At 59.7% G+C, this 56447-nt stretch carries 41 protein-coding genes, 2 tRNA genes and 4 pseudogenes; 34 read left to right on the forward strand and 13 right to left on the reverse strand.

Annotated elements, in window-relative coordinates:
* Positions 1-352 precede the first annotated feature (352 nt).
* The 3 genes from K288_RS0129900 to K288_RS0129910 form a co-directional block, all read right to left on the reverse strand.
* Positions 353-1711 (reverse strand): hypothetical protein, encoded by a 1359-nt coding sequence (locus tag K288_RS0129900; RefSeq protein ID WP_027582878.1) that lies wholly within the window; start codon positions 1709-1711, stop codon positions 353-355.
* 11 nt (positions 1712-1722) lie between these two features.
* The gene (locus K288_RS0129905; protein ID WP_027582879.1) at positions 1723-2667 is read right to left on the reverse strand and encodes a hypothetical protein; all 945 of its coding nucleotides are present in this window, start codon (positions 2665-2667) and stop codon (positions 1723-1725) included.
* A gap of 474 nt (positions 2668-3141) precedes the next feature.
* Positions 3142-3216, reverse strand: a tRNA-Thr gene (locus K288_RS0129910).
* A 291-nt stretch (positions 3217-3507) separates the two neighbouring features.
* Here K288_RS0129910 and K288_RS49770 point away from each other — a divergent pair.
* The 5 genes from K288_RS49770 (at position 3508) to K288_RS0129935 (ending at position 7953) form a co-directional block, all read left to right on the forward strand.
* Complete coding sequence (locus tag K288_RS49770; RefSeq protein ID WP_027582880.1) at positions 3508-3705, forward strand: hypothetical protein; 198 nt, start codon at positions 3508-3510, stop codon at positions 3703-3705.
* A gap of 74 nt (positions 3706-3779) precedes the next feature.
* On the forward strand, positions 3780-5474 hold the full coding sequence (locus K288_RS0129920) for an FAD-dependent oxidoreductase (protein WP_043161095.1): 1695 nt from the start codon (positions 3780-3782) through the stop codon (positions 5472-5474).
* A 226-nt stretch (positions 5475-5700) separates the two neighbouring features.
* Complete coding sequence (locus tag K288_RS0129925; protein ID WP_027582882.1) at positions 5701-6009, forward strand: UBP-type zinc finger domain-containing protein; 309 nt, start codon at positions 5701-5703, stop codon at positions 6007-6009.
* 336 nt (positions 6010-6345) lie between these two features.
* Positions 6346-6858: a hypothetical protein gene (locus K288_RS0129930; RefSeq protein WP_027582883.1), complete on the forward strand. Its 513-nt coding sequence runs from the start codon at positions 6346-6348 to the stop codon at positions 6856-6858.
* Between the two features lie 270 nt (positions 6859-7128).
* On the forward strand, positions 7129-7953 hold the full coding sequence (locus tag K288_RS0129935) for an alpha/beta hydrolase (RefSeq protein ID WP_027582884.1): 825 nt from the start codon (positions 7129-7131) through the stop codon (positions 7951-7953).
* Between the two features lie 166 nt (positions 7954-8119).
* Here K288_RS0129935 and K288_RS0129940 read toward each other — a convergent pair whose 3' ends face one another.
* A complete protein-coding gene (locus K288_RS0129940; RefSeq protein ID WP_043161102.1) occupies positions 8120-8764 on the reverse strand; it encodes a TetR family transcriptional regulator in 645 nt (214 codons plus the stop codon).
* An 89-nt stretch (positions 8765-8853) separates the two neighbouring features.
* Between K288_RS0129940 and K288_RS0129945 the strand changes: the two genes are divergently transcribed.
* From K288_RS0129945 to K288_RS0130025, 17 genes are all read left to right on the forward strand, one after another.
* Entirely contained in the window at positions 8854-9792 is a 939-nt protein-coding gene (locus K288_RS0129945; RefSeq protein WP_027582886.1) for an SDR family oxidoreductase, read from the forward strand.
* 158 nt (positions 9793-9950) lie between these two features.
* The gene (gene murA, locus K288_RS0129950; RefSeq protein WP_027582887.1) at positions 9951-11240 is read left to right on the forward strand and encodes a UDP-N-acetylglucosamine 1-carboxyvinyltransferase; all 1290 of its coding nucleotides are present in this window, start codon (positions 9951-9953) and stop codon (positions 11238-11240) included.
* Positions 11241-11308: 68 nt separating this feature from the next.
* Positions 11309-11743, forward strand: coding sequence for a DUF2948 family protein (locus K288_RS0129955; protein WP_152535737.1), 435 nt, complete (start codon positions 11309-11311; stop codon positions 11741-11743).
* 202 nt (positions 11744-11945) lie between these two features.
* Positions 11946-13241, forward strand: coding sequence for a histidinol dehydrogenase (gene hisD, locus K288_RS0129960; RefSeq protein ID WP_027582889.1), 1296 nt, complete (start codon positions 11946-11948; stop codon positions 13239-13241).
* On the forward strand, positions 13238-13741 hold the full coding sequence (locus K288_RS0129965; RefSeq protein ID WP_027582890.1) for a UPF0262 family protein: 504 nt from the start codon (positions 13238-13240) through the stop codon (positions 13739-13741). Before hisD ends, K288_RS0129965 begins: the two co-directional genes overlap by 4 nt.
* A gap of 35 nt (positions 13742-13776) precedes the next feature.
* Complete coding sequence (locus tag K288_RS0129970) at positions 13777-14241, forward strand: low molecular weight phosphatase family protein (protein ID WP_027582891.1); 465 nt, start codon at positions 13777-13779, stop codon at positions 14239-14241.
* Positions 14242-14529: 288 nt separating this feature from the next.
* Complete coding sequence (locus tag K288_RS0129975) at positions 14530-15162, forward strand: Maf-like protein (protein ID WP_027582892.1); 633 nt, start codon at positions 14530-14532, stop codon at positions 15160-15162.
* A complete protein-coding gene (yacG, locus tag K288_RS55535) occupies positions 15163-15405 on the forward strand; it encodes a DNA gyrase inhibitor YacG (RefSeq protein ID WP_027582893.1) in 243 nt (80 codons plus the stop codon).
* A 161-nt stretch (positions 15406-15566) separates the two neighbouring features.
* Positions 15567-15642, forward strand: a tRNA-Phe gene (locus K288_RS0129985).
* A gap of 93 nt (positions 15643-15735) precedes the next feature.
* Positions 15736-16419 carry an ImmA/IrrE family metallo-endopeptidase gene (locus K288_RS46930; protein WP_256378854.1) on the forward strand — a complete coding sequence of 228 codons (684 nt, stop codon included), beginning with the start codon at positions 15736-15738 and terminating at the stop codon, positions 16417-16419.
* 477 nt (positions 16420-16896) lie between these two features.
* A complete protein-coding gene (locus tag K288_RS0129995) occupies positions 16897-20487 on the forward strand; it encodes an AAA domain-containing protein (protein ID WP_084799781.1) in 3591 nt (1196 codons plus the stop codon).
* Positions 20484-21953, forward strand: coding sequence for a hypothetical protein (locus K288_RS0130000; RefSeq protein ID WP_027582895.1), 1470 nt, complete (start codon positions 20484-20486; stop codon positions 21951-21953). The genes K288_RS0129995 and K288_RS0130000 overlap by 4 nt, the downstream gene beginning before the upstream one ends.
* A 126-nt stretch (positions 21954-22079) precedes the next feature.
* A complete protein-coding gene (locus K288_RS0130005; RefSeq protein ID WP_152535738.1) occupies positions 22080-22793 on the forward strand; it encodes a hypothetical protein in 714 nt (237 codons plus the stop codon).
* Positions 22794-23224: 431 nt separating this feature from the next.
* Positions 23225-25525: a TerB N-terminal domain-containing protein gene (locus K288_RS0130010; protein ID WP_244443301.1), complete on the forward strand. Its 2301-nt coding sequence runs from the start codon at positions 23225-23227 to the stop codon at positions 25523-25525.
* Complete coding sequence (locus K288_RS0130015) at positions 25522-26841, forward strand: ATP-binding protein (RefSeq protein ID WP_027582898.1); 1320 nt, start codon at positions 25522-25524, stop codon at positions 26839-26841. Before K288_RS0130010 ends, K288_RS0130015 begins: the two co-directional genes overlap by 4 nt.
* Entirely contained in the window at positions 26810-29083 is a 2274-nt protein-coding gene (locus K288_RS46935) for a DEAD/DEAH box helicase (protein WP_051334811.1), read from the forward strand. Before K288_RS0130015 ends, K288_RS46935 begins: the two co-directional genes overlap by 32 nt.
* Positions 29084-29105: 22 nt before the next feature.
* Entirely contained in the window at positions 29106-32501 is a 3396-nt protein-coding gene (locus K288_RS0130025; protein ID WP_027582899.1) for a TM0106 family RecB-like putative nuclease, read from the forward strand.
* A 499-nt stretch (positions 32502-33000) separates the two neighbouring features.
* Here K288_RS0130025 and K288_RS54925 read toward each other — a convergent pair.
* Positions 33001-33249: pseudogene (locus K288_RS54925) on the reverse strand (hypothetical protein); the annotation flags it as partial.
* A 17-nt stretch (positions 33250-33266) separates the two neighbouring features.
* On the opposite strand from K288_RS54925, the pseudogene K288_RS50945 reads away from it, so the two are divergent.
* Positions 33267-33474: pseudogene (locus K288_RS50945) on the forward strand (ISL3 family transposase); the annotation flags it as partial.
* 398 nt (positions 33475-33872) lie between these two features.
* On the opposite strand, the gene K288_RS50235 reads toward K288_RS50945, so the two are convergent.
* The 5 genes from K288_RS50235 to K288_RS0130065 form a co-directional block, all read right to left on the reverse strand.
* Positions 33873-34472 carry a hypothetical protein gene (locus K288_RS50235; RefSeq protein ID WP_084799782.1) on the reverse strand — a complete coding sequence of 200 codons (600 nt, stop codon included), beginning with the start codon at positions 34470-34472 and terminating at the stop codon, positions 33873-33875.
* Positions 34369-34791: a hypothetical protein gene (locus K288_RS50950; RefSeq protein WP_051334813.1), complete on the reverse strand. Its 423-nt coding sequence runs from the start codon at positions 34789-34791 to the stop codon at positions 34369-34371. The genes K288_RS50235 and K288_RS50950 overlap by 104 nt, the downstream gene beginning before the upstream one ends.
* 194 nt (positions 34792-34985) lie before the next feature.
* Positions 34986-36587 carry an NADH:flavin oxidoreductase gene (locus K288_RS46945; protein ID WP_051334814.1) on the reverse strand — a complete coding sequence of 534 codons (1602 nt, stop codon included), beginning with the start codon at positions 36585-36587 and terminating at the stop codon, positions 34986-34988.
* A gap of 138 nt (positions 36588-36725) precedes the next feature.
* The gene (locus tag K288_RS49785) at positions 36726-38945 is read right to left on the reverse strand and encodes a peptidoglycan-binding domain-containing protein (RefSeq protein ID WP_160169019.1); all 2220 of its coding nucleotides are present in this window, start codon (positions 38943-38945) and stop codon (positions 36726-36728) included.
* A 1004-nt stretch (positions 38946-39949) separates the two neighbouring features.
* Positions 39950-40192, reverse strand: coding sequence for a hypothetical protein (locus K288_RS0130065; protein WP_152535739.1), 243 nt, complete (start codon positions 40190-40192; stop codon positions 39950-39952).
* A gap of 81 nt (positions 40193-40273) precedes the next feature.
* Here K288_RS0130065 and K288_RS50955 point away from each other — a divergent pair.
* Positions 40274-40434, forward strand: a pseudogene (locus K288_RS50955) (SOS response-associated peptidase); the annotation flags it as partial.
* Positions 40435-41261: 827 nt separating this feature from the next.
* Here K288_RS50955 and K288_RS54930 read toward each other — a convergent pair.
* On the reverse strand, positions 41262-41462 hold the full coding sequence (locus K288_RS54930; protein ID WP_043161098.1) for a peptidase dimerization domain-containing protein: 201 nt from the start codon (positions 41460-41462) through the stop codon (positions 41262-41264).
* 2 nt (positions 41463-41464) lie between these two features.
* Positions 41465-43252 carry an SIR2 family protein gene (locus tag K288_RS54935; RefSeq protein WP_084799785.1) on the reverse strand — a complete coding sequence of 596 codons (1788 nt, stop codon included), beginning with the start codon at positions 43250-43252 and terminating at the stop codon, positions 41465-41467.
* A gap of 1062 nt (positions 43253-44314) precedes the next feature.
* On the opposite strand from K288_RS54935, the gene K288_RS50965 reads away from it, so the two are divergent.
* The 3 genes from K288_RS50965 to K288_RS52740 all read left to right on the forward strand — a co-directional run bounded on the left by K288_RS50965 (position 44315) and on the right by K288_RS52740 (position 49592).
* Positions 44315-46408, forward strand: coding sequence for a patatin-like phospholipase family protein (locus K288_RS50965; protein ID WP_084799787.1), 2094 nt, complete (start codon positions 44315-44317; stop codon positions 46406-46408).
* A complete protein-coding gene (locus K288_RS52735) occupies positions 46395-48104 on the forward strand; it encodes a hypothetical protein (protein ID WP_152535740.1) in 1710 nt (569 codons plus the stop codon). The genes K288_RS50965 and K288_RS52735 overlap by 14 nt, the downstream gene beginning before the upstream one ends.
* 957 nt (positions 48105-49061) lie before the next feature.
* The gene (locus tag K288_RS52740; RefSeq protein WP_152535741.1) at positions 49062-49592 is read left to right on the forward strand and encodes a hypothetical protein; all 531 of its coding nucleotides are present in this window, start codon (positions 49062-49064) and stop codon (positions 49590-49592) included.
* A 314-nt stretch (positions 49593-49906) separates the two neighbouring features.
* Here the strand turns inward: K288_RS52740 and K288_RS52745 are convergent, their stop codons facing one another.
* Entirely contained in the window at positions 49907-50692 is a 786-nt protein-coding gene (locus tag K288_RS52745) for a hypothetical protein (protein ID WP_152535742.1), read from the reverse strand.
* A 234-nt stretch (positions 50693-50926) separates the two neighbouring features.
* On the opposite strand from K288_RS52745, the gene K288_RS53740 reads away from it, so the two are divergent.
* From K288_RS53740 to K288_RS50970, 7 genes and pseudogenes are all read left to right on the forward strand, one after another.
* Positions 50927-51076 carry a hypothetical protein gene (locus K288_RS53740; RefSeq protein ID WP_160169021.1) on the forward strand — a complete coding sequence of 50 codons (150 nt, stop codon included), beginning with the start codon at positions 50927-50929 and terminating at the stop codon, positions 51074-51076.
* A gap of 94 nt (positions 51077-51170) precedes the next feature.
* Positions 51171-51776 carry a GIY-YIG nuclease family protein gene (locus K288_RS0130125; RefSeq protein ID WP_027582906.1) on the forward strand — a complete coding sequence of 202 codons (606 nt, stop codon included), beginning with the start codon at positions 51171-51173 and terminating at the stop codon, positions 51774-51776.
* Between the two features lie 175 nt (positions 51777-51951).
* Positions 51952-52527 carry an MltR family transcriptional regulator gene (locus K288_RS49790; RefSeq protein WP_051334816.1) on the forward strand — a complete coding sequence of 192 codons (576 nt, stop codon included), beginning with the start codon at positions 51952-51954 and terminating at the stop codon, positions 52525-52527.
* Positions 52528-52840: 313 nt separating this feature from the next.
* Positions 52841-54391 (forward strand): SIR2 family protein, encoded by a 1551-nt coding sequence (locus K288_RS0130135; protein WP_084799788.1) that lies wholly within the window; start codon positions 52841-52843, stop codon positions 54389-54391.
* Positions 54392-54743: 352 nt separating this feature from the next.
* A complete protein-coding gene (locus tag K288_RS0130140; protein WP_043161100.1) occupies positions 54744-55595 on the forward strand; it encodes a dienelactone hydrolase family protein in 852 nt (283 codons plus the stop codon).
* 188 nt (positions 55596-55783) lie between these two features.
* Positions 55784-56128 (forward strand): annotated as a pseudogene (locus K288_RS46965) (IS5 family transposase); the annotation flags it as partial.
* A gap of 92 nt (positions 56129-56220) precedes the next feature.
* The coding region (locus K288_RS50970; RefSeq protein ID WP_201449676.1) for a transposase at positions 56221-56447 on the forward strand (227 nt) is incomplete at its 3' end.

Consider the following 56447-nt stretch of genomic DNA (forward strand, 5'->3'; position numbering starts at 1 on the left):
TCATTGCGCCCGGCGGCAAGGCGCGGGTTAGGTCTCCTTGATCTCCTTTTGGGTGGCATGGTGAGCATAGACCGAAAACGGCAGGGCGGGAAACATCATTGCGCGCGCCGGACTCCACGCGGGTCGACAAAAATCGACGCACCGACCCGCACGAAGCCGATGCGCCAACTTGACCGGCGTTTGGATGTGCCGGGTTATCCGGCCGCTGCAGTATAACAATGAGGAATTGCGGCGCAGGGCTCGACTGAGAGTCGGCTGCCGCTTCCCCTGCCAAGCGCAATCACCAGCTCTATCGTGAATGGCTTTCCAACCGAGGCGCGTTGACCGAAGGGCTTGAGTATGTGCGCAGTATCTAGCTGGTCTCTATCGATTTCAATTCTTTTCGCGTGCGGACAACTAGTTGCTTGGTTTGCCTATTCCGAACAATCACGTAATCAGTCGTGAAAGCGACTATCTGCCATTCCTTTTCGTCGTACCGCACATCCTCGAACTGCAATGCCCTCATATGCGAGCCATTGGGAGGTCGGTTGAGCCGCTCTGTCTCACGAAGTGCACCTGCCAGCGTTGCAGCAAGGCTGAAGTAGACTAGGCTCATCGCCACGTAAGCCTTCAGGGGGTTCTCAAAGATCGCGATACTTGCTCGGCCCAATACAAATGCACCGACGTAGACTAGCGCGCCGAGCGCCGCAACGTCGTCGATGTAGTCGAGCCGGAAGTATGCGAGCGCCACCGCAACAAAGGAGGAAATGCCAATGAAATGGTAACCAATAGTCGCAATCCTCGCTTGCGTAGAGGTTGTTTGTAGCTCGGTCTGCTGAACCGAATATGAGTTCGACGTGGCAACCGAAACATAGGCAAAAATCGCAGTTAGAACGCCGCCGATCAAAACCTGCCCTGTGAGGTTGAGGCTTGTGGTCAGGTAGTCGGCAACGCCGAAGTAATTCTGGAACGGAAAGCCAAAATAGACTCCAAGGATAAAAATTCGTACATATCCCAAGATTAGGAGGAGAGCGCCACAGAGAGTGATCAGTGCGGTCAAATCGGAGAGCGTGAAATCGATCTTAATGTAGTTGGCTCGCGCAAACCTAAGTTTGAGTTCTCTAACCAACTCGGCGAAAAATTTCCGAACGGCTCTTGCCTTGGTTTTGGCATTCAAGGGCTTCGGCAATAGGTTGAAGCGTACTTTTGATCGCCAGTATTGCACACTGGTCGGTTCTTTTACTTGAACCTCGAGCTTTTCGATTTCCTTCGTTGCCGCGAAGCACACATAGTTATAGAGGTTTGCGTACTTCTCAAATATCGGCGCGAGGTCATGCTCTGCTGCAAAATTTTGCGCGCGATGCTCATCAGGTTTCTTGATGTCGCGCGTATACCAGAGTGCGTATTGCCAGCCGAGCAATAGCCGCTCGTACTGGCCAAATTCGCGGCGGTCATAAATCGCTTTTGTGAGGTAGTAATCGGCCGCGTTGTTGATCTCGTGGGCGAGTGGCGATTCCGTATCAATCAGTTTGCCCTTCGCGACAGAACTCCAGCATTCGATGAAACACGCAACATTGCAGTTTGTCAGCATGCGCTGAAAGAACGACCGACGCCGTCTAAGGGCAACAAAGAACAGCCAGGCAAGCGGTATAAGGACGACCACAAAAACGCGATAAGCATTCAGGCGGCGCAGCCGTTCAGCCAACGCCTTTCGGTTGAGCAGCGAATGCATCGAAATTCCGTTCAATATCGATTGGTCTTCTCGGCTATGTCCATATAGTTCCGAAGGATATGGTCTGCGAGTTGCTGAGGTGTGAACTCGCGGCCCTTCTCGTCTTCGCCAACCCATGCTTGGTAGTCTGTTCGTACGAGTCGGTACGAGTAGCGCAACGATTTCAATTTCCTCGGCTCATCGATCGAACTATAGAAGCCGGGCAACCGTGGAAATCCTTTGAATACGTCGACTAGCAGATAAGCCTCTTGGAGGGAGTTCGCGAAGTACGGACGGAAGCTGCATATAGCGTTGCATGGAGGCAGCCCAGTAAGTATCCGAAATTCCTGTGATCGCTGTGCCGTTATTTTGATGCCTGCCCCGGAAATCTGCTCAGCATGTTGCTCTATGGCACGTGAGAAATCTTCATAGGCCTGAATAGCGCTTCGGACGCCGTGCTCCGATGATTGAAATTGGTCCTGCTTATCCTTGAGTTCTCGCGCTCTACGAAGGCGTGCTGCACGTTCAGCAACGCTTTCTTCCCGGGGGTTGCTGCCTCGCTCTGTAGCGCGTGATTCAATCACCGCTGCTGCGGCTTCTATTCCCCAACGCTCAAGCCCAACGTACAGTCGTGTCTTTGGTAGCCAAGGCGGCATTTGCGGGCGATCCACCGTGGGTACAAAGGTCGTAAAGTCCCAGCCATCATCGAGCGATCTGTTTTTGATGGCGTCGCGTTCAATGCGCGTCCAAGGCGTCTCACCCCATTCTGGCCTGTATAGCACCACGACGAGACGGGCGGTCTTTCCGTAGACCTTGCTAAAGCTCTCTTGCCCGTCCGTGCCCGCGATCTCTCGTTGTCGCTCGCTGTAAATGAACGTTTTTAGGCGCGAAGCCAGCCGATCGTTTAGCTGTGTAGCCACGCCTTCATCGATCGCGCAAAAACTAAAGGCAACGTCGTACTCAAATTCTTCGATCATTCGTCCAGCCCCAGCAATAGCCCGTTCAATAAGATGCTGGTAGTTGCCAATCTGAACAACCGCAGATAGCGGTTTATGCCCAGGAATCGCCCTTCGCGCCTTGCCATCGCGCGGCCAGTACGCTTTTCAACTGTCGCGTCTTGCAACAGTTGAGCGCTTCCGCGCTCTGCTTACCGCTGCATTGTTTCCGCCTATCTTTGCCGCAATCCCGCAATCCGACCTGACCGGCGACTTGGCAATTCGCAAGAGCCGCGCGGTGCGGGTGGACACGTAGCGGGGGTATTGCTTATGCCGTGGGCTTAAGTGGCGGCTCGAAGATTACTCGGCGACGGCGGTTTTCCATTGCCTGGTTTCTAGCTGTTACTGCCGGCAATAAGCTGTGCCGCTCGGTTGGTACCCGGTTGGTACCACGCCAAAATCGGGTACCAACTCGTCGGGAGACGATCTCCTAGTCGATTGATTTTACTGGCTTTCTGGTGCTGCCGGACAGGATTGAACTGTCGACCTCTCCCTTACCAAGGGAGTGCTCTACCACTGAGCTACGGCAGCGTGCCCGGGAATAAAGAATCGGCCGAGTTGGCGCCTGCGGGCGCCGCGGTTCTTGCCACAAGGCCCCCTCCGGCGCAAGCGCGGGGACGGGGCGGCGGCTGGCAAAAACGCTTCGTCTGGTCCGAATTCGGCCCATTCGGCGCGCTTCGGTTCCATCGGCCGCCAGGGAGGCGACTTTGGCCGTTCGTCCGCGTCAACGCGCTGAAGCGCCGGGGTCCTCCCCGATCGACCGGTGCATCTGCCTCGGTGCTTGGTCTATTGTCATGCCGCTATGGCAAGAACGGGTCCAGCATGCAGGACGAGAAGGACGGGCAGGAGCGGCAGGCCGCGATCGCGTCGAACGAGTCGAGACAGCATCGCCTCAAGGCCGCGCTGCGTGAAAACCTCAAGCGGCGGAAATCACAGGCGCGCGGGCGCGGCGGTGTTGCATCTTCCGAACCGGCCGAAGGCCGACTAGATGACGCAAGCGACGGCGAGCCGGGTCGCTAGCCGATCCAGCCTGCCTGCCAACCTGCTTGGCATGGTGGCCGCCGTGTTTCGGTTGAGGGGAGTGAGTAGCTGAGATGGCTGCAGAGACGATAGAGACGATAGCGAGTCCGATCAGCGCGAGGTCCCTCGCGTTTCCACGGCACGAGCAGACCTTTCCGACCCTGACCGAGCACGAGATCGAGCGCATGCGCCGGTTCGGCGAGGTCAGGAACTATAGCGACGGCGAAGCGCTGTTCGAGACCGGCAAGCCGGGGCCGGGCATGTTCGTGGTGCTTTCGGGCACGGTCGCCATCACCCAGCGCGATGGTCTCGGCCATGTCACGCCGGTGATCGATCAGGGCCCGGGACAATTTCTGGCCGAGATTGCCCAGCTCTCCGGTCGGCCCGCGCTGGTCGACGGTCATGCTGAAGGCAATGTCGAGACGCTCTTGATCCCGCCGGAAAGATTGCGCGCGCTGTTGGTGGCCGAAGCCGATCTCGGCGAGCGCATCATGCGCGCGCTGATCCTGCGCCGCGTCAACCTGATCCAGGGCGGCGTCGGCGGCCCCGTGCTGATCGGCCCGCTATCGCTCGGCAGGATTGCGCAGCTGCAGAACTTCCTCGCGCGCAACGGCCAGCCCCACCACGTGCTCGATCCCGCTATCGACAAGGACGCCGCCGACCTGGTGGCGCGTTATTCGGCCACGCGCGCCGAACTGCCGCTGGTGGTCTGCCCCAACGGCAACGTGCTGCGTAACCCGTCCGAGACCGCGCTTGCGATGGCGATGGGCATGATCGGCGGCCACGCCCATGACAGGCTCTACGACGTTGCCGTCGTCGGCAGCGGGCCGGCCGGGCTCGCCACCGCCGTCTATGCGGCATCCGAAGGCCTGTCGGTCGCTGTGCTCGATTCGCGCGCCTTCGGCGGCCAGGCCGGCGCCAGCGCCCGCATCGAAAACTATCTGGGCTTTCCGACCGGCATTTCCGGTCAGGCGCTCGCCGGCCGCGCCTTCAACCAGGCGCAGAAATTCGGTGCGGAAATCCTGATCCCGGTCTCGGTCAGGTCGCTCGACTGCTCCAAGCGGGACGGCCTGTTCTCGATCGCGACCGAATGCGGGCACATCTTGCGCGCAAAATCGATCGTGGTGGCGAGCGGGGCGCGCTATCGCCGGCCGAGCATCGAAAACCTCGAGGCCTTCGAGGGCCGCGGCGTCTGGTACTGGGCTTCGCCGATCGAGGCCAAGCTGTGTGCCGGGCAGGACGTGGTGCTGGTCGGCGGCGGCAATTCCGCAGGCCAGGGCGCCGTGTTCCTGTCGGGCCATGTGCGCAAGGTCTACATGATGATCCGCGGCGGCGGCCTTGGGGCCAGCATGTCGCGTTACCTGATCGAGCGCATCGAGGCGACGCCGAATATCGAATTGATGTTCAACACCGAGATAACGGCGCTGGAAGGCGGCGAGGATTCGGCGCTGCATCGCGTGCGCTGGAAGAGCCGCCTGGCGCCGGAGCAGCACACGCTCGACGTCAACAACGTCTTCCTGTTCGTCGGCGCCGATCCCGCGACCGGGTGGCTCGAGGGCTGCGGCGTCAAGGTCGACCGCGGAGGTTTCGTGCTCACCGGCCAGAACGGGCCGGGGCAATTGCTCGAGACCACCGTGCCCGGCGTGTTCGCGGTTGGCGACGTCCGCTCCGGATCGGTCAAGCGCGTCGGTGGTGCAATCGGCGAGGGCGCCCAGGTCGTCGCCGCACTGCACGGCTTCCTCGCCGACAACGCGAATTCCACGGCTTGAGCGTGTTGAAAGCGCGCCGAACTGTATCCGCGATGGATGCTGCGCCCCCTCTCCCGCTTGCGGGGGAGGGCTGGGGTGGGGGTATCTCCGCGATTCACGCTGTCCTTGCGAGTGGAGAGAGCCGCCACCCGGCGCTGGCGCGCCGACCTCCCCCGCAAGCGGGAGAGGTGAAACAAGTCCGGCCGCGGATTCAAGCAATGGCATTTCGCTCCAGGAGAAATACCGCATGTCAAACGGCTGCACCCATATCGCCGGCATCCAGAGCGTGACGCCGAGTGCGCTCGGCTGCGAGGAATGTCTGAAGAGCGGCAGCCAATGGCTGCATTTGCGCATCTGCCGCAGCTGCGGCCATGTCGGCTGCTGCGACGATTCTCCCAACAAGCATGCGACCGCGCATTTCCACGCGACCGGCCATCCGATCATCGAAGGCTATGATCCGCCGGAAGGTTGGGGCTGGTGCTATGTCGATCGCGTGCTGTTCGATCTCTCGCAGCGCAAGACGCCGCACAACGGCCAGATCCCGCGCTACTATTGATTCATAGTGTGGGGACGCGTAGCCCGGGTGGAGCGGAACGCGTAACCCGGGACATCCGTGTCAGCATACGCGAGCGGCCCCGGGTTACGCTTCGCTCCACCCGGGCTACGGCACTCATTCAGATAGTTTGCAGATAGTTTGGTGATTGCGGTCGGTGTGCTGTCATTTATGACAGGCATGCAAACGGTTTCGGCAGATCCGATACTTTAGTTTATGCGCATCATGTCCAATCATCTTATCTGCATCATATAAATCCAGCCTCCACTGCGCGGGCATGTAGCAATCTCATGTGTTGCATCGTACTGTTCCGTGCGGTTCTCATTGGGAGTGCTTCACATGATGCTGGGTATGAGCTTGGCCACGTTTACGCTTGTTCACGTGGTGATCAGTCTGATTGCCATCGTCGCGGGCCTTGTCGTGATGTTCGGTCTGCTCGGCTCGCGACAGATGCCGGGGTTCACCGCGATCTTCCTGCTGTTCACGATCCTCACCAGCGTCACCGGGTTCATGTTTCCGTTCAAGGAGCTGTTGCCCTCGCATGTCTTCGGCATCATCTCGTTGATCCTGCTCGCGCTTGCCTGTATCGCGCTCTATGTCATGAAGCTTTCGGGCGCCTGGCGCCCGATCTATATCGTGACGGCGATGACGTCGCTCTATCTCAACGTCTTCGTGCTGGTGGTTCAATCCTTCCTCAAGATACCCGCGCTGCAGGCGCTGGCGCCGAGCGTGCCGCCGGCTCCTCCGTCCGGCCCCGTCTTCGCGGTCGTGCAGGGCATCGTGCTGGTGTTGTTCGTGGTGGCGATCATCGGTATCTGGCGGCGGTACAGGCCGATGGCCTCCTTTGCCTGAGCATGCTCCGCAAAAGTGTAAACCGGTTTTCCTCGCGACAAGCACGAACCGATGACAGGCTCCGGTCGGTGATCCAGTGATCACTGCCGTCAGAGATCAGCCGGGAAGTCCCAGCGTACGTGATGCCCCGCTTTCGCGGGGCATCACGAGCGTCTAATCGGATCATGATCTGATTGACATCGTCGTTTGATATCGCAGGGCGATTTTGAAATCCGGAGCATGCCCGGATCGGTATGTTCCATCAGCTCCACTCGCACGAAAGGCTGCGCGATGCCCACCATCACCACCAAAGACGGCGTCATGATTTTCTACAAGGACTGGGGGAGTGGCCAGCCGATCGTCTTCAGCCACGGCTGGCCGTTGTCATCGGATGACTGGGACACCCAGATGCTGTTCTTCGTCAATCAGGGCTTTCGCGTCGTCGCCCATGACCGCCGCGGCCACGGCCGGTCGAGCCAGGTGGGCGATGGTCACGACATGGATCACTATGCCGACGACCTCGCGGCGGTGACGGAGCATCTCGATTTGAAGAATGCCGTTCACGTCGGTCATTCCACCGGTGGCGGCGAAGTGGTTCACTATATCGCGCGGCACGGCGAGAGCCGGGTGGCGAAGGCGGCGATCATCAGCGCAGTGCCGCCCTTGATGCTGAAGACCCCGGCCAATCCGGGCGGTCTGCCCAAGGAAGTCTTCGACGGACTGCAGGCGCAGCTCGCCGCCAACCGCTCGCAATTCTATCGCGAGCTCCCGGCGGGCCCGTTCTACGGCTACAACCGGCCGGGTGCCAAGCCGTCGGAAGCCATCATCCAGAATTGGTGGCGACAGGGCATGATGGGCGGCGCCAAGGCGCATTACGACGGCATCGTCGCCTTCTCGCAGACCGACTTCACCGAAGACCTGAAGAAGATCAGCGTGCCCGTTCTCGTCATGCATGGCGACGACGACCAGATCGTGCCCTATGCCGACGCCGGGCCATTGTCGGCCAAGCTGTTGAAGAATGGCACGCTGAAGACCTACAAGGGCTTCCCGCACGGCATGCCCACCACGGAAGCGGCCACCATCAACGCCGACCTGCTCGCCTTCATCAAGAGCTGAATAACGGTGCTGCGCTCCCTCTCCCGCTGTGCGGGGGAGGGTTGGGGTGGGGGTATCTCCGCGATTCACATTGTCCGCGAGCGGGGAGAGAGCCCCCACCCGGCGCTCTGCGCCGACCTCCCCCGCAAGCGGGAGAGGTGAGCGCGCCCGCGGAAGCGGCGAGCACTCATTCGAAGATCGCCCGGATTGCCGCGAACATCCGCCTGGCGAGAAGCTCCGGCGTTTCGCGGGCGCCCTCGGCGGCCCAGAGCTCGCCGCCGACGCGCATCGCGCCGGTGGCGATCATCGCGACGAGCCGCGCCTGCATCTTGTCCGTCTTGTTGCCTGTGCGCCTGAGAAGCGCATCGGCCAGCGTGCGCTCCAGCTTTTCATACTTGACCTGATCACGCGCCTGCAGCGCCGGGTTATCGCGTTTCAGCCGCGCCAACGCCACCACTTCGGCGGGATCGAGTTGCCCGGCCATCGCGATGACGGCGTTTTCCGCTGCCGCGAGCATCGATTCGCCGGCAGGCCGCGCCGCGACCGCCGCGATCAGCGCCGCGCCAGCTTCCTCCTGCCAGGCGAACACGACGTCCTCCTTGGAAGCGAAATAATGGAAGAAGGTGCGGCGCGAGATGTCGGCACTGGCGACGATGTCGTCGAGCGTGGTCGCCTCGAAGCCGCGCTCCAGGAACAGCGCCATTGCCGCCCGGGTCAGCTTCTCCCGCGTCTCCTGCCGTTTGCGCGCGCGCAGGCCCGGCGCCGCAGGCGCGGTTTTCTCCTTTGATGACCTGCCCTTGGCCGGTCTCCGCAGGGTCGTCGGTCGCTTCAAATCCTTCACCACTTGCAAATTTGCACTTAGTGCACATTTAGCGAGGCGCAGCTGGAAACCACACCCCGATTCGACCAGGAGATATAAGCATGAGCGGCTGGAGCACTGCAGACATTCCACCCCAGACCGGCCGGACTGCCGTGATCACCGGCGCCGCCGGCGGGCTCGGCTATGAGACCGCGCTGGCGCTGGCGGGCGCCGGCGCGACCGTGGTTTTGACCGGCCGCAACGACATCAAGGGCAGGAACGCGCTCGAACGGATCCGCGCGCAATATCCTGATGCCGACGTCAGCTACGAGACGCTCGATCTCGCCAGCCTTGCCTCGGTCGCCGACTTCGCCGGCCGCTTCGCCATCAGCCGTCCTTCGCTCGATCTCCTCATCAACAATGCCGGCGTGATGGCGCTGCCGCGACGGCGGACGACGCAGGACGGTTTCGAGATGCAGCTCGGCAGCAATTATCTCGGCCATTATGCGCTCACCGCGCGCCTGCTGCCGCAGCTTCGCCGCAGCCTCAAGCCCCGGGTAGTCAATCTCTCGAGCCTGGCGCACCGCTCCGGCGCGATCGATTTCGCCGACCTCCAGTCGGAACGCTCCTATCGTCCGTGGCGCGCCTACAGCCAGTCGAAGCTGGCGATGCTGATGTTTGCGCTCGAATTGCAGCGCCGCAGCGATGCCGCCGGCTGGGGCCTGATGAGCAATGCAGCCCATCCCGGCGCTGCGCGAACCGACCTGATCCCGAATGGTCCGGGCGCGAAAAGTCTGGCCGGGCGCTTCGGCCAATTGCTCCTACCCTATATCAGCCACTCCGCCGCTGCCGGCGCATTGCCGACGTTATTTGCCGCCACCTCGCCGGACGCCAGGCCCGGCGGCTACTATGGCCCGGACTGGCTCCACGAGTTGAAGGGGCCGCCGGTGGAAGCGAAGATCATGCCGCAGGCGAGGGATGCCACGGTCGCGGCGATGCTGTGGGAGGTCTCGGCGACGCTGACCGGCGCCTCCTTCGACCAGGTCGCGGCCGCCGCCTGAACTCCGTTTCCGCGCCGGTTGCGGCAGATTTCCGGGGCCGACGCCGGCGCATCGCCCCGGAAATGACGAGGACGCCCACGGAATCGCCCTAAATTTCAACACTTTTTCGGTAGCCCCTTCCTTCGATAGATTCCTCGCGGATCAGAACAAGAGGCAGCATGGATCGCATCCGTATCGTCGGCGGCAACGAGCTCAACGGCACCATTTCGATATCGGGCGCGAAAAATGCCGCGCTGCCTTTGATGATCGCGGCGCTGCTCACCGATGAGACCTTGATCCTCGACAACGTGCCGCGGCTTGCCGACGTTGCGCAGCTGCAACGCATCCTCGGCAATCACGGCGTCGACATCATGTCCGCGGGCAAGCGGCCCGGCGATCGCGAATATCAGGGCCAGACCCTGCACATCTCGGCCGCCGACATCATCGACACCACCGCGCCGTACGACCTGGTCTCGCGGATGCGCGCCAGCTTCTGGGTGATCGCGCCGCTCATCGCACGCATGCATGAGGCGAGGGTGTCGCTGCCCGGCGGCTGCGCCATCGGCACGCGGCCGGTCGATCTCCTGATCCTGGCGCTGGAGAAGCTCGGCGCGGACATCTCGATCGACGGCGGTTATGTGGTCGCGAAAGCGCCCGGCGGGCTGCGCGGCGCCGACATCGCCTTTCCCAAGGTGACGGTGAGCGGCACCCATGTCGCGCTGATGGCGGCAACGCTTGCCAAGGGCACCAGCGTCATCACCAACGCCGCCTGCGAGCCTGAAATCGCCGACGTCGCCGCCTGCCTGAACAAGATGGGCGCCCGCATCACCGGCGCCGGCACGCCCTGCATCATCGTCGAGGGTGTCGCCAGGCTCCATGGCGCGCGCCACACCGTGCTGCCGGATCGCATCGAGGCAGGCACCTACGCGATGGCGGTCGCCATGACCGGCGGCGAGGTGCAGCTTTCCGGCGCGCGTCCTGAACTCTTGCAATCGGCGCTTGACGTGCTCGGCGAGGCCGGCGCCACGGTCAGTGTCAACAATGACGGCATCCGCATCGGCCGCAACGGCGCCGGCCTTCGCCCGGTGCAGGTCACGACCGCGCCGTTCCCCGGCTTCCCGACCGATCTGCAGGCGCAACTGATGGCGCTGATGACCTGCGCCGGCGGCGCGTCGGTCATCACCGAGACGATCTTCGAGAACCGCTTCATGCATGTGCAGGAACTGGCGCGGTTCGGCGCCAGGATCTCGCTCGACGGCGACACCGCCACCATCCGCGGCACCGACAAATTGCGCGGCGCGCCCGTGATGGCGACGGACCTGCGCGCGTCCGTCTCGCTGGTCATCGCGGGCCTTGCCGCCGAGGGCGAGACCATGGTCAACCGCGTCTATCATCTCGATCGCGGCTTCGAGCGGCTGGAGGAGAAACTGTCGGCCTGCGGGGCGTCGATCGAGCGCATTCGCGACTGACAGGGGTTTTGCAAAGGGCAGCGCGGGCACATATGGGAACCGGTTTCCGTCCAGGAGCTTCTTTCCGCATGATGCCGCCCGCCCCGCTCAAACTGATCGCACTCGACGCCGACGATCTCGCGGTGATCTCGACCCATGTGCAGGATGCCAGGGTGCAGGCCTCCGACATCGTCTGGCGGCAGGGCGAGAAGCGGCTCGTGGTCGGCATGTCCAGGCTGGACTGGGAGCAGACGCTGTCGGGCGAAACCGCCTCGCGCCGCCTGATCGCGGCGTTGCGCTTCGATCGTGTGCTTGCCTGCAAATCGCGCAAAATCGACCTGGAGGCGCCGGACGCCACCCTGGAACTGCTCGGCATCGAGTTTCACCAGGGCGCCGCCCCCGGCGGCAGCGCGCTGCTCCTGTTCAGCCAGGGCGCCACGCTCCGGCTCGACGTCGAATGCCTGGAATGCGAATTGACCGACCTCGGCCCCGACGACCTCGGCACCGCCCCGGCGGCCGAGTGATCCCGCGTCGTCCCCCCGGGAAAGTCCCGTAGGGTGGGCAAAGCGCAGCGTGCCCACCATTCCGAGCACGCCGTTAGATGGTGGGCACGCTGCGCTTTGCCCACCCTACAGCCCCGGCGCCTTTGTCGGCCATCGAGGGTTGACGGCCCCTATTGGCCGCGCCATTGAGCAGGGACCCTGAATCCAAATTCAAGAACGCCCCATGCCCCTCCGCCTGGACCGAAGCAGCGCCGATTTCGAGCAGCGCTTTGCCGCCTTCCTTGCCGCCAAGCGCGAGGTTTCGGCCGATGTCGAGCGCGCGACGCGGGCGATCGTCGACGACGTGGTGGCGCGGGGCGATGCCGCGCTGATCGAGGCGACGCGGAAGTTCGACCGGCTCGAGCTCGATGCCTCCAGCTTGCGCGTCACCGCAGCCGAGATCGATGCGGCGGTGAAGGCCTGCGATGCCGCCACGGTCGAGGCGCTCAAGTTCGCTCGCGACCGCATCGAGACTTTCCATCAGCGCCAGCTGCCGAAGGACGAGCGATTCACCGATCCGCTCGGCGTCGAGCTCGGCTGGCGCTGGAGCGCGGTCGAGGCGGTCGGGCTCTATGTCCCCGGCGGCACTGCGGCCTATCCGTCCTCGGTGCTGATGAATGCGGTGCCGGCCAAGGTCGCCGGCGTGCCGCGCGTGGTGATGGTGGTGCCGGCGCCGGACGGCAAGCTCGACCCGCTGGTGCTGGCGGCCGCCCAGCTCGGCGGCGTCTCCGAAATCTATCGCGTCGGCGGCGCGCAGGCGGTCGCGGCGCTCGCCTATGGCACGGCCACGATCGCACCGGTCGCCAAGATCGTCGGCCCCGGCAATGCCTATGTCGCCGCCGCAAAGCGGCTGGTGTTCGGCAAGGTCGGCATCGACATGATCGCGGGTCCTTCCGAAGTGCTTGTCATCGCCGACGACACCGGCAATGCCGACTGGATCGCCGCGGATCTGCTGGCGCAGGCCGAGCATGATGCGAGCGCGCAATCGATCCTGATCACCGACTCTGCGCGGCTCGCCACCGATGTCGAACGCGCAGTGGACGCACAGCTTGCGACATTGCCGCGCGCAGAAATCGCGCGCGCGTCCTGGAATGATTTCGGCGCGATCATCCTGGTGAAAAAGCTCGACGATGCTGTGCCGCTCGCGAATGCGATCGCCGCCGAACATCTGGAGGTCATGACGGCCGACGCCGAGGCCTTCGCGGCAAAGGTCCGCAACGCCGGCGCGATCTTCATAGGCGCCCATACGCCGGAAGCGATCGGCGATTACGTCGGCGGCTCCAACCATGTGCTGCCGACCGCACGCTCGGCGCGTTTCTCCTCCGGCCTCGGCGTACTCGACTTCATGAAGCGGACTTCGATCCTGAAATGCGGCCCCGACCAGTTGCGCGCGCTGGGGCCGGCCGCGATGACGCTCGGCAAGGCCGAGGGGCTGGACGCCCATTCCCGTTCTGTCGGATTGCGCCTCAACCTCTCATGAACAAGCCGCCTACTGAGGAGGATCCCAGCAATCGCATCGTCGCGGTGACGCTCGACGAGGAATCGATCGGGCGTTCCGGGCCTGATATCGAGCATGAGCGCGCGATCGCGATCTATGACCTGATCGAACAGAACCTGTTCGCGCCGACCGGTACGCAGCCCGGGCCGTACACGCTGCATCTCGCGATCACCGGCAACCGGCTGATGTTCGACATCCGGCGCGAGGACGGCACGCCGGTGGTGGCGCATCTGCTGTCGCTGACGCCGTTCCGCCGGATCGTGAAGGATTATTTCATGATCTGCGACAGCTATTATCAGGCGATCCGGACGGCGACGCCGGACAAGATCGAGGCCATCGACATGGGCCGCCGCGGTATCCATGACGAGGGCTCGCGCACGCTGCAGGAACGCCTGAAAGGCAAGGTGCGGGTCGATTTCGAGACCGCGCGGCGGCTGTTCACGCTGATCTGCGTCCTCCACTGGAAGGGGCAGGACGCATGAGGCGCGCGCGGCCGCAATCGAACAAAGCCTGACGCATGGGGGCGCCGCCCGCGCGCAATCCGCAGGCCGTGCTGTTCGCATGCGGCCAGAACAGCGTACGCTCGCCGATGGCTGCGAGTCTGTTGCAGCAGATGTTCCCGCAAGGGCTTTATGTGCGCTCGGCAGGCGTGAAGAAGGGCGAGCTCGATCCGTTCGCGGTCGCCGTGATGGCCGAGCTCGGCCAGGATATCTCCTCCCACAAGCCGATCACCTTCGACGAGCTCGAGGATTGGGAAGGGCTCAATTTCGACCTCATCGTCACGCTGTCGCCTGAAGCTCACCACAAGGCGCTGGAATTGACCCGCACGCTTGCTGCCGACGTCGAATATTGGCCGACCCACGACCCGACCGGCACCGAGGGCAACCGCGAGCAGAAACTGCAGGCCTACCGCGAAGTCTGCGACACTCTCCTGATCCGCATCCGCCGCCGTTTTGCCAGAGCCGGCGCCACGAGCGAGTAGCTTCCGGCAATTGCCCCGCCATTCCCCGCTTGCTCCCGCCTCTCCCTGCAAGGGAGAGGCCGGATTGCATCGCTGGATACAATCCGGGTGAGGGTCCCCGGTCTCTCGAGGGACCACCGCGGAGACACCCCCCCTTGTCGCTTCCCTGACAAAGAGCTGTGCTTATGGGCGGTATGTCCTCCTGCCGGAAATGATTCGCATCCGGGTTCCACGGTTGTGAAAGAAGGCCCCTTCCGATAGGTTCCGCGCGCGTCTACCCACCCAATCTCGCTCTTCCCAAGAACCTGCATGCTTGGCCGTCCCAAACTCGTTCTTGCTTCCGGCTCGCCGCGGCGGCTGGCACTGCTCAATCAGGCCGGCATTGAGCCCGACGCGCTGCGTCCGGCCGATGTCGACGAGACCCCGCGGCGGGGCGAGCTGCCGCGCGCCTGCGCCAATCGCCTGGCGCGGGCCAAGGCCGAAGCGGCGCTGAAATCGGTGCAGCTCGATGAGGACATCCGCGGCTCCTTCATCCTGGCCGCCGACACCGTGGTCGCGGTCGGCCGCCGCATCCTGCCGAAGGCCGAGCTGGTCGACGAGGCCGCGCAGTGCCTGCGGCTGCTGTCGGGCCGCAACCACCGCGTCTACACCGCAATCTGCCTGGTGACCCCGCGCGAGGCGTTCCGCCAGCGCCTGGTCGAAACCCGCGTGCGTTTCAAGCGTTTGAGCGAGGATGACATCCAGGCCTATATCGGTTCGGGCGAATGGCGCAGCAAAGCCGGCGGCTATGCCGTGCAGGGCATTGCCGGCTCGTTCGTGGTCAAGATGGTCGGTTCCTACAGCAATGTCGTGGGACTGCCGCTTTATGAAACGGTCACGCTGCTCGGCGGCGAGGGTTTTCCGATCCGATACGGCTGGCTGAACACCGCTACGGTGGGCTGAATGCCGGAACAACGAAGACAGGCGGGCGCCGCACAGGCGGCTGCGAAGGCGGAGAAACCGTCCAAGAAACCGTCCAAGAAATCGTCCGAGAAACCGTCCAGGTCGTGCCCGATCTGCGGCAAGCCGGCCGAGCACGCCTTCCGCCCCTTCTGTTCCGCCCGCTGCCGCGACGTCGACCTCAACCGCTGGCTTTCCGGCACCTACATCGTCCCCGGCCGCGACGACGAGGCCGAAGAGGAATAGTTAATATTGTCAATAAGTTGGGGATAACGCGGCACGGCCCCGCTGGCTTCGCGAAGCGGGCCGCCACTGGCGTAGCCAAAGGCGAAGCCGGGTAGACATCGCCCCTCCACCCCACTATAACCCGCCCGCTCGCTCGGCCTTTTCCGGCCCTCATGCGACCTGCCCAGGTAGCTCAGTTGGTAGAGCATGCGACTGAAAATCGCAGTGTCGGTGGTTCGATTCCGCCCCTGGGCACCACGCTTCTGTAGCGCGACCCATAAGTTGGGACTCCCGCCAGCTTTGTGAAACTGGCTGTGCTATTCTCGAGGTCAGCCTAGTGAAGGGTCCTCTATCCTCGTCAACCGCGCGGCGCCTTCTGGCCGCCGCAGATTCACCATCGGGCATGAGCTGGGGCACTTCTTGATTGTGTCTCACAAGCCGGTCGAAGCCGGCAAATTCCTTTGCTCGCGGGCCGACATGGCCAAGTGGTCGACTGACCAGGGCGACCGCTACGCGCGCATGGAGGCGGAGGCGAACGAATTCTCCGGTCTCCTGCTGATCCCGCCGCCCGCATTGCGGAAGTTCATCCCGAAGGGTGATCCGACGCTCGCACACATTCCTCTGGTCGCGAAACATTTCGATGTCAGCAAGGAGGCGGCTGCCCGCGCGTACGCGCGGTATCACCCCGAGCAACTGGCCATTGTGGTAATCAAGGACGGCATCGTCCGGCGCGCCCATAAGGGACCGACGTTCCCGTGGATTTCAGCCGCCTATGGCAAGCCCGTGCCGAAGGCGTCTAGCTTCTATGCGAAGGACCTGCACCAGCGCGCGGCCAGTGAGTTGTCATCGATCATTCCCGAGCATTGGGTCGACCTCAAGCAAGGGCAAAGAGCAGAGCTCTTCGAGCAGGTGTATCCTCAGCAAGAGGGATATGCGCTGCTGATGCTCTGGCTCGAGATCGAGGAGGCCGAAGAGGTGGACGACGACCGGACGTCGGCGCAGCGCTTCAGAGATCAGCGGGCGCGCTGGCGCTAGTCGTATAATCGCATTTGCGATTATGTGAGCCGCTTTTGTACTTACCTAACGTCGATCCAAGGCGGCGAGGACGGTTTTGGAGGTTAACGACAGCCGAGGATTGGCAATGGTTGATCCTGCAGGCCACAAAGCGCGCCTTGGAACGCATTGGCGTTCTTAGGGGCATCTGTTGCGGGTCCTCGCAGTTGCTCCTGTTTTATGGAAGCAATGCGCTCTCACCGATCGCGAGATGCTCTCTGCTAAAAAGCCGAGCGGATGACGATCATACTGGAGCCCGGACGTGGCTCTGCGTGACAAGTCCACCCGTCGGGCCGATACCGATTCCGACGACCTCCATTGCTGCGTCTCTGGGGCGGCCTGGCTATCTTCGGCGCATGGTCCCCTGTGTCGAGGCCCCGCACGCCATCGCCAACATACTAGCACACACGGCGGTATTGAGATTCACGAGCCGCGGTAGCTCGGATTGCGAGCGTCTCGATGCGCGAACCGGTTAGCGTTGGATGGACTGCTTTAGTAGTCTTGATTTTTCCGATTGTCCGCCGTGTATTGTACAGCCTTGGGTTTCTCCCCGAAGAGTTGGTGTGCAGAGAAGATCAATTGACCTTGAGCTTTCCTAATGTGGACGGTTACGCAATCCTCAGGCAACCGCCCGCAACGGGGCGGACAGCTCGGGTGTACCGAGCCGTTTCGTTGGAAAGTGGAGCTCCTGCAGCCATCAAGATGTTGTCGGCGTCCGTAGAACCATCGACGTTTCTCGACGAAGCGTTCAAACGAGAAACGACGGCGCTCGGGGAGCTGATGCATCCTCATATCGTCAAGATGTTCTCATCCGGCACGGCCGGCACCGGTGAGAAATTCATTGTGCTCGAGTGGATGGAATCCGATCTACTGAAATGGAAGGAGCGAAATTCAGGATTCGAGTGGGGTAGCTTCTGGGAGACAATCGGACGTCCACTAACGGCGGCTACCGCCTATGCCCATTCCCGAAACATCGTTCATCGAGACCTGGCGCCCCGCAATATCCTCTTCAGCGACGATGGTACCCCAAAAGTCGCCGACTTCGGCGTTTCCAAGCTACGTCGTTTCCTTCGTAGTGAACGGACGCTCCGGGAGTTCGTAAGTCCACCGTTCACTCCGAAGGAGTCGGACGACGGTTCTGGAAGCTTCACGCGCGACGTCTTTGCGCTCGCAACTTTGTTCGTTTGGGCTGCTGCGCCTCGCCCGCTTGCTACCTATGAAGACGTGGGGCGATTCGCTTCCGCGACCGATGCATTCGAGGGTAGTTTGCGCCAGTGCCTGCTGTCGGCCTTAAGCGACGATCCGGACGAGCGGCCGGCCACCGCGGAACAACTGTTGCAGCAGATCGAGCGCCTCCGTAGCAGTGTAAGCAGCAGGAAGCGCTCGGCGTTGAGTTGCCAACTGAGCCTACACGAGCAAAAGGCGGATGCCATAGCGCGAGCGTTCGGCCTGAGTGACCGACGTGACGTCGAAGACGCTATATTGGACGACTTGAACGCAGTTTGCGGTTTGAAGCCAATGCCGCCATTGCCGACTGCAGCTTCGGAAGATCGAGACGAATTGCTCGATAATCTGCAACTGCTCGGCCTGACGTTCAGCTATCACGCTCGGGTGGATGTGCGCGGGCAGGATAGACTGGTCATCTTAGGTGCGCGAGAAACGCCAAGTGGTCTGCTCGATCGGCAGCGCGAAAGCGCCCTGGTCGTACCAATAGACTTCCGATTTGCTCCACGTGGCCGCCAGGCAGATCGGCAGGCGGTTGCCGAGCTTCAGCATATGCTGTCGGATCACCTGGCAAGTCTGGACCAAGCTTCGGAAGACGATATCGAGACGCGTCTTTTCGACATGTGGTCGCGAATCCTCCAGGCCAAGCAAGATGTGGAGGCATCACGCGAGCGACCGATTCACTACGTGCGCTTCAGTTTGGACGGGCAAAGAGTAGCCTTCAAGACCTACGGTCCGATACCCGCTGAAGTGATGCATGAGCCTCGTCAAGTCCGTCTAAACGACGGCTCATTTCTGACGGGGCATGTCGAGGCCGTGCAAGGAGACGAGGTCACGTTCTACGTAAGTGCGGGCGACGTCGGTCAACTGCGGCCGACGGGGGATATCGTGTTCAGCGTGTACGCGTCGAGTGAAGCTCTTCGTCGTCAACAACGAGCGCTGGACGCCTTTCGTCAAAAAAACGTCGCTCTCCCGCGACTTGCGAGTGTTCTTACCGAGCCCGAGATCGCCCAGCAACCCGAGGACGTTTCGATCGCAAAGTTCTTCCAAGAAAACCTCGACGCGGACAAGAAGAAGGCGATCCAAACGGTAATTGGAGCTCCGGAAGTGGTCCTGCTCAAAGGGCCTCCGGGAACTGGTAAGACCACCTTCATTGCCGAGCTTATCTTGCAGATATTGGAGCGATCGTCCGACGCTCGGATATTGCTTTGCTCGCAGACCAACGTCGCAATCGACAACGCCATCGAGCGCCTCACTGAGCTAAGCCCTTTGGCGTCCCGATCCATTGAGGTCGTCCGGTTGGGAAACAATGACGAAAAAATCGCCGTATCTGTGGAGCCGTTTCGGTTGACGAGCCGGCTCCAGGCTTGGACGAAGGAGGTTACGGCGCGTGTCGACAGTTACATTCAGAATGAAGCGTCGCGGCTCAATCTCGATCATCGAAACGTAGCAATCGGTATCCTGCTGGAGAAGTTGCTCGCAACACACCAGGAGCTCTCGCAGCTCAACGAGCGACTGCGAGAGGAAGAGCAATCGCTGGAACGTATGAGGGGGCGGGGCGCTACCGAGATCGAGGATCAACGGATTGACCTTGACGTGGCTGGCAGCGTGAATGCGCGACGGTTGGAGATCGCTCGGATCCGCGACTTGATCCGGCAGACGAACGAGCTTCACAATTTGACCAAGCAACAATTGACGGGGCTGGGCGGGGAAGCAGAGGAGCTTGCTACGGCGCCCCCCACTTACCTGAAGGATTTCGTCGATCTCTATTTCGACGGCCCCGGTGACGTCGAACACCTGAAGTCGCTGATGAACCTAGGCGCGGATTGGACTGCCCGCTTCGGCAGGCAGGATCATTTCGAAGCGCCATTTCTTTCTATGGCCGATGTCGTCGCTGGCACCTGCGTCGGAATAGTCGGACCGAGGTCTGCCGCCGATCTCGCATTCGATCTCTGTATCGTAGACGAAGCCTCAAAGGCCACGGCGACCGAAGTGCTCGTCCCTCTGTCGAGGGCCAAAAAATGGCTGCTAGTCGGAGATAGCAAGCAATTGCCTCCCTTTCAGGACGAAGCGCTGCGAGACAAGGAAATACTTGAGCGCTACGACCTTCGCCGCGAAGACGTTGCCGAATCTCTGTTCGGCTATCTCGAGCGTCGTCTTCCCAAAAGCTGCATAACCGCTCTCACGGTTCAGCATCGCATGATTGCTCCGATCAGCGACATGATTGCGCATTGTTTCTATCCGGATCAGACGCTCGAATGCGGCCGCGAAGACAGCGGTCGGAATTTCAGTCCGGTTCTTCCAGCGCCCGTCACCTGGTTGGATACGTCGAAGCTCCCTTCTCGGCGGGAGACGGAAAGCGAGACAGGCGTGTCGAACCGGCTGGAATGCGAACTCGTCAGGACCAGACTTCAGGCACTCAACCGCCGTTTGGCGCGTCTAGATCGAAAGAAAGAAGCAAAGAAGGTCAGCGTCGCTGTTCTCACAGGCTATGCGGAGCAGCGAAATCTATTGGAGAGAACGCTGAACCCTTTGTCGCACAAATGGACCCACGTCAACATTCTGCTGAACACGGTGGACGCGTTCCAAGGAAGGCAGGCCGACATGGCCATCTATTCGGTGACGCGGTCGAACGACTTCGGGTACCTAGGGTTTCTGAATCAATCTCCGCGGTTGAATGTGGCCCTTTCTCGCGGGCGAGACGCGCTTCTGATCGTCGGAGACAAAAAGTTTTGTTCCGGCATACATGGAGAGAATCCGTTTCGCGAGGTGATCGACTGGATCGATTCGAATACCCAGTGTGTGGTCGAGGTCGCAACCAAATGACGCCGGAAGAGACAGCACGCTACCATTCCGATCGACCTGGTTTCGAACTCATAGATTTCGCAGAAGTCGGATTGCCCGTATTTAAGATCTACATCATCGCTTCGTTGTTACTCCATACGCCGTTGCCGCCGATATTCGAGTTTGTCCTCCGATGCGTGAAATTGGGGGTGGATACTTGCGGTGAGATATCCGCTTGTCTCGGCATTCCTTCCCGAATGGTCGATCAGGCCCTCAAGGCGCTTTATCGCGCCGAAGAATTGGCCTTCGTTCCAAACGATCTCTCCGAAGCTGACCGTTTCATTCTGACGCGAAAGGGCGAGCGGACGGTGACGTCGCTGGAGCAGATACTTCCCGAGCTACAGACACTACCGATCTATTTTGACGGGCTTACGAGAAAGCCGATTGCGCCGCCGGCAATTCAGCTACTGAAGGGCAAGGAGGCAGTCGATTTCGGATTGAAGGAGATTCCCGCCCTGCCGGCGACGCGCGTCGAGGCAGAAGACATCGATATTTCCTTAGCCGCGCGGTTGTTCAATCAGGAACGGGTAGGAGAGGCCCGTAGGGACCTTCTCGCGATCAAAGCCATCGACCGGCGCATGCGTCTACATCTGCCCGCGACGGTACTTGTGTTCAGGTCTACCGATGGCAATGAGGTCGAACTATCATTCGCGATTGAATCCAAGCTGCTTGACGATCACAGCAGGGCCTTCGCACTCGCGGAGGGTCCCAAGAAGGCTCGGCTGCTAACGGATCTGGCGAAGCCGCATCTCATCGGAACCGATTCCTTCTCGCGACGAATTTCGGCGATCGACCGCCAGATAGACGAGGTGTCGGCAGCCGCCAAGAAGCCTCGACTGACGCTCTTGCCAAGAACGCCACAACTCCCGCGAAATTCGCTTCGTCGTCTGAGCGTGCTCGAGCACCCTCCGATTTTGTGGGATGCCATCACGACCGCCAAGGATCGTTTGCTGATCATTTGTCCGTGGATCACAGCTCAGGTCGTGGACGCCAAGATGCTGAAGGAGATCGAAGCCTTGTTGGAGCGCAAAGTGCGCTTCTACCTGGGTTTTGGTCTTGACGAGCAAGGCGGAAAGAAGGCCAAGCCGATACCGGAGCAGCTTGAGAAACTGTCGCTTAGGTACAACAACTTCGTCCTTCTTCGGCTTGGGAATACTCACGAAAAGATTCTGATCAAGGATCGTGAGTACGCCGTCCTCACGAGCTTCAACTGGCTATCGTTTAAGGGCGATCCGACGAGAGCGCTTCGGCTGGAGCGCGGTGTATGCATATCTGAACCAGAATACGTGGAAAGTGAGTTCGTATCATTGGCTCCGCGCTTCGATGCTCCCGCTGGAAGACGGAAGGGCGGGCGAGACGAGAATGAGCCAAAGGGAGGAAAGCACCTGCCGGCGTCTGCATCTAAGCAGCACGGCTCCAGCGAGGAGCCTCGTCGGCAGGGCAAGTGATAATCCGCCTTTAGGTCCTCCAAAGTCAACCCTGGAAAGTGATGACGCGCGATGTCGAGCCGCCACTCTCTTCTGAACATGTTTAATACGAGGTTGGGCCGGGCTCCTATGCGGGCAGAAAGCGAGTTGTTCGCCGCCGATCTCGCGAGAACGAGTCATGAACTTCTGGAGCCCGCACTGAGAGAGTTGGCGGCGAAAGCCGCGACATCTCCGTTGGGACGCGGCCTCCGAGACCAGACGCTGGCCGTTTTTCATCGAAAGCTGGCCGAACAGTCTCGTCTTTTCCCCCTTTTCTTTATCTTCGAGACTGCCTTCCGCGCATTTGTGGCCGCGCGCATGGAGACGATTTACCGAACGGACGATTGGTGGAAGCCGATCGAGGCAGAGATCGTTGCCAATCGGAATCCAATCGCGCTGTCGAATTTGTATGGCGTGAGGGTACCACGAGACATGGTTCGAACCGTCGAGCATATTTTGAGGGAAGCGATTTCCACGAGGCGTCACAGCTTTTCGACGGGCTACGAAGTGATTGCGGCAGGCAATATGGCTCATGTCGGTAAGCTGATCGAACAGCATTGGGCGGAGATGGTGTCGGTCTTCAATTCGGTCCATAGATCCAGGCCGCAGGGACGCATGACCTCGTCAGAGTTTCGACAGCACTTCACGCTGATTCGCCATGCCCGAAATGATCTCTATCATCATCGAGCCGTCCCTCGACAAAGGCGTGTCGTCGAGGTGTTAGATGAGTTGATCAGTCTGCTCGATCTTGATCTCGGTCAGATTTACGGGGAGCTGACCTCAGTTTCGCTGGATCCCTTGCCGTTCAGTGGGAGAATGTAGGGCCGCGAAGAGGAGCCGCGACGTCGTTGGGCTGGGCGGCCTCGCGAGAGTCTCGCCGAGAGGCTCCGTCACTACTTCATCGCGGCGAATTTCCCGCGCAATGTAAGCCGGCTGTGCACGTTTCGAAGCACTTGGTTCCGTCAGATTTGCAGCCGAAGGGTCATTCTGCTTCTTGCCCTTGCATCGGACGTAAGGGGGAGACCTTGCCTGCGAGCTCAATTCTGCTTGCCGTGGCGCGGCGAGATCGGTCGTCAGTCGGATGAGAAATCCCTCCGAAATATCGAGACCCAGCCCTTTCCCTACGGTTGTGTGTCGTGCGAATGTCGCCCATTAGACGGGCCGGGACCGGCGATATTATCTTACGGGTTTTCATGGCTAGGCGGCGGGGCAATTCGTCGGGTGGAACGATCCTGTTGATTTTGTTCGGTGCTTTGGCCGCCGCGGTGTCGGCCGTTTACCGCTTTGCGGTGGAGAATGCGGCGGCGATCGGGGTCATAGCCCTGATTTGCGGGCTGATCGCCATCCCGTTCCTCATCTCCCGTGCGAGATCGGCGAAACGGGCCGATCCGACCGGTCTCAGGCCACCTCCCCTAGATACCGGGCTGCGGATACGCTCTCCCCAGGCTCCCTCCGCACCGGTCGAACGCTCGCCGCCTGCACGGTGGATCCGGAGCGGTGAAATCGTGAAGTTCGGCACTGCCGAGCTTTCCGGCGGCATGTTCTACTACGGGGACTGGCTCCCGCTCGCGGAAAGCGCCTCGCGCCAATACGCTATCAATCCGAAACTTCCGGCCTCGCGGTCGGCGGACGTCGAGGGCCGCTCGATGCCGTACTGGCCGTCCTACGCGGACATCTCTCCCGGGGCCCGACGTGCTTTCCTCAATTGGATGGCCGGGGGGAGGCGGGATCCGTCCTACGGCATTGGGCTGGTCTTCATCTTCCTGTACGGCCTGGAGCACCGTCTGTTCCTGGAAGCAGGAGACGATGCGCCCTTGCTCGTCCGGGAAGTCGAAAGGCTCTTGGCGATCTACGGCGCCAACAATTCGTTCCACGGCTACGCGAGCAATTTCCTCGATTTCGCCAGACTGGCACAGGGCGAACGCCCCGAATTGCGCGAGCTGTCCCCGGAGCGGAGCGGCGGAGCCGAAATGGATCTGTCCACCCGTCTCTACCTCGGCAACCGCCTAGCCGAAGCACAGGCGCTGTCGGCCGAAGACGCACTGCGCTGGGTTCTTGCGATGCCGGACACGTACCTGAGGACACCGGCAGTCCGTTGCTTCGACGAGTTCGTCGCGTTGTGGCGGTTGCGGTTCGACCGAACCTATCCCGCAGGCCTTCCGGTCAACGGCAAAGAACGGATCTCGCTGCGCTACCGAGCGGCGAGTGGCGCGTTCGACGTGGCGGTCCGCGGCCCGCACGAGCAGCACGTTGATGTGGCGCGCGTGACGAAACCGTTGTCCGGACTGCAGAAGCTGGTGGCCGATTGCACCGACGAGTTGGACTCCTTCAGCCGCTTCGTCGGCCGAAAACCTTCGGCCAGGAACTCGATGGCCGCCGCGAAATTGCTGCCCGCCGATCTGCAACAAAGCACGACCGCGGGCGCGATCGTCGATTTCCGGCATCGGATCGAAGCGGTTATGGGAGACCACGGACGCGGAAGCAGCACGGCGCAGGTGCTGTTGGAAATGGCGGGAATCGAAGTGCCCGCGGACGGCAAGATTTCGGCCGCGTCTGCCGACGAACTCGGCCGCGCGCTGGATTCGATCGGGGTCGCCATCGAGCCCGACCGCCGATACGGAAGCAGCGTCCCGCGCGCCGACGAGCAAGTGTTCGTGTTCAGGGCTCCGAACGGCGGCCCCGTCGATCCCGCCCGGGCATCGTTCAGGGCCGTCAGGGCGCAAGTCGAGGTCGCGGTGCTGGCGGCCGCGGCGGACGGAGATGCATCCTACGAGGAGCTCCAGCGCACGATCGCGCGGATACGCTCCGCCACCGATCTGTCCGGGGTCGAGCAGGCGCGGCTGATCGCTTTCGCGGTGACGACGTTCAACAACCCGCCGAAGCAGGCGAGGGTGATGCGGAAGCTCGCCGAAACGACCGAAGGCGAACGCCAAGCCATCGCGGACGCGGCCATAGCGGTGATCGGCGGAAGCGGAAACGTGGACGCCGGCGAAGTGAAATTCCTGGAAAGACTCCACAAGTCGCTCGGGCTGCCGAAGGAGCACGTGTACTCGGGACTCCATAGCGCCGCCGCAAGACAGGCCGACGATCCCGTGCCGATCAGTGGCGAGGATCGGGCCGCAGGGATACCGTTGCCGAAGGAAGCGCCGTCGCCGATTCCTCCGGCCGTCGCCGCAAGGGGAATTTCCATCGATGCAGCGCGACTGGCGCGAACGCGCAGGGACACGGAGGCGGTGTCAGCGCTCCTTTCGGATATCTTCGCCGAGGACGTCGTCCAGCCGCAACAAGCTCCTCCCGAACAGGCCGCTCTGGATGGACTCGACGGGCCGCACACCGAATTGGTGGAGCTCCTGGAGCTCCGCGGATCGATGACGCGGACCGAATTCGACCGACACGCGAAGGAGATGCGCCTGTTGCCGGACGGCGCCATCGAACGGATCAACGACTGGTCGTTCGATCGCTTCGACGAAGCGCTGATCGAGGACGGTGATGAAGTCGTCGTCACGCCGCATCTTCGAGGGAAAATCGCCGAGATGAAGGACAAGGCCGCATGAACAAATCCGCCAAGACGATCCGGCCCAAGGAGCGCGATACTATCATCCAGGCGCTGTCGGCGGGCGTGGTGCCTCGCTTGGGATTGGCGCACATCCAGGTAGGACGCGCCGGAGAGATCGCGGCCCTGCTGCGCGACATCGACCGGATAGCGGACTCCGGGACCTCGGTGAGATTCATCATCGGCGAATACGGAGCGGGAAAGACCTTCTTCGCAAGCATCGTGCGTTTCATCGCGCTTGAGCGAAAGTGCGTGACCATGCATGCCGATCTGTCACCGAACAGGCGCATTCACGCGAGCGGCGGCCAGGCGCGAGCGCTCTATTCCGAAGCCGTGAACAACATGGCCACACGTAACAAGCCGGAAGGCGGCGCGCTCCAGAGCGTGATCGAAAGACTGGTGACCGACGCCGCGAAGGAAGGCAGCGAGAAGGGCGTGCCGGTCGAGAAGGTCATCGACGAGAAACTCGCGCCGATCACTGGCTTCGCCGGCGGATACGACTTCGCCACCGTCCTGAAGGCGTACTGGCGGGGCAGCGAAGAATCGAACGATGCCCTCAAGCAATGCGCCATCCGATGGTTGCGCGGCGAATATTCGACGAAGACGGATGCGAAGAAGGATCTCGGAGTTCGGACGATCATCGACGACGAGAACGTCTACGACTCGCTGAAATCGCTGGCATGCCTCGTGAAGGTCGCGGGCTACGCGGGTCTGGTCGTGATGTTCGACGAAATGGCCCACATCTACAAGCTGCAGAATTCCCAGGCCCGGAAGCAGAACTACGAGCAGATCCTGGACATCGTGAACGACTCGCTGCAGGGCACCACGTCCGGCGTCGGATTCGTCATGTGCGGGACGCCCGAATTTCTGCTCGATACCCGCCGCGGCTTGTTCAGCTACGAAGCGCTTCAATCGCGGTTGGCGGAGAATTCCTTCGCGCACGGCGGTCTCGTCGACCTTTCGGGACCCGTCATCCGGCTCCAGAGTCTGACGCCCGAGGATTTGCTGGTGCTGCTAGGCAACATCAGGATGGTGTTCGCAAGCGGCGACCCGTCGAAATATCTGGTACCCGACGAGGCCCTGACCGGATTCATGGAACACTGCGATCGAAAGATCGGAGAGGCGTATTTCAGGACCCCGCGGTCGACAGTGAAGGCGTTCGTACACATGCTGTCGGTGCTCGAACAGAACCCTGGCACGCGCTGGGAAGATCTTCTGGACCGCATACCGATCGCACCGGACGCACCGGAAGTTTCGGTGGATGCCGATGCAAGCGGAGACGGCGATGAGCTCACCAGCCTCCGACTCAACCCTTGAAAGTGCCTACGACAAGCTTCATCCGACGATCCGTCGCTGGATCAGAGATCAAGGTTGGGACGAACTGAGGGAGATCCAGGCTCGCACCGTGAACGCGGTGCTGGACGGCGATCGCGACATCCTGATCGCTGCGACGACCGCGGCAGGAAAGACGGAAGCGGCTTTCCTGCCCATCCTCACCCAGGTGGCGGAGCGCAAGGAGCCAGGTTTTTCCGTGCTCTACGTCAGTCCCTTGAAGGCGCTGATCAACGACCAGTTCAAGCGCCTGGACGAACTGTGCGACAACATGGGCATTCCCGTCGTGAAATGGCACGGGGATGCGCCGCAGGCCGACAAGAAGCGGGCCTTGGCTAGGCCGCAGGGCATCGCTTTGATCACGCCCGAGTCGATCGAAGCCATGTTCACCCGCCGACCGGCCGACGCCGCGCGGTTGCTGTCGACGGCCGCGTTCATCGTGATCGACGAGCTCCATTCCTTCCTCCAGGGACCGAGGGGACTTCATGTGGCGAGCCTGCTGCGCCGCGTCGACGCAATGTCAAAAAAGGCCGCGCGGCGCGTCGGTCTGTCCGCGACGATCGGCGATCTTCCGCAGGCCGCCGCCTGGCTGCGTCCTGCCGTACCGCATTCGGTCGAGATCCTCGAGGCGAAGTCCGATTCGCCGGAGCTCAGGCTTCAAATACGCGGATACGTCGAGCCGCCCGAGCTCGACGATCCCGATCACGCCGAAGGTGCCGCCGGTGCGGAAGAAACGCCGAGAAGGATCGCGCTGGACGACATCGCTGATCATCTGTTCGCCACGCTCCGCGGAACGAACAATCTCGTCTTCGGCGGGTCGCGCCGCACGGTCGAGTCGGCCGCGGACAGATTGAGGAGGCGTTGCGAAGCGGCGAAGGTCCCGAACGAATTCTTCCCCCATCACGGCAGCCTCTCGAAGACTTTGCGCGAGGATCTGGAAGACCGCTTGAAGGACGCGAAGCTTCCGACGACCGCAATCTGCACGTCGACCTTGGAACTCGGCGTCGACATCGGATCGGTGAAGTCGGTCGCCCAGATCGGCTCGCCCAGATCGCTATCTTCGCTGAAGCAGAGGCTCGGACGCACGGGGCGCCGGCGCGGCACGCCATCGATCCTGCGGGTCTACGTGCGCGAACCCAACATCGATCAGGACTCCGGCATGTTGGATAGGCTTCGGTCCAACACGATACGGTCGGTCGCGGTCGTCCGGCTGCTCCTGGAAAGGTTCGTCGAGCCGGCGGGCGAGGTGCCCGAAACGGCGTCGACGCTCGTCCACCAGATCCTGTCGGTCATCGCGGAACGCGGCGGTATAAGGGCTCGACCGATGTACGATCTGTTGTGCGGCCCGGGTCCATTCGCGTCGATCTCGGTGTCCGAATTCGCGGATCTGCTCCGACACCTGTCTTCGGAGGCGGTCAAGTTCGTCGAGCAAGCAAGCGACGGCACCATCATGCTCGGAAAGGAGGGCGAGCGGATCGTGCAATTGCGCAATTTCTTCGCCGTATTCGAGTCCTCCGACGAATGGCGCCTCACGGTCGGAGGGCGGACGCTCGGAACTCTCCCGATTTCATTTCCCGTCCATAAGGACAGCCTGGTCGTCTTCGCCGGCCAACGCTGGATCGTGCAGGATCTCGACGAGAAGACGAACACTCTATTCGTGGCGCCGCATCCGGGCGGCGTGGTGCCCCGGTTCGAACGGGCCAACGGAGAGCGCCTCCACGACCGATTGGCGGCAGAGATGCGACAGGTCTACCTGGCGACGGACGTGCCGCCCTATCTCGATGACAAGGGGCGTTTGCTGCTGGCCGAAGGAAGAGAGATGTTCCGGTCTCTCGGTCTCGAGACGACGACCTGCGTGCAGGAGGAGAAGAATCTTCACATCTTTCTGTGGCGGGGGTCCCAGGCGACCGCCGTCTTCGGAGCCGCCGCCGCAATGGTCGGAATTCCGGGCGAGGTCCACGACCTCGGTCTTACGCTTTCCGAGACGAACGTGTCCGATGCTTCTGCGAGGTTGAAGCTCCTGGCAGATGCGCAGGACGTGGATCCCATCGGGGTAGCGGCGTTCGTCGAGAACGTGGCGGCCGGAAAGTTCCGGGAGCAGGTCCCGCAGCCCTTGGCCAAGGCCCTGTGGGCCAGACAGAACGCCGCGGCGATAACCGGAATCAACGGAATGGCGCAGACCGTATGTCAGGCGCACGGGGCGGGAAGCGGCGCCGGACTCCGCTGACGCGATTTAACGAGGTGGAAAAATGTACAAAGTCGCGGGAACGCTCCACCTCAGTGCCGGCGATCTGGTGGGGCATCTGAACTGCCGCTATTTGACGTCTCTCGACCTCAAGGTCGTCGACGGCGAGTTGGATAAGCCCAAGATCTGGGATCCGGTGCTCGAAGTGCTGGCCGAGCGGGGTTCGCTGCACGAGCGTGCATTCGTCGAGCACATCGAGGCCGACGGCCGGGCCGCAACGGTCGTGGAAGGCGTGGGGGTCGACGCCAACTCGCTCGCGGCCACCAGCGCCGCCATGGCCAGGGGAGACGCTATCATTGTCCAGGGCGCGTTGCAGGCGGGGCGCTGGAACGGCCGCGCGGACATCCTCACGAGAGTCGAAACGCCGAGCCGCTTCGGTGCCTGGTCGTACGAAGTCATCGATACCAAGCTCGCGCGGCAGACGAAGGGCAGCACGATTCTTCAGATTTCGCTCTATTCGGACCTGTTGTCCGAAATTCAACAGGCCGAGCCGGCATCCGCGCTGGTCGTCACGCCCGGCACCAACTTCACGCCGGAAACGTACCGCGTCGCCGATTACGCAGCCTACTACCGGCATGTCCGCCGCAGCCTGGAGGAGGCCGTGTCGGGGACGCTCTCGGGCTCCGTCTATCCCGAGCCCATCGACCACTGCGAGATATGCCGATGGCGGAGGCACTGCGACGAGCGAAGAAGGGCCGACGATCACATGTCGCTCGTCGCCGGTATCAGCAAATCGCAGATGGGCGAACTGGAGAGGAATGGGGTGGAGACGATGGCTGCGCTCGCCGCCCTGCCGTTACCGCTGCAATGGAGACCCGAACGAGGAAACGTCAAAAGCTTCGAGAAAGTCCGCGAGCAGGCCCGCATACAGGTCAAAGGACGCAAGAGCGGAGCGGTCCTCTACGAGACCTTGCCGCCGATCGCCGGATTCGGCCTTTCGCGGCTGCCTGAACCTTCGCCGGGCGACATATTCTTCGACTTCGAGGGCGATCCGTTCGTAGGCGACGGCGGATTGGAATTCCTCTTCGGATACACGTACTCCGACGAAAGCGGCCTGCCGCGGTACGTCGGCGATTGGGCTTCCAACCGTCAGGAAGAGAGGATCGCATTCGAACGTTTCGTCGATTTCGTGACCGATCGCCTCAAGACCTATCCGGACCTGCACATCTACCACTTCGCGCCCTACGAACCGGCGGCGATGAAACGCCTCATGGGCCGATATGCGACGCGCGAGAACGAGGTCGACAACCTGCTGCGCGCCGAAACCTTCGTCGACCTCTATTCCGTCGTCCGCCACGCCATCAGAGCCAGCGTGGAAAGCTACTCCATCAAGAAGCTCGAGCCTCTGTATTCCTTCGTCAGAAACGTTCCGCTCGACGACGTCGGTGCGGTGATGGCGCGGACGCAGGCGCGGCTGGAATTGTCGGCCGCCGCCAGCATACCCGAAAGCGACAAGGAAGCGATCAGGGGCTACAATCGGGACGACTGCTCCTCGACGGATGCTTTGCGACGTTGGCTCGAGTCGGTTCGGGCCGACGTCATCGCCGGCGGGGCGATCGTCGACCGGCCGGTGCCGGGGACGTCGGAGGTCAGCGCCGAACTCGACGAATGGCACAAGAAGGTCGCCGCGCTCGTTGAACGTCTAACGGAGGGTGTGCCGGACGACGTCGCGGAACGAAGCTCCGAGCAGCAGGGGCGTTGGCTTTTGGCGTTCATGCTGGATTGGCATGGGCGCGAGAACAAGGCCGTCTGGTGGGAATATTTCCGGCTTCGGGACCTGTCCGCTGAAGATCTACTTCACGAGCGCGACGGGATCGCGGACCTGACATTCCTGCAGCAGGTCGGCGGAACAGCTAAGGTCCCGGTTCATCGGTATCGGTTCGCGCTGCAGGACACCGACATCCGCTTCGGAGATAAGTTGCACAGCATCGGCGGCGACGATTTCGGACGGGTCGTCGCGATGTCCCTCGATGATCGTACGATCGACATCAAGAAGCGCGGAGACACGGCCTCTTTGCATCCCGAGGCGGTCTTCACACACAGCTTCGTCGGCACTCAGGTTCTCGCCGACTCGTTGATGCGGATCGGCGAATACGTGGCCGACCATGGAATGGTCGGGGAGGGCAACCATCGCGCCGCCCGCGATCTGTTGATGGCGGCGGCTCCGCGACTGGTAGGGCAGGAATTCCAGGAGGACGGGGAAACGACCATGCAGGCTGCGATCCGCATAGCGCTCAGTCTCGACAGCAGCGTCTTTCCGGTACAGGGGCCCCCGGGAGCTGGAAAGACCTATACTGGCGCTCGGATGATCTGTGCTCTCGCCAAGGACGGGAAGACGGTCGGGATCACGGCGAACAGCCACAAGGTCATCCGCAACCTTCTGGACGAAGTCGTCTCCACCGCCCGCCAACAGGGCCATCCGATCGAATGCATCCAAAAGCCGTCCGAAAAGGAGGACGATCTGCCGGGACTGCGCTTCACGACGGACAACGCGGCGTTTCTCGATGCTCTGAATTCCGACTGCATGGTCGGAGGTGCGACCGCCTGGTTCTGGGCCCGCCCCGACGCGGCGGGTATCGTCGACGTACTCTTTATCGACGAAGCCGCCCAGATGTCGCTCGCGAACGTTCTCGCCGTCTCGCCGACCGCGCGGAGTATCGTCCTGTTGGGCGATCCGCGGCAACTCGAACAGCCGATCAAAGGGAGCCATCCCGACGGAGTCGACGTCTCCTCTCTGGACCACATCCTCGGTCCCCACGCCACCGTACCTCCCGACCGTGGCCTCTTCCTGCCAGAGACGTGGCGCCTGCATCCGCAGATTTGCTCTTTCAACTCCGAGATGTTCTACGACGGCCGCCTGCATCCCCACCCCGGCCTGGAGAATCAGAAGATCACATCGACCGGCAGGCTGGACGGCAGCGGTCTCCGCTATCTACCCGTAGCGCACGACGGCAATCAGAGCTCGTCGCGGGAGGAGGCCGACGCGATCCGCGACCTCGTTTCGGAGATTATAGATAGCGGAACGACCTGGACTGACCGCGACGGCGTCGAGGCCCCGGTCGGTTTGGACGAAATCCTGATCATCGCTCCCTACAACGCGCAGGTATTCGAGCTTCAGGAGCGCATCCCCGGCGCCCGCATCGGGACCGTGGACAAGTTCCAAGGACGCGAAGCCCCCATCGTGATCTATTCGATGACGACATCCAGTTACCTGGACGCTCCCCGCGGAATGGAGTTTCTCTACAGCGCTAATCGATTGAACGTTGCCACTTCTCGAGCGAAATGCATCTGCGTCATCGTGGCATCTCCGCGACTTTTCGAGGTGGAATGCAAAACCCCCCGACAGATGCAACTCGCCAACGCGTTTTGTCGGTATCTTGAGCTGGCGACGCATCTCTAATCGGCTTCAAGTTCCTGCGGAGGCTTCTGGTCCCGGCACGCAGACTGCCCCAAATTGTAAAGAAAGGCGGATTGCACAGCCGTTTCCGGACGATGGTCCCGCTTGGTCGGTTTCGTCAGTCACGCTGCCAGTCCGGCCGGATCTTCCTTGACGCCGCGGGCAACGATCCAGAGCGCCCCATCCGGAAGAGCAGCGAAGCAGAACGAGGTGTACTATTCATTACGGGCTAAATCAAAGCATCAAAGGAACTGAAGAATGCCGGACCAGGAGCTCGTCGCGCGTATCCGCGGCCGCTTGCCGGACGAATTTTCGGCGCGTCTTCTGGATGGTGCCATCGCGGTCCTCTCTCATGAGGACAGTCCCGCGCGCGTTCACCAATCAGCGAGCTCGTTCCGCGAGCCTAGCGATCACCACCCGATAAGGGCGTAGGGCGATACTTCGGAGCCATCCGGACTATCCAGGCGCAAGAGATCGGATCGCTTTCCGGAACGGGCGAGGACGTCTCGACCGCCGGCCAGCACCCGTCTTCTTCATGCCCGCCGGTGCGCTGCTGGCAGGTGTTGTCGAGCAACCGCTGCGCCACGTCCTTCCAGAGCGCGTTGCCCCCATACAATCGGACTGCATCGGCGGTCTGGATTTCCACTGTCCTCTTGCAGCGACGGCACGAGATGCGCAGCACGTGCCGTTGAATCTCGGAAAGACGTCGCTGCCGCTTCTGCGCTCCGGTCTCGTCGGCGCGAGGGTCTCGAGGCGGGTCTCACCCCATGGATCGAGCGCGCCCGTGCCAGTCTTGTCGCATCGTTCGCCGGCGGCGTAACGAGTGATGAAGCGGCGGTTCGGGCAGCGATCTCCTTGCCCTCGTCCAACGGACAGACCGAGGGACAGATCACCCGCCTCAAGCTCGTCAGACGTCAAATGTACGGCCGGGGGGAAACTCGATCTGCTTCAAGCCAGACTAATCGGCGCAGAATAAGCGGAGCTGCACCAAAAATGCGTCAGAGCCAAATTTGAACGCCGATTGACAACCTTGAGGACCGAAGCCGCTCGTTCGCCCTCGCGCCTCGAAAGGCTGAGCGCTCAACCTGGGGACCGGAGCGAGTGCCCGCCACGTTCACGACGACGAATAACTGCAAGGACGTCCGATATCAGATAGCAAGTTCAATGCAGACCGACCGGGGCCTTCACCGGAAGCTTACGTGAAAGCAGCTGCGGCGCGGACATCTGCATTACTTCTGCATTACTTCTCTTGAGCAAATCGCCTTCCTGCTGGCGGGACCGAAGGCGCGCGCCCCTGTGTTACCGAAAACCAGCTGCACCCGAACGTAGTGGATGATGAAGCCGGCAAGGATGGGGCTGATTCCATACACACCATTACGCGAGAGCTGCAATGTAGCGATCCGGGAGATGATCGCCGATCGACGGCGAAAGGAGTTCAGACAGCGCTCCGAGAATGTCGTGACGAGATGAAAGGGACCGCGGCCCCATGACCAGCCCGCGCAGTCGTTGGCGAATGTCGCCGAATATCCCGCAGTCAGCCAGCGGGGCATCCGTGTCGAATCTCTTATCCAGATCTTCTGCGCAGAAGCGAGCGCCGCGGGCGCAGGAGAGCAGGCGACCAACATGATGGAAGTCGAACTCTGTCGGCGGGACCGTAGCGACGATGTCGTCGCCATGAACGAGCCGATAGGTCGTGCCGCCGAAAGTATTGTTATAGCGAACCCGAAATGGATCGCGTCCAACCCGCGGGCAGCCAAATATATACACTTCCGCTTGGTGAATCGGGATTTCTTCACGTGCCCTATCGAGAGTTGCGAGCGCAAGGGCGGCTCCAAGGCTATGGCCTGTCACAAACAAAGTTTCGCCAGCGTCAGCAGACCGCCCGATCTCGCGGCCAACTTGCGTCCAAACAGCGTCGGCGGCGTCCCGAAACCCTTCGTGAATATCGGAACGCTGGTTCCCAAGGCAAAAAATCGGTGATCCAGTTCAGGAGGTCAGCCGGGTCCGTTCCGGCGAACGCAATGATGCAGCGGCGCGCCTTCCGAGCAATAACGCCGTGCGTGTTGGCCAACGGCAGCGTGCTGCGTGCAGGCTCACGTAGAACGTCGATTGACTCGATCGCCCATCTATGGGCGATACGCCTGACCTTTTCTTCGTTAGCAGTCTCGTACGCCAGCTGTGACATCCACGCCATCGCGTACGCGGTGGTGATCGCAAAGCCGGGTTCCAGCTGCGCTTGTTCGAAGGACATAACCTCGTAATCCGTCTCTTTGCGTTCGATCAGAATACTCATGACGCGGCCCTTCTCCTTTTAGTTGTCATGATCGTTGCGTTGCCCGAGCAGCCGCGCTAGGCGAAGCCGCTCCTTCATTTCGATGTGTTTCCCCGCAAGTGGTGTTACTGCAATTATGCTCTGCGAATTCGAGTAGATCTTCACTACAGCCGTTTGGGCCGAAACCGCTAATTTGCAGGTCGACGACTTAGCGGCTAAAGGTCCGACAGATCGCGGTTTGAGCGCAAGTCCATGATCTCGGAGCAGCAGCAGTGATCTTTATAGAGGGAGAACAACTGGCGCATCATTTCCTCATAACGTTCAATTGGATCCGGAAAGCGTGCCTCATAACGGCGCTCGTCGAGACAGCCAACGGGAAACTCAGGGGCCGCCAAGAGACAGCGATTGCATAGCGAACAAGGCTCGGGCGATTCGTAATCGGTAAGGCCATCCTCCTCTGCCTTGAGGATGAAGAGCGGCAGGCACGGATTGGCGATCAACGGTCTCACCATGGTAACCGCGTCGCAATCGCCGTTGAGGATCACTCGGCGAATTCCGCCTAGGGTCTGGAAGGCACCCGTGCATAGGACCTTAATAGCCGGATCCGTAATGGCGGTTCGGATAGCGTGCGCTGCTTCCGAGTTGACACCTTCGAGGCTACGCGCAGCCGACTTCTTACCCGTGCGAGGCCGCGGGCGTCCGCGCACAAAGTCGAAAAGATTGTCGTACAGGTGGTGGCGGTTGGTGCGCTCCCACAACATGCGGGCGATTGCTCGAGTCGGCCGGTAGCGAAAGGCCAGATAGGTGAGCCACGTCTTGGTGCCGCTATCGATCAGAGTTTTGTAGGTGCGTGGCACAAAATCGGCGGGCAAATAGCCCGCAGGATTCCACGGATGCGGGAAAATTGTGCCGGCAGTAACGTGAATCGCGTTGGCGCCGGCATCAACGCACCACTTGGCGACTTGTATAGCGTCTTCGATCGTGTTGCCCGGCAATCGCCAAGGGTAGACGGCATCATCACCCTCTCGGACACTGAGCTTCGCAATCAGCGGCATGTCACGAGTCGCTGACTGGGCGCGAATACCGTCGATCACCTCACGCCAAAAGCGGAAGCGATTCTTAAGTGAGCCTCCGTATTCGTCATTTCGGTCATTGATCGCCGAACTGATGAATTGGGTGAACACGTATCCATTACCGGAATGCAGCTCAAGACCGTCGATGCCGGCTTCGATTGCTCGTCGTGCGCCGGCAACGAACATTGCAACGAGCTCTCTGATTTGTTCCACGCTCATGCGGCGTCCGCGCAACCCGTTAAAGAAATCGGGCCGCTCAGTTGGAGCCCATGGCCGCAGGTCGCGATGGTTGAAGGGGGGCTTGTCGAGGTTCTCAATGCCGCCGAGATCGCGTTGACGGCCGGAATAAGACAATTGCAGAAAGTACGGGCAGTCATTCGGCAGCGAGAGCTTCAGGCGCCGCCAGAAGTCGATTTTGTCGTCGGTATCGATGAACGCGTAGTTGGGCAGAACGCGACCGCCGACGTGTACCGGCACGTGCGACGAGATGATGGCTCCTACCCCACCCTTCGCGAAAGTCTTCTCGAAATTGATGCGCCACTCGCTCCCTGAGCCATCGAAATTGTCGATTCGGCCGGAAATGCTCGAACGCAGCATGCGGTTCTTGATGCGTACGCGACCTATTTCGAACGGCGCACCAATGATAGGCCCATCCACGGAATCTTCCTCCTTGGTAATTTGATCGCCGTAGGCCGTAGACAATTCAATGATCCGGCTGATTCCGCAAAGCACCGCGCCGACCACGCCCGCTCTTAGCAACCGCTCGCCTGCATCACCGCCTTGCCGTCATCATATCGAGATGCTTGGCGAACCGTTTGCCGCAGACCTTCACGAAATTGCCTTCGAGCGCTGCATTCCTCTGCAAACGATCCATGCGGTCGTCTATTTCGACACCGACTGCGCCGAAGCCCCCGCCCATTTCTCCATTTTGCCGAGAGTCCCCCAGCCGGTCATGGCCAAGAAGATCGGCAGAAGGACTTGGCCGAGCGGGAAGGATCCGACCAAGCCCGTAAGTGCTGCGGGCAGAGCGGGGCCCGCGGCCTGCAGCACCGCGGTGATGACCGCGCCGATGATGCCGATCGCACTCTTCTTACCGTCAAGCAAGTTACCGATAGTCTGCCCGAGCGCGCCGTTCACGGGCCCGAGCTTTCCGGCGGGGCCCAGGATCACCTTGAGCAGATCGAGAATCTTCTGCGTCTGCTCCTGGTTCGGTGCTGTCCCGGGAATCGGGGGCTGCTGTGGAAGCAGGTCCTTGAACGTCTGCAGCAGCTCTTTCAGTTGCTTTAGCGCGGGCAGGTCCGGTTGCGTCTGCGCCGGAATCGTCGCCGGCAAGTTGGCATCGCTCGCCGGCACCGATCCGCCGGACGCCGATCCGCTGATCAGCCGCTGGATCAGAATGGGCAGAACGATCGCCAACGGATCGGACAGCTGCGGCACGGGCGGGACTTGACCTTGCGTCGCGGCCGGCTTTCCGGTCAGCACCGCGATCAGGAGATCGTTGATGTTCGGTTGCTTGCCGGCGAGCACCGACTGCAGGATGATCGGCAAAATCATCATTAAGGGATCGGCTTGCCCCTGTCTTGAGAGATCCTCAGCCATTGGTTTCTCCTTCAGAAGGGTCATTAACACGAGTACAAGCAGCTGAACGGGATCGAGCGGCCGCGGTGCCGGGATCGACAACGGCGCTCGCTGTTTGAGGTCCACGATCTCTTCAACTTTTTTCAAGAGCGCGTCAGCCTCCGGGCGGATCTCCACCTCCTGACGATTGATCGGCCCCCAATGCTTGCGCAGCACGCGCAGGCCGACCGCGGCGGCCTCAGCCGCGAAAGCAGGGCAGGTCTTGCACAGGCGCTGGAAAGCGACGCCTTCGCCGCTGCCGAAGTTTTCGGTCTCTTCAGGCTGCAGGCCCTCCTGGAAGATCGACAGGAATCCGTCCGGCTTGGCCGAGTAGTGGGCGAACAAGCGCGGTAGCTCGGAACTGGCGTTGCGCGCGTTCCAGCTCATTTGGAAAAGGCCGGCCTCGGCGGTGTCGGCGTCCACGTTGTGGGCCGACTTGTCGCGACCCTCGAAGTACTTGCCGCTGCTCTCCCGCATGCCTAGCCCGATCAGCAGCACGAACAGGTGCCGCAAGGTCGACTCGCCGGTCATCGAATTGTCCATGCCGGCGGCTCGGAACTGTCGGTCATACCAAGCCAAGGCGTCAGTTCCGTCCTGGCCGCTGTTCATAGCGGCCATCACCAAGGCGGCAGAGTCTTTCGCTTTCCACTTGGCGTAGACAAGGCCGTAGGTTGCCGCCATGCCCTTAACATAGCCGATCGGCGCAACGCCGCGGTCCTTCCATTTCACGCCGACTAGGTTTGAGCCGGCAGCGTTACGGATGATCTCATCGACCACCTCTTGCGCGAGCATCGTATCGGTCGGCTTCTCGTTCTTGAATGGCGAGGACGCCAGCAGCACGCCCCACGTATGCGATCCCACGATGCCGTCGACAAAGAGATTGTTGTTCGCCTGGAACGAGCGCACGGCGTTCTCTGTGTCGTCGCCGAACACGCCGTCGGCCGCGATTCCGAGCAGGTTCTGCAGATCGTGGACGGCTGGTCCGGTGTCGCCGCGCTTGAGCTTCGGCGGAAACGCCATAATCTTGCCGGTCGCCGCGCCTGACAGGTCGAACTTCCATGGCGAGGTGTCATCGAACAGCTTGGGGTCGTCAACTACCGAGACGTGAACATGCTCGCTGTGGTCGCCTGGCCCCTTGTTGCGAGCTCGCCACTCCCAAGGGTGCAGCTCACTGCTGAAGATGCGGCCGTTGAAGATGACGTATTTGATGCGAGGGTCCTTTTGTCCGCGCAGCGACTCGGCGAAGGCGAGAGCATCGAAACCGTGCGCCGGGTCGTGGGTGATGTCCAGCGCGGTGACGATACCCTTCCCACCCACGGGAATGTTCGGGTTATGATCGGACTTCACGCCTTCCTGCTGGTGGCGTACATCGCCGATCGTACCGTCGTTGCGAGTATCGCGGTCGGGAAACTTTTGAAGGACCTCGTCGATCAGTGTCACTAGGCTCTTCGCCAGCCGATTCCGATTATCGCCTTTCCACACCATGACCATGCTCGCCCCCTCAGAGCCTGCAACGCGGGTGCCTGCGATGCGTACGCCTGGCCGGAAGCATTGGGCACGGGCTTTGTGCTTCGGTTTTGGTGAGCGTGCTCGGCGTTCCTTCATGCGATGTCTGACGCCTAACACATGCAAAAGAGGCGTCGACGCGAAACGCGTTATCGTTTAGCGAACCGCCACGCGGCAGCCAAATCACCTACCCGAACTATTCGAAAACGCCCGGCGCAAAATATGGCGCACGTTCAACTGGTATTACTTAAGAGATCAATTTCTAGTAAGTCATAAACGACCGCAACCTGCAAGCGAAATTTTCGGCGTGTCCTACGGCAAAACCTCCACGATATTTCCAACGAGGTATTTTGACGCGAGACATAGCTTGTCGTTTGCGAAGAGCTTTCGCGCCAGAAGCACTGCTGATCGGCACGCAAACGATCGCGATCTATTCGTCATGAAGCTGTCGTCACTTACCAGCGTACCCAAGGCGATTAGCGAGTCGAGATGAGTCAATATTCGGACGAGTGGCGGGATCGCATGGAAGATGTTGAGCAGCGGCGCGCCGGCCAGCGTTTTTGGCGATCTTGAGTAGTCTTTGTTGCTCTATCCGCATCTCACTGAGCAGTTAGGAGATCGACGGCCTGCAGAAGTGGCCGGAGCAGCTCGCAAGGATCTAACCGGACCATTCAATTCGTCCAATAGCGGCGCGATCGTCGCTTCGAAAGGGCCGAAGATCCCAGGGATGCGGTTTCTGGCTTCGGTCCAGAGCCGAGCGGCCATACCTCCGGAAGCGCCGACTGGAACGACGAGGCTTCGCTGCTTTCGCGCGAGTTCGTACTCGGCTCTCATACCGGGCAAAGGTACGATTCGGCCGTTCTCGGCCTTGGTTCCCATGATGAAGATCGCGACGCCAGCCTGAGACACCAGGTCCTCTCGGTAACGTTCGAGAGTATCAGACCTCGTCGTGAGGCCAGCGCTGACAGGAAACGGCCGCAAAATCAAGTTCCTGGCGATGCTCCGCTGCTCGATCGCGGAGATCTGACGCACGGTGCCGCCCACCAGCGGACGCCAATGCCCAACCCGAGGCCCGGCGCGATCTTAAGAAAATCGGCTGCGCTGCCAGACACCAGAACCGTACGCCTGCTGACGCGCTTGCGCAGTTCATCAAGCAGCAATGTGATCTGGCCGACGTCCTCGACTAGCACGGTTTTGATGTTGAACCGCATCAGGTCGTCGGCCATTAGCGCCTGCCTGATCTCGGCATAGCGTGCTTGCGCGTCGTTCTCGTTCGGCTCCTTGGACCGCCGCTTCATGATGCAGAAGTGGGTGCGTCGATCCGCGCGCTATTTCGCGTCGTCAACCGATATGTGGGCAACCTGCCGCCGATGCCCGGAGTCTTTCCGGACTATCCGGCGCCCGTGATCCGCGACAGCAACGAGGGCCGTGAGATGTGCTGATGCGCTGGGGCATGTCGACGCAGACGACATCCTGAGTTTCACGCTATTTCTGCGGTGCCACAATCGATATTGCTGGTACTGACGCGCACGTTTACTTCGACCACATGATCGGGGGCACCGCAGACTGATGTGCAATCTCTGTTCAGTCACGACGAACCAGGAAGCGAGCCGACGCACGTTAGGTTCACACGAGCCACGCGGTGACAGCCTTGAAACGTGAAGCGCCAGGAAAGAGTCTGGTGAGGTGACGACGAGCTGTCTCCTATTCACCTGCCTGATCACGACGCTTGCATTCGTATTAGGATGGTGGCGCGCCACCGCCAGTTTCTTGTTCGAAGGTAAGCCGGTCATGGCCCTGCCGCCACTCTATAAATATCTCTGTCCAGGGCGCGAAGCTCACGCTCGGCAATCGGACTTTCAAGCACGCCAAGCCCTCCGACTTTAATGACACTGAAGACCTAACCATCCAAAGCATCTTTCCGGAGGAGCTAGGGGCGCTTGCAAGCGAGGGGCTGAGCGCGTGATGCATGCGCTCGCTGGACAGCGGGCAAAACGCATTGCCTGCTTGTTGAACGTGTGACTGGAAGGCATCGACCCGCGCCCGTCGTGGCCTCGAGCGCGTGCCGGCAATCGCCAGCGCAAACCTGCCGCCGGCAAGGCTCGCGCCTCTTTCGCGTTCGCGTAAGTCTCTGGATCGGTGCCTCCAATGAACCAGAAGACAGATGGCACGTGTCATTGGGATCCGAACGATCCGAAATCTTCGCTGGCGGGGGCCGGTCCCGTCTCCCGGACGCGCTCTGTCCCGAAATATTTGCAAAAAGCGTCTACCGGCTGTTTTGAGGCATCCTGATTATCAACATTGAGGGGGTATTGATCGATTGTCGCAATTTCTGGCGGCTTCGGCTGAAGAAGCGGCAGCCTCGGCGTTGGCGAGACGCTCGATCGCAGCCAGGACGCGCTTGCGCACGCCCACATCGAAAGTCCGGACATTCAGTTTGATGACCGCCTCGTCCGGAATGACGTTTTCTTTGGTACCGTCCTGCAGGACACCCACGGTCAAAACGCCGAACGAGTGAGAATTAGCGTGCTGCCGTTGAGGACGCCGAATTGGGCCAATGTCGGGGGATGTTGTTCGCGCAGCAGCGCTTCGACGCGTGTCGCCTTGTAACTTTTGGTCGGGGCCGGACGGACGCTGACGTGCCATCCCGTCGATGGAATGGCGTATTCGCTCAGGATGTCGGCGACGGGTGACTCGATCGATGCGATGCCGAGCTCAGGTGCCACGCTCTTTCCATCAAATTGGATTTCAATCCAGAAGCGAACCTCTGATGACCCGGCCATCACGGCAAGATCGATCCGCCGCGACTCGAGTAGCCCGATCACGGATGGATCGACGATATGGATGTAGAGAGGAATGGAGGCATTCGCCGCGGTGTTTCGATGCCAGTCGCAGTAGCCCCTCACCATGCCGTAGAGCGATATGTATTGTGGGAACGTGCGATGGCTGCCGGCGGCAAGCAGCATCGCATTGACGCGCTTGAAACCAGCAGTGGTGGCCGCGTTCATGAGCTCCTTGACGGCCGGCGCTACATGTCGGGCGTCCCTCGCATCCTGCTTAGAGAGGTCGGGATCTCGCGCGGCGACAATGAAGATTGAATGGCCTTCAACCCGATAGACGTACTTCTGGAGAGGCCGCAGCGCCATGTCGGCGCTCTCTAGGTTCCGATCCAACAAACACTGCTTCGCAGGCTTGCCCAGAAGCAGGCGTGGCTTCTCCCGCGTATGGTCTTCTGCAAGGCCCGCGCTGAGAGCGACGGCATCGCCGTTCTGGGGCGGCGGGAGTGTTGAGCGGACGACGGTAATGTCGGGACGCTCTTTGTTCGAGATGGTGCCGGATGCATTCAACAAGAGGGCCCAGCTCGGAGGCTTAGCACGTGGCCCGTCAATCGCCCGTTTAAGCCCGACGAGGAATTCCCGAACACAATCAGATTGCTGGTTTGCATTTGTCGGCTCGTACTCGATCGCGCGGATCTGAAGGCGCCGCTGTAGAAAGGTGGGATCGGTCGCCCCCTTCGGGACAAGCGCATAGTGAAAATGTCCAATCGTGCCCAAAAGCTCAAGAGCCTCGCCAAACAGATCAAGAAGATAAGTCTCTTGAAGTCCTGAGCCGATAAACAGAAGGACGCGCGAACGATAGATTTCCGCGAAAGCGCGCCGGAAGTGCACGGCTTCGTGAGTCTGTCGTCGATATTCTTCGTGGCCAATCGTGATCTGATCGACCAGCTCGCGTGGGGTAATGACGCTATGACTGACGAAACCCTGGAGAGCCCAGAGGATGGGATTGTCCGGCCCTCGGGTGGCGTTCAGCACTCGCTGGCAGTCGGCTCGCCCGCGTCCAAGGATGGTCATGCGATTAAAATCCGGCAGAGGATCGCCTCTCCGAACCCAACGCTCAATCCAGGCATCCAGAAAGAGCGAGTCGTAGTTCGTGGTAAGCACGAGCGGCCACCAGAGTTCGGCAAGCGCGCGCGTCTGGGGCGGGAGAACGCATTCGCCGGCGTCCAGCCTCGAGTAAAGCGAACGATGGACGGCGCGTTCTAACGCGTCGGAACTTTGATGTCGCAGCACTTGCACGGCACGCCACGCCCGCCTGATCAATTCTGCAGGCGTCTCGCCGCCATCGCCTTTCGCGTCCGCAGCCTCTTCAAGGTCCTTAACAAATTGCAGCCAACCTGGACATGCACCACGACTGAGCCCCGCGCCTGTGAAGGGCGTGAGAAGCCCACGTTCATAGGCCATTGCGAGCTCGTCAAAAGGCGGGTTGCGGACGGCCTCCAACTGCACGACTTTGAACTCCTACCGGCAAGGTACAGAGGAGAGGGTAGCAGATAACTGGTGCGCGATTTCGCTCCTACCGCAAATTCCGGCGCCACGATAAATCGCTTCTTGATCTCGGTCCATAGTCGGCAACGACTGCAGATCGGCTTTGGCTTTTTTGTTGTTCGGACGTGCTCGCTCGCACCAAGACGCCGAAACACTTAGACGAGCGAACTGCACGGTACGCTCAGCGCCTGTCGTCACCACCTCAACCGCAATCTCTGCAAGCATCCACTCGAGCGGGCGTTCTCGTCGTCCTGCCAGGCGACCCGCCCCCGTCGCGCTGGTAGCCTTAAACTAGGGTAAGGCGTAAGAAGTTGGATTCGCGCGCCGAGAGAGATTGGCCTCCCTCGCGTCGCAGCCTTCGGTCGATCGAGCGCCAAGGCGATCGTCACCTTGCGCACGGTGATGGTGATATCTCGCGCTTCGCGCCCCAACCACCTCCGGCTTTCCGCGCGCATTGCGCGACGGCAAGAAGAGCGCATTGAGCAGGCGGAGCCGACGTTGCGCGAACGGGCCCTCGAATACCGGCTTTCGCCACGAGTGAGCCGACGCCTGTTGCTTGCGCTGCGTAATAAGAAACTTTGGCCAATGCAATTACCTAGGGTTGCAACGTCGACAAAATTTGATATCGTGTCAAGATGATTTAACCGGATATTTGACGATCGCCCAAGGCAGCCCGGTCGTGTTTAAGGTTAGCGGCGCCCCCTAAATTACGCGGCCAACCTCTCCAGATCTTCGACGCGATAACTTCACGACGCTGGTACCGGGTCATACGTTGAGGCATGAGGTTTCGAGCCAGACACAATGGCTCCGGACAAATTTCGGCGTCATTGCGATTCCCCTTCCAACGCCGTCGATTGATGTCGACCCGGCGAAGCGAGCTGCATCGCGGTGTGGGCACCCTCGCCAGAATTTACATCGCACCGATCCGCCCGAAAGCTGCGAGCGGTGAAATCGATTTCCCAAAACGAGCGATTTGATTTCTAGCAACTTTCAGTCTTCGTCGGCTAGGATTGCGGTGTCCCAATGGATGACAACCACACAATCAACCAAGAACCGGTCTTTCAAATTGGATTAGCGCTGTCAGGAGCGATTTCGGCAGGTGCTTATACGGCGGGCGTTTTAGATTTCCTATTCCAGGCATTGTTCGAGTGGGATGCGCATCGAGGTGAGCCCGGCGTACCAAATCACCGCGTGGTACTAAAAGTCATCGCTGGCGCGTCAGCAGGCGCTATTACCGGCGCACTCGGAGCAATTGCGCTGGCGCGGGGCATCCAGCCCTGCGAATTTGACAAGAACCAAATTAAAGATCGCTACCCAGACACATACACAACCCATCAGAGGTTTCTTTGCGTTCTGCCGCCACTGTACCGTACGTGGGTTGAATTGCCACGCATGGTGGGAGCTGACGGTACAGGCGGTCTATTGGGTACAGCAGATATCGAGGCGAACAGGACTCACAATCCTCCAATTGTGCGCTCGTTACTCGATGCGTCCGTACTGGAGGAGATCAAGCGAGCAGCAATTGAGCCAAATCAGTCTTCGCCCGCTAAATTTGCCTCATATTCTTTTATTGCAAACGACCTGCACGTTTTCATCACAATCTCCAATATGCGGGGCATTCCGTTTCGGGTTGCCTTTGGACGAAATAGCTATGGAATGCAAACTGTCGGAGACCGGATACATTACGTCCTCAACGATCTCGGCCAGTGCAAACTAGGAAACAACAATCTCTGGTTGGAAAGCGATACCCTGAACGCAAGCCACCAAATTTCGATAAGGACGCTGCCTACAAAAAAAGATACCGATCTAGGTGAGTGGGATCTGTATGGCACGGCGGCGCTTGCCTCCGGTGCATTTCCAGTTGGTCTTTCCTGTCGTCGCCTCGACTTACCTTGGGCGCACTACATGAATCGGCAATATCCAATTCCCGTGCCGGCCGATGTAGAGATCCAACCTGATTTTCCTCCAGGTACCCAAGAACGCTACAAATCCTTCGCTTTCGAAAGCATAGACGGCGGTTTGGTGAACAATGATCCGTTTGACTATGCACAATTCGCACTAACAGGTGGACCGGCCGTGCCAGCATCGGGTGAAATGGTCGAAAAGGCGATTATCATGGTAGCGCCTTTTCCCGAGCCGCCTGATTTTCTTCCGGAGAACTCGCCATCCCCCGCGCTCACCGCGATTGTGCGCGCTTTATTTCCCGCGCTTGTCAATCAAGCCCGCTTTCGAAGCTCCGAGCTCGCGCCAGCCGTTAACGAGCGGGACTTCAGCCGCTTCCTGATTGCGCCGTCCCGTCGGATGCCGCGTGCTGGATCACGAGGAGCCCCAATGGAGCATTCAAAAACCGAAAAATTCGCGATCGCTTGCGGTCTCTTGGGCGGATTTGGCGGATTCCTAGATGAAAAATTTCGTGCACATGATTTTCAGCTTGGACGAAGAAATTGTCAGTATTTTCTGCAGAAAAGTTTCCTTGTGCCTCCTAACAACAAAATCGTTGGGCGCCGTGGTCTAACAGAACTGCAGCCCGTCATTCCCCTGTTAGGCTCGGCGGCTGATCCAGTACCGCTGCCACGCTGGCCCCAAATGTCGCAAGCGAATTTTGATCTACTTTCCCGCCGGCTGAAAGCACGCGTTAGTGCAATTGCGCCACGGCTAATCGATGCCCAAACGTCGAGCGTGAAGCTAAGAGCGGCCCTCAAATTTGGCTGGGTAACGTTTGTGCGTTCGCACGTGTTGAATCTCATTCAGCAAACCATATTGGCGGACTTAGTCCGGCGCGGACAGATCGAAGGGTGGAACGTGCCATCGGGTGGTTCATCGACTGATGTGAATTCCATAATTGCCGAGCTAGTAAATCCAGCTTGCGATCTCCGTACTCCGCAGAGGATCGCTCAAAAGACAGCACTACCGGCGGAGTTCGTCCAGACCGTCCTGGAGCAATTATCTCGTGGCTCTGTAACCGGTCCGGTGCGCGTCTGGAAGGGCGACTATGGATACGCACTTTACTCCAGGCGTCCCACCTTTTTAGCGAGACGTCCGCTAGTTGGATGGTTCAATCGATGGTGGAAACGCTCCAACAATACGCTAGGGATACGTAGTCATGACCAAAGTTGATCCGTCCGAAATGACGATCCTCGATATTCTCAAATGGGTTCTCCCTGATGGCACGGTTCTCGATTCGACGGGCTGGGATCAAGTCTGCGAGTGGCCGCCTGATTTGTTTGCTGTAGTGGCGGCAATCACTGAGCGGTCCGGCTTGTATTCCGAACGTAGATTTTTGGCGTATTGGGATGATCAGCATTTTGAATTGACTGAAGATTGGATAAAGGAAATTTGTGATGCTGGTGAGGAATGGTCTAAGCAAGCGACTCCACCGGAGTTGGTGGAAGACTTGTGGAAGGAATTAATTAAGAAGCATAGAACGGCACGGATAGATGATGCATCCGCCGACTCGCTCGCCTGGAAGAGTATCGTCTTTAAGCTGTTAGCTATTGCGGATGAGGCGAGCGCCGGTGTGGGGTTTCCGCCGCTAGATTCCGAACGTGCAATTCAGTATGCCGTCTACCGAGATTACATAGTGTGGGAAAGAAACCGTGAGGCGGACCAGAATGCAATTGGAGGCGAGCTTCTTCCGTATCTTCCGCATAGCATTTGCATACGGGTCCCGCCCGCGGTTCTTTGCGTTCAACCAAAAACGAATACTCCCAAGGTCGGATGCACCGTTCGATCTTTAACGCACAATCTTGCACTACTTCCGTCTGTCGCCAATGTTTCGACAAGTTGGCAAATCTCAAACCAGCCATATACTGATCTTGCCCCATTCAACATACTCGTCATCCCGTTTCCATTTTCAATACCTGGAAAGAGCTTTGTCGGTTTGGCAAGTGGTTCTCCGAGCAATGCGACTGAGCGAGCTTTTAGACTAGATCCAGATATTTGGATGAGAAGGGCGACGCCTGAGCAATTCGCCGAAGAGTTCATCTGCGGGCTAATTAAATCCTCTGAGCCCGAGGTTGACCGCGTGCATGCAGTCGTGTTGCCAGAGACCGCCTTAAAAAAAACCTTCGCGGATAAAGTGGCGGAAATTCTCCTCAGAAGAACAGATTTAGACCTTTTTATAACGGGGGTAGTGTCTGGTGATAATGGCGAGGCCCGGAATTTGGCTGCAATGTATCGTTTCGTTGATAAGGAAAAGATTCTTTCGTCCTTTCAGTCAAAGCATCATCGATGGTGTTTAGACGGCGATCAAATTTGCCGATATCATCTCGGCAACGTCATGGATCCCCATTCTCGATGGTGGGAGCAAATTGATGTCAGCTATCGCAATTGCTACGTCACCGTATTTCGACCTGGAGCGACGGTGTCGGTATTAGTTTGCGAGGACTTGGCGCGCTACGATCCTGTCCTTACCGTGATGAACGCAATTGGACCAAATTTAGTCGTCGCCCTCTTAATGGATGGACCGCAACTCGAGCACAGATGGCCGGGTCGCTATGCAACCGTTCTCGCTGACGACCCGGGTTCCGCAGTCCTAACCGTTACTTCCCTTGGAATGGTATCCCGTTCGGCTATGCCCGGAGACCCGCAAAGCCGAGAAATCGCATTGTGGAAGGAATCGAACGGCAGGGCCAAGGCGTTAAGACTTCCCAAAGGGGATCATGCCTTGCTGCTTACGCTCACGAGCCAGTCCATAGAGCAGTATACGCTCGATGGACGAGGAGATGGGGGGTACACGGTCCATTTCGGCTTAGGGGCGGCTCATGGCGTGTGTCATCCTGCCCCCCCAGCATGGCTGGGACCGATATCCTGAGTTGAAGTTGACTCTGCGAATCTCTAAGTTACCCTTGGCATTTGGAGAACTGAAATGGGCCGCTCACTCGCCGAGTTTCTGCAGCAGAGTCTGGACAGGGTAGAGAAGCCAAAGACTTATGACGCCCTCCGCGAGAAGCTGAGGAATATTCAGCCGAACCGAAAGCCGCCGGTCGTAAAGCAAAGTCCAGAAAATAACCGACGAGTGTGGAGTAGCGATTCCGACGCCGAGTAGACGAGGTCTTTCATTTCAGTGCGTGCAGCGGCTCTTGAGTGTTGCATTTTGGCAACATGCCGGCTTGGATCCAAAAGGTACTGTTTCGGCGGTTATGAGCTCGCTGGAGATCTTTTCGGATCGTCGTCAACCCTTTAAGTCCTTGTCCACGATCTCGGAAGGGCCTCAGCGGCGTTTGGTGAGCCGGGGGTGACTGCTGCGAGGAGTTCCGCAGTCGCACATTTCCGAGGCTTGCAAGCAGTTTTGGGCCCTCGTTGCGACTCTCGTCCCTTGGTCATGGTTTCTTTCTGATCAGCACATGCTGGGGTACGTATTCGGCGGCGTGAAGCAGAACTTTAATCGGCTTCTTGGGCTTACGCCTGACCATCCGCGCGGCCTGTTTGGCTCCGGTGAGTTCTCGCGACAATGAGTTGTGCGGGTTCATACCGGCACCCTGGCGCTCTGCTTCTTCATGGTCTCCCCCTCCTTGGACACCACAAGCTCATAGAAATTGAACGACTCGATGCCGCGCGTGATCTTGGTATCAAAGATCACGATCTGGACAGCTTGAACTCCCTAATCTCACAAAGATATTTCGGCCTTTCGGAACATCGTGTTGAATTGGCTAGATCTAGATCAGTTAAACTCGGATTACCGTGTTGAAGCTTGGGGTCTGGAACGGACTGTCGGCCGAACGCCTCGGCGTCAATGCTCTCAAGTCGATAGAGGTGGGCGCTTTCAGCAATGACGGTGGTCACGGAATTCAGGAGAGCGGCAGACTTTTGGACAGGAATGGTCGAACCCGATTACGCGGAATGCGTAGCCCGTCCGGCTGATCTTCGTGCCGCTTTTCATGCCGCGATTTCGCTTTTTCACATGCACGATTGGATGTGGCGGACACACGAAAGCACAGTCAGCGCGAATTTCACCCTTATCGACGGCAACGGTCGCCAAGTCAGAGTGCATGATGCAGCATCTTTCGCAAGTTCGCTGGAACAGCAATGCGAAGATTTCGGTCGAATTCGTAGTATTGCGAACGCAGCTAAACACCTTGAATTAAGGGATATTAGGCCCGTTCCTAATGCCGCCAGCCATGCGGCAAATACCGCTGTCCAGACAACTGGATGGGGACAAGGCGGCTTTGGCAAAGGCTCCTATGGCGGCGCACCTCGGGTCATGCTTGCCGGGCCGAACGGAAACGACATGGAGTTTTCTGATGTAGCCAAGGGCGTGTACGACATGTGGGGCAAACTTCGGATCGACTACGGCTGGTGATCTCGCCCAAGCCGTGGCGCCCTGATCTCCGCGTCGATCTCGGTAGCCTCGTCGAATGCGGCAGCCGGGCAGCGACGGCACGGCAGCATGCCAGCGCAAACCGCCCGCTAGACTAGGTGCGTAGTCATGAATCTTCGTCAATGTCCGCTTCGATCCGATACCAACCGCCTTCGTGCAACCGCAGCAAAGGTCGCGATGGGCCATTACCGGACAGTCGCCCGCCAACTCGTTACTCGTACATAGCTCTGGAAGCGGACGCCGCAAAAATGCATATTGGCTCTCTACCGCTTCCTATTCTTTTCGTTACGATCTGATCAGGCTGGGCGGAATACCGTGTCGATAAAGGCGCACACAACGCTGGCTCTCACGATTGCAAAAGAGCCCAGTCCACCTCGGACGATGATGCCAGCGAAATAAGCGTGTGGTTTCCCGCGCTCAAGCCGGATAACGAACGCCGAACCACCACTCATACCGTCAGGATGCTTCTTAAGAGGCCGCACGACACGAACGGTGAGCAGTGCATCGTCGCTCGGCTGCGAATGAGGCTGGCAGACGATTTGACGACGAACGAGACCAAGATGATTATTTTCGTATATATCATAGTTTTGCTCTTCTGCGGGATAACCGCTCAGCAGCATCGCTATGATGCCAGCATCCCCCACAACGACTTCGGGCGGCACTCTCGACAGATTGAAGAAGTGCTTCTTTAGTTCAGGTCTGTCTTTGCAAGGCTCTGTAAAATCGAAGGCAACAAGGTCGTGAGCATCTGTCTCAGGGTGAGGGGGAAAACCCCGGTATCCCCCGGAGGTTATGATATGGCTTCCAGAGTCAGTCAGCATCGCTACTTGCGTTGGTTCGTTTCCGCGGAGCTGATGTTGAGTCGTGAGCAGAATTTCTCGGCCACCGCGACAAACCGCTGTCGCGGAGCCAATAAGCGAAACCTTAAATGTCTCGTCGCTGTTGTTGACCATGAGGTTAACGGCATGGCGCGCGAGAGTGTTCTCAATCTCGCGACCGGGAATAATTAAGCCGTTGACATCAACGCCATGGCCAGCGAATTGGTCAAGGATGGTGACGTCGGCGTGGTTGATGCGTTCCAAGTTATCTACTCACGGATAATGTCATTGGCTTTGAGCTTGTCGCTTATTTCCATATCGAGAGACGGCTGGCCGGTTCACGCCACGATGATGAAATAGCCCACAACTTGCAGCTTTCTACGGTATCCACCGACCTTGCCGCAATACCAAGAGACCCCTCCGACGGGTCATCTCTCTCATTCATTCGGGCAATTGATTTCGAAAGGAAAATGCAGGCCCACCAAATGATTCTCAAGCGTGCCCTACTTGACCGGACGCACGGTCAACACAACATCGAGCGGCATGCACGGCTACAATACCTGTCCGCCATGCCTCGGCCTTGCATCCGACCCGAACGGCATTGCCATGCTCTACAACGACGTGCATGTGAACGTCGCCGGCATGTGACGCCGGGCGAATAGTAGAAGTTGAAGGCACGATACACTACTAGCGGAACGCTTGGCACCTGCTATGGTCGAGGACGATTCGCGGGGAGGTTGTCGTGGAGGACGAACTCACAAAAGAAGAGCTGGCGTTCTTGGCCAGTCAGGGCTTAGGCGCAGCTGATGTGTTTGACGCCCGTTACTATTCTCAAGCGACATGGTTTCGCCTGATTAAAGAGGCCGGAAAGACTGTGGCGCTGGGCAGCCCATGTCGGAAAGGAAGACACCGGCTCCGATCACGCAAAGGCCATTGCGTTCAATGCGACACCAAGGTTCTGGCTTTCGCCGGTCGCTACGACCTCAAGCAATACTTATACATCGCCGGTTCTCTGAGAGCCCGCCTCATCAAAATCGGCGTGTGCAGGGATCTAGGGCAACGCATCCGCCAGATTTGCGCCGAGCGTCATGGAGATGCTCGTGATTGGGAAGTCATCTACGCCGTAAAAATCGAACGAGCGGGAGAAATTGAGGAACGAGTTCTCGCCAGATTGGGGCGCTATGCCATCGATTCTCAATATTGGAAAAACGGATTCCTTCAACAGTCGACCGAGCTTCGCCGCTGCTCTATAAGCTTGGCCCTTAAAGCTATGAGCGCCGAGATTGAGGGTAAGGATTACGACACCGCGACAGACTGGCGCGACAAATCCGCATACGAGTTTGACTGATTGCCTGCAGGCGTAGTTCTTGCCGTAGTTTTTGGAGCTTTTAATCTCCCGCCTGAGCACACCGCGCCGATGAGGTTTGCCCCGTCTTGCTGGGCGGTCTCGGCACCAATTGTTCACGACATGAAACCCTGACGACGGCCTGACATCCGTCTGGTCCCGAACGCAGAAACCGCTTATGGCTCGCAGAACAGCGCATACGTCCGAACAGATCACCTCCGCGGTGAAAGAAATCCAAGAGCAGACCGATCGTGGCTCCGCGATCGTTGGTGCTGCATTGATGGAAGAAATGCTTTCCGTTGTGCTGCAGAAGCGCATGTCGGAGATGAACAAGAAGCACTATGAAACATTCTTTGGTCAAAACGGGCCGGGCAGCACCCTTAGCAACAAGATTGAGCTTTTTTACGCTTTAGGTCTATGCAACGATTCGCTCTATAAAGCGATGCACGACATCCGAGCAATTCGAAACAAGTTCGCACACCGGATCGAGCCGCTGACTTTCAATGATCCTTCTATCGCGGACCTCGTTGATCAGCTGTCGTCGGCCGGTTTCGATTTATCGAACAGAAGGCAGAAATTTATCGCCCTCATCAGCATCATCTTGTCGCTGATCTACGCAACAGGAGCAGATGATATTCGCGTCAAGTTTATCGGGGAAACTCACTCGGAGCTTTATATCGACGTACTCAAACGATTCTTCCCTGAGCACGCGAGCACTTTTGATCAAGTTTGGAAGCATTACAACAAAGATTAGCTGCCATCTCGACAAACAAATTCGGCCGTCTCCATGATGGCGTCCATTGATACGAAGCCCCTAGGGAATACGCGGGCACATCAGCAGACACCGCGCGATAGTTGCGCACTCTGAATTGTGGAGCATTTACAGCTGAGATAAGAAGGGTGTCTCAATGCCCTTGATTGAAGCATGACTTTATCGCCTTATGGGAAACCTTCTTACGGAAAGAAACCCTGAGTTATACGTGGCGACAAAGTATCTCGTGCATTTCCCGAAGCCTCTTCTAGAAGACTTGGTGAGGGGCCGTTGGCTGCCCGTCGTTGGAGCGGGCATGTCGTTGAACGCTAAGCTGCCTCCGCCTGCTAAAATGCCGCTGTGGCATGAGTTGGGGAAGAGCTTCGCTGACGAACTTCAGGACTATTCGCCAACGAGCGTCCTTGACGGTATCTCTGCTTATGAACACGAGTTCGGGAGGGCCAGACTCATCGAACGGCTCGTCGAATTATTGCATCTTGATCGAGTTCAGCCGGGCCCGGCGCACAAGGAGTTTTGCAGCCTTCCGTTCGATATTGTCTGCACGACTAACTTCGATTTCCTGCTCGAAAAGCAATACGACCTAGACCGGCAAGACAACCGCACTGTTCACCCCGTAGTGGATGAAGATCAGCTCTCCATCAACGTCGGAGCAACGGGCACGCTCCTGCTCAAATTGCACGGGGATGTCCGGCATCCCAAGCGACTAGTGGTGACTGAAGCCGATTACGACGGCTTTCTTACTAACTACCCGCTGATTGCAACCTATCTCTCTAACCTGCTGATCACCAAGACGGCGGTGTTCATTGGGTACAGCCTCGATGACCCCGACTTTCGTCAAATCTGGCACGTGGTTGCCAGCCGTCTGGGCAAGGCTCGCCGTATGGCTTACGCTATCATAGTAGGCGCCAAACTAGGCGACATTGCTCGCTTTGAACGCCGCGGGGTCAAGGTCATCAACTTGCCGGGCACGCGCGAGCGTTACGGAGCCGTGCTTGCCGAAGCTTTCGCCGAACTGCGCGAATACCGCCGCGAGCATGCTGGCACGACACTAAAGGCAACAGAGGAAAAACCGCTCGAGCAATTCTTGCTCCCCCGTGATGCCATGACGCGGCTTTGTCTATTCGCTACACCGCTAGATGTTCTGCCTTTCTATCGGGAGAACATTTTTCCGCTCGCGGAGGCCGCGGGCTTCGTTCCGGTTACAGCTGCCGACGTAGTAAACCTTGGCGACAGCACTAGCGCGAAGATTGATACGCTTATCGATCGTGCTGTCGTGATAGTCGTGGATGCCACCTCGCGGAACACCCAGCTTGAACTGGGGTTGGCGATTTCACGCGCGCAGGAAGCAGAAGTCCGCCCTAATCGCCGACGACTAGAAGTGATAATAGTGGCTACTGAGTTTGCGCAAATCCCGATCGCCCCGATCGAGTTCTGGCACTTTGTCGAGCGCCCTGCGGTCCCGTCGGAAGACAGTGCTTTTGTTTGGGAAGTCGCGCAGCACCTTCAGAACCTAGCAGGTGAAATGGGGTTTGCTCAACGCTTAGAACCGCGCCGGCTTCTTGACGCTAAAGAATACCGCGCGGCCGTTATATCGGCGATGACGCTGCTCGAAACAGACCTGCGCCAGCGGTTGAACAAGGCCCCTCGCGATACGGTACGAAGACCGATGTCGATGCGTCAGCTTTTGGAGCTCGCAAGAGAGCAAGGTTTGGTAGACTTAGTCGACGGTGACCTGTCCCAATGGACAAAATTGAGGAACGATGCGGTGCATACGGGTCGAACGGTCACACGCAACGAGGCGAAGCTCGTGGTTGAGGGAGTCGAACGCATTGTCGGTCTCGACTAACCTTGATGGCTCCAACCCGCCACTGATTTTCTCTGGCGGGAAGAATATTGCTGCTTTCTCGGCAAAGTCAGCTATGGGTCAAAAGCGCTGCTTGGTGGTTAATCAGTCACTTCCGATTTACCCCGATAAGAAGACCGATTTCAGAACCCGCGCGGGCTTCGCGTTGGGGCCATTCGCGTCGATTTGGCCGCGCGTCGACCATTTCCGGTCCCCCCCTGAAAGCCGACATGAGGACAGGCGTTCGTTCGTTTACGCCGGCCATAAGTGTCCGTGCAGTTTTTAGACTTACGGTGTGGATGGGCGGACATGAGCCTGCTACGCTGACTCCGTTCGGGAAGCGGAGGGAAGGAAAATGGTTACACGAGCCAAAGCATGTCTCGGTGTAGCAGTGTTCGTTGCATACCTTTCCACCAACGCCGCCACCTTGGCGGGAGAATTGGTCAGGTTCGAAGGTGCTCCCGTTCACGTCGGCCAACTCCAGCAGCGCCTGGCGCGCGAACGTGGCGAAACGCCGAAAGCAGCGTCTGAAACGATTGAGGGTTACCTGTCGAAACCTGAGGGCGACGGCCCATTTTCCGCCATTGTGTATCTCCACGGATGCGATGGACTTTCGGAAGACGCCCGAACGTACAACGCGCGGGGCTATGTGTCGCTTATGCTGGATAGCTTTGCGACCCGTGGCATCAAGAACGCCTGCACCCAGGTGACGCCGGGCCTGCTGCTTACCCGCCAAGGTGATGCTTTAGGCGCGCTATCCTATCTTTCCAATCTTCCCTTCGTCGATTCTCAACGTATCGCGGTTATTGGATATTCGCAGGGTGCAATGGTTGCGCTGCAGTTGGCGTCGAACCATCAGGCGGAAATCTTTGACGTCCCCCCGGATCGAAAGTTCAAGGCCGCCGTGGCCTACTACCCGCTTTGCGGCGTTGCCTCCGAGGAACTCATCGTTCCTGCATTGATCATGATCGGCGAACTCGACGACTGGACGCCCGCGACGGACTGCGAGCGGTGGATGAAGCGGCGGGCCGACAGGGGAGCACCCGTAAAATTGATCGTCTATCCCGGTGCCTATCACGCCTTTAATTCCCCCGCCTTCGCCCATGGCAGGGAATATCTCGGACATTGGCTCAAATATGATCCCGCCGCGGCCGCCCAGTCAGTCCAGGAGATGCGGAGTTTCCTCGCTGCTCAATTTTCCCATTGAGTGACGGCGAAGCGAGTGCGCGGCATCGGCATCACGCATCGTCCGCTTCGGGTCATTTTCGACGGATTCGGCGGTGGTCGTCGGTTGGTTGATGTCAGCTTCTGCCCACAAGCGCCGAACCAGGGTCAGCAGCGTTGCGTTCGGCCAGCCCCCGGTGATTCAAACTCCCCAAACTGGGGGCCCGAATCATGCGCTACGAACTCGCCGACTATGAATGGGTCGCCATCAAGCCCATGCTGCAGAACAAGCCGCGCGGCGTTCCTCGGGTAAACGACCGTCGTGTTCTCAATGGCATCTTCTGGGTCTTGCGATCCGGAGCTCCCTGGCGTGATCTGCCCGCGACATTTGGTCCATACACCACGTGCTATAACCGCTTCGTTTGCTGGGGCGGTAGTGTCTGGGGCCGCATCATAGACACACTTGCCGCTGCTCATGATGCCGCTGTCCAGATGATCGACACCTCCATTGTCCGCGTGCATCAGCATGGAGCCTGCATCACAAGGAACCAGCATCAATCGATGGGAAGGTCGCGGCGGCTTGACCGTAAGCGCGAATTTCTCCGCACCTTTTGCTTTTGAGTGCTCTGATGCATGAGGTGTCCACCAAAATAGGTGGACACCTTGTGATGAGCGACGATGATCAGAAACTGCGGGTCAGGCTTATTGGCCGGAACGGTCGCCGGCGCTACGAGGCGGCATCGAAAGAGCGTCTTGTCACGGCCTGCCTTGAGCCTGGGGTTTCGGTATCGAGGCTTGCACTCGAACATGGGGTCAACGCGAACCTCCTTCGGAAGTGGATCAAGAGGCACACCGCGACCAGGTCGCTGCCGCCGTCCTCACGCCCGGCGTTCAT

The organism is Bradyrhizobium sp. Ai1a-2 (genome assembly GCF_000426245.1).
Taxonomy (GTDB): Bacteria; Pseudomonadota; Alphaproteobacteria; order Rhizobiales; family Xanthobacteraceae; genus Bradyrhizobium.

Excerpts from the sequence above, each read along its gene's own strand:
- K288_RS0129920 (WP_043161095.1), top strand. The coding sequence starts at position 3,780 with ATGGCTGCAGAGACGATAGAGACGATAGCGAGTCCGATCAGCGCGAGG.
- murA (WP_027582887.1), top strand. The coding sequence starts at position 9,951 with ATGGATCGCATCCGTATCGTCGGCGGCAACGAGCTCAACGGCACCATT.
- K288_RS0129900 (WP_027582878.1), bottom strand. The coding sequence starts at position 1,711 with ATGCATTCGCTGCTCAACCGAAAGGCGTTGGCTGAACGGCTGCGCCGC.
- K288_RS50950 (WP_051334813.1), bottom strand. The coding sequence starts at position 34,791 with ATGAGTATTCTGATCGAACGCAAAGAGACGGATTACGAGGTTATGTCC.
- yacG (WP_027582893.1), top strand. The coding sequence starts at position 15,163 with ATGCCGGAACAACGAAGACAGGCGGGCGCCGCACAGGCGGCTGCGAAG.
- K288_RS0129975 (WP_027582892.1), top strand. The coding sequence starts at position 14,530 with ATGCTTGGCCGTCCCAAACTCGTTCTTGCTTCCGGCTCGCCGCGGCGG.
- K288_RS52740 (WP_152535741.1), top strand. The coding sequence starts at position 49,062 with ATGACGGTGGTCACGGAATTCAGGAGAGCGGCAGACTTTTGGACAGGA.
- K288_RS0130135 (WP_084799788.1), top strand. The coding sequence starts at position 52,841 with ATGTCGTTGAACGCTAAGCTGCCTCCGCCTGCTAAAATGCCGCTGTGG.
- K288_RS0129965 (WP_027582890.1), top strand. The coding sequence starts at position 13,238 with ATGAACAAGCCGCCTACTGAGGAGGATCCCAGCAATCGCATCGTCGCG.
- K288_RS0130065 (WP_152535739.1), bottom strand. The coding sequence starts at position 40,192 with ATGGCCGACGACCTGATGCGGTTCAACATCAAAACCGTGCTAGTCGAG.
- K288_RS0129935 (WP_027582884.1), top strand. The coding sequence starts at position 7,129 with ATGCCCACCATCACCACCAAAGACGGCGTCATGATTTTCTACAAGGAC.
- K288_RS0130000 (WP_027582895.1), top strand. The coding sequence starts at position 20,484 with ATGACGCCGGAAGAGACAGCACGCTACCATTCCGATCGACCTGGTTTC.
- K288_RS0129970 (WP_027582891.1), top strand. The coding sequence starts at position 13,777 with ATGGGGGCGCCGCCCGCGCGCAATCCGCAGGCCGTGCTGTTCGCATGC.
- K288_RS0129955 (WP_152535737.1), top strand. The coding sequence starts at position 11,309 with ATGATGCCGCCCGCCCCGCTCAAACTGATCGCACTCGACGCCGACGAT.
- K288_RS52735 (WP_152535740.1), top strand. The coding sequence starts at position 46,395 with ATGACCAAAGTTGATCCGTCCGAAATGACGATCCTCGATATTCTCAAA.
- K288_RS0129930 (WP_027582883.1), top strand. The coding sequence starts at position 6,346 with ATGATGCTGGGTATGAGCTTGGCCACGTTTACGCTTGTTCACGTGGTG.
- K288_RS0129905 (WP_027582879.1), bottom strand. The coding sequence starts at position 2,667 with ATGATCGAAGAATTTGAGTACGACGTTGCCTTTAGTTTTTGCGCGATC.
- hisD (WP_027582889.1), top strand. The coding sequence starts at position 11,946 with ATGCCCCTCCGCCTGGACCGAAGCAGCGCCGATTTCGAGCAGCGCTTT.
- K288_RS49770 (WP_027582880.1), top strand. The coding sequence starts at position 3,508 with ATGCAGGACGAGAAGGACGGGCAGGAGCGGCAGGCCGCGATCGCGTCG.
- K288_RS49790 (WP_051334816.1), top strand. The coding sequence starts at position 51,952 with ATGGCTCGCAGAACAGCGCATACGTCCGAACAGATCACCTCCGCGGTG.
- K288_RS0130025 (WP_027582899.1), top strand. The coding sequence starts at position 29,106 with ATGTACAAAGTCGCGGGAACGCTCCACCTCAGTGCCGGCGATCTGGTG.
- K288_RS49785 (WP_160169019.1), bottom strand. The coding sequence starts at position 38,945 with ATGGTGTGGAAAGGCGATAATCGGAATCGGCTGGCGAAGAGCCTAGTG.
- K288_RS0129945 (WP_027582886.1), top strand. The coding sequence starts at position 8,854 with ATGAGCGGCTGGAGCACTGCAGACATTCCACCCCAGACCGGCCGGACT.
- K288_RS0129995 (WP_084799781.1), top strand. The coding sequence starts at position 16,897 with ATGCGCGAACCGGTTAGCGTTGGATGGACTGCTTTAGTAGTCTTGATT.
- K288_RS0130140 (WP_043161100.1), top strand. The coding sequence starts at position 54,744 with ATGGTTACACGAGCCAAAGCATGTCTCGGTGTAGCAGTGTTCGTTGCA.
- K288_RS0130015 (WP_027582898.1), top strand. The coding sequence starts at position 25,522 with ATGAACAAATCCGCCAAGACGATCCGGCCCAAGGAGCGCGATACTATC.
- K288_RS50965 (WP_084799787.1), top strand. The coding sequence starts at position 44,315 with ATGGATGACAACCACACAATCAACCAAGAACCGGTCTTTCAAATTGGA.
- K288_RS46935 (WP_051334811.1), top strand. The coding sequence starts at position 26,810 with ATGAGCTCACCAGCCTCCGACTCAACCCTTGAAAGTGCCTACGACAAG.
- K288_RS0129925 (WP_027582882.1), top strand. The coding sequence starts at position 5,701 with ATGTCAAACGGCTGCACCCATATCGCCGGCATCCAGAGCGTGACGCCG.